Genomic DNA, 55,107 nt, shown 5'->3' on the forward strand with positions numbered 1-55,107 from the left:
GATCGCCGCGACGCGGCGCGCCCTCGACCTTCCGGCCCGCGAATCGGCCGCCGCGCTGCGGGCCCTGTTCCTCGCGGAGCCGCAGCGGATCCTGGCGAGCCGCGACGGGCCGTAGCGGCCCGCCGACCCTCGACACGCCGCGCCGGCGCCTATCTTCGCACCCGCGGCACGCCCCGGACGGGCGCCGGCCGCGGGGAGACGGGGGTTCGACGGATGCCGGATTATCGCCTGCGCGGGGCGGTTCGTGGCGAGGATGGCGAGATCGGCGCGCCGCGCGTCGACGAGGTGCTCACGGCCGCGGACGCGAAGGAGGCGGTGCGCCTCGCCAACAGCCGCTCGCTGACGATCGAGGACGACGCGGTGAACGCCCTGTGGCTGGTCGACGCCCACGGTACCCTGCTCTGGTCCCTGCGCCGGGCCGACCGGGACTCCTGACGCGGGCCGGCACCGTCAGCCCGATGCGCGGCGGCCCGTCTCCGGCAGCGCGGCGGCCCCGGCATCGTCGGCGCCCCCGAGATACAGGGACCGGACGTCGTCCCGCGCCCGCAGGGACGCGGCGGTGCCGGCCAGCGCGCTGCGCCCGTTCTCCAGCACCACGGCGTGGTGGGCGTGGCGCAGGGCGAGGCGGACGTTCTGCTCGGCCACCAGCAGGGTCAGACCCTCGGCGCGGTTAAGGCCGGCGAGCACCCGGTAGATCTCCTCGACCACGCGGGGAGCGAGCCCCATGGACGGCTCGTCGAGGACGAGCAGCCGGGGCCGCCCCATCAGCGCCCGGCCGATCGCCGCCATCTGCTGCTCGCCGCCCGAGAGCAGGCCGGCGGCGACGCCCCGCTTCGCGGCGAGCCGCGGGAACAGGCCGTAGACCCGGTCCAGATCGGCGCGCACGCCGCCGCGGCCCGTACCGCGCCCGAGCCCGCCCGCCACGAGGTTTTCCTGGACGCTCAGGCTCCGGAAGCAGTGGCGCCCCTCCAGCACGCCGACGAGCCCGGCGCGGACGAGGACGTCGGTCCGGGTCCGCGTCACGTCGCGCCCGTCATAGGCGAGGCGCCCGGCCGTGACCCGGCCGCGCAGGGCCGGCAGCAGGTTCGACACCGCCCGCAGCAGGGTCGTCTTGCCGGCGCCGTTGGCGCCGACCAGGGCGACGATCTCCCCCGCCCGGACCGCGAGGTCGACGCCGTGCAGGGCGTGCACCGCCCCGCCGTAGACGACCTCCAGGGCCTCGACCTGCAGGAGGGGCGGCGCGGTGCTCACCGGGCGCTCACCGGGCCGCCGCGGCGGCCTCCTCGGCGGCGCAGTCGCGCGGGGTGATGCCGCGCTCCTTGGCGTAGGCGGTCGCGGACGCCTCGATGATCGGGCGCAGGCTCGCCCAGTCGGGGGCGATCCAGTCGGACACCACGGTCCACTTCGCCCCGTCCCATTGCTGGAAGGTGACGCGGCCCTCGCCCTCGTGGTTGGCGCAGGTGACGTTGATCGAGTGGAACAGGCCCTTGGCGCCGAGCGCCGCCACCCGGGCCTCGTCGAGGCGCAGGTGCTCGAAGCCCCAGCGCACCTCGTCGCCGGAAAGCGTGCGCTGGCCGAACCGCGCTTGCGCGATCCGCAAAGCCTCGACGTTGAGGATGCCGTTCAGCACCCCGAGATTGTGGTAGACGCTGCCGATCCGCTTCCGGTCGGCGAGGTTGCCGTTGCCGGCCGCGTAGACCCTGCCGACGACCTCCTGGATCACCGGGTAGGCGGTGCCCGAGGCCTGGGTCGTGATGGCGACGTAGCCCTTGGCGGCGTCACCGGCCGGGATCACGTCCTCCTCCGAGTTCGACCAGACATTGCCGACGATGCGGTCGGCCGGGAAGCCGGTCTTCTGGGCGGTCTTCAGGGCCACCGGGTTCATCACGCCCCAGCCGCGCAGCACCACGAAGTCGGGCCGCAGGCGCCGGATCGTGAGCCACTGCGACTGCTGCTCGTTGCCGGGATGGGGCACCTCGATCTGCGCGACGGTGAAGCCGTAGCGCTCGGCGAGCCGCGCGTAGATCGGGATCGTCTCCTTACCGTAGGGCGAGCCGTGGTAGAGCACCGCGACGGTCTTGCCCTTCAGCTTGTCGAGGCCGCCCGCGCGGGTGCCGAGATACTGGATGATGCCGCTCGTCTCGCTGTAGGGGTTGAGCAGCAGCGGGAAGACGTAGGGGAAGACGCGCCCGTCGGTGGAATCGGTGCGGCCGTGGTTGATCGTGATCAGCGGCACCTTGTCGGCGGTGACGCGGTCGATCATCGCGTAGGCGATGCCCACCGAGAGCGGGTTCCAGGCGGCGATGCCGGGCCGGGACTTCAGCCGCTCGTAGACCTCGACGCCGCGCTCGACCTCGTACTGGGTCTCGCCCTCGCTCCAGGTGAGCTTGACGCCGTTCACCCCGCCGTCGCGGACGTTGATCAGGTTGAGATAGTCGATGAAGCCGCCGAAGAAGCCGGTCCCGCCGGCCGCGTAGGGGCCGACCCGGTAGCTCTGGAGCGGGAAATACTGCTCGTCGGCCCAAGCGGCCCGGGGGGCCGCGCCGGCGAGCGCGACGGTGCCGGCGAGGAGCGCGGCGCGGAGACGGGTCGTCAGGGGCATGGTCGTCCTGGGGTTGGTCGGGCGGGGAGGGATCAGGCGGCGCGGCGGCCGAGGCGGCGGCCCGCCCGGTCGAGGAGGGCGGCGAGGCCGGCGGGCTCGCGGATCAGCACGGCGACGATCAGGGCGCCGAGCACGACGCGCTGGACCATCTCCAGGGTGCCGGAATCGAACCCGTCGCCGAGCAGCGCCGCGCCGAGGCGCGACAGGAGCAGGGGCAGCACCACGATGAAGCCCGCGCCCAGGAAGGCGCCGCGCAGGGTGCCGAGGCCGCCGATGATGACGATGAACAGGATCTGGAAGGAGCGGTCGAGGTTGAACCCCGCCGGCTCGACGGTGCGCAGATACGCGAAGGCCCAGAGCGCCCCGGCGATCCCGATCACGAAGGACGAGGCCGCGAAGGCCAGGAGCTTGGTCCGGGCGACCCGCACGCCGACGAGGCGGGCGGCGGTCTCATTGTCGCGGATCGCCACGAGGTTCCGGCCCGTGGGCGAGGTCACGAGCCTCCACGCGACGAAGGTCAGCAGCGTGACCACCGTGAGCGTGACCAGGTAGCGGCCGCGCGGGTCGTCGAAGGACAGGCCGGCCACCACCAGGCGGGGGGCGGTGACGACGCCCGAGGGGCTGTCGTTGGAGATCCAGCCGATCCGGTTCAGCGCCCAGGCGACGAAGAACTGCAGGGCGAGCGTCGAGACCGCGAGGTAGAAGCCCCGCAGCCGCAGGGCCGGCAGTCCCGCCACCAGCCCGGCGAGCGCCGCCACGAAGCCGGCGAGCAGGAGCGACACCGGCAGGGTCAGGCCGGGCAGGCGCAGCGACAGGTTGAAGGCCGCGTAGGCTCCGACCGCCATGAAGGCGGCCGAGCCCAGCGAGAGCAGCCCGGCATAGCCGGTGAGCAGGTTGAGCCCGAGGCCGGCCAGCGCCAGGGCCAGGAACGGCGTCAGCAGCGCCTCGAACACGTAGCTCGTGCCGGTGAGCGGCACGATCCCGTAGGCGAGGACCAGCAGGGCGCCGAGGCCGAGGGTGCCGGCGGACGGGCGGCGGCGCGGTGCGGCGCGGGGGAGGGCGTCCACGGCGTCCTCAGACCCGCTCGACGGCGCGCAGGCCGAACAGGCCCGAGGGCCGGACCAGCAGGAACCCGAGAGCCGCCACGTAGGCGATCCAGCCCTCGATACCGCCGCCGATGACCGGCCCGAGATAGACCTCGGACAGCTTCTCCGTCGCGCCGACGATCAGCCCGGCCACGATCGCCCCGGCGACGGAATCGAAGCCGCCGAGCACGAGTACCGGCAGGGCCTTCAGCACCACCAGCGACAGGGAGAACTGCACGCCGAGCCGCGCGCCCCAGAGCAGCCCCGCCACCAGCGCGACGATCCCGGCGGCGATCCAGACCGCCGACCAGATCCGGGGCAGGCGCAGGCCGGTGTTGAGGGCGGCGAGCGGATCGTCCGCCACCGCGCGGAAGGCGAGGCCGGTGCGGGTATAGCGGAAGAAGGCGGAGAGGAGCGCCGCCATCAGGCCCGCGACCGCGGCGGCGAACAGGTCGAACCGGCTGACCAGCACGCCGCCGAGATCGATCGGCGTGTCGTCGATGCCGAGGTCGAGCCCGTGGACCTGGGTGCCCCAGGCGAGCTGGGCCGCGCCCTCGATCACGTAGGCGACGCCCAGCGTCGCCATGAACAGGGTGATCGGCGGCTGGTTGACCAGCGGCCGCAGCACCGCCCGCTCCACCGCGAGGCCGACCACCACCATCGCGGCGAGCGTCGCCGCCAGGGCCGCCGGGACGGGCAGCCCGCGCTCGGTCAGGCTCACGAAGGTGAGGGCGGCGAGCAGCACCATCGCGCCCTGCGCGAAGTTGAGCACGCCCGAGGTCTTGTAGATCAGCACGAAGCCGATCGCCACGAGGGCGTACATGACGCCCGACAGGAGGCCGCCGACCACGACCTCGATCAGCAAGGCGAGGTCCGGGCTCATGCGGCGGCCACGTCCGCGTGGGCATCCGCGTCGATATCCGCGACCGCGTCCGCATCCCCGTCCGCGAGCCCCAGATAGGCCGCGATGACGGCCGGATCCGCCCGCACCTCCGCGGGCGTGCCGGTGGCGATGCGGCGGCCGTGATCGAGCACGGTCACCCGGTCGGAGAGACGCATGACGACGCCGATATCGTGCTCGACCAGCACGATCGCCGCCCCGGACCTCTCCCGCGCCGCCCGGATGAAGGCGGTCATCTCGACCTTCTCGGTCGCCGTCATGCCGGCCATCGGCTCGTCGAGGAGCAGGAGTCGCGGCTCGGCCACCAGGGCCCGGCCGAGTTCGACCCGCTTCTGGAGCCCGTAGGGAAGGCTGCCGGCCGGGCGGTCGGCCACGGCCCCGAGGCCGAGGCGGCCGATCACCGCCTCGGCGGCGGCGCGGTGCGCGCGCGCCTCCCGCCGGGCGGATGCCCGGCGCGCCGCGCGGCGGACAGCCCAGCGAGGACGTTGTCGCGGACGCTCAGGCCCGCGAACACGGCGAGGTTCTGGAAGGTCCGGGCCACGCCCAGCGCGGCGAGCCGTCCGGCCGGCACCCGGGCGAAGGTCTGCGCGCCGAGCCGCACCCGCCCGGCGCGCGGCGCGCAGAGGCCGGTGATCGCGTTGATCAGCGAGGATTTCCCGGCGCCGTTCGGCCCGATCACGGCGTGGATCTCGCCGGCCCCGACCGCGAGGTCGATCTCCGCGAAGGCCACCGCGCCGCCGAAGGCGAGGGACAGCCCCTCGACCGACAGGATCGCGCCCGCCCGGTCCCGGTGCGGGTTGTCACCGCGGGCCGCGCCCGGGCGGGCGGCGGGCCCGGAGATGGGGTGTCGCCCGTCCCGGACCGGTCGAACGAGGCGCGGCGCAGGCTGCATGGGCAGGAATCCGTCCATGATGGGCCGCCCTCTGCGGCGCGAACCGGCGGCATCCGTTGAGAGCAGGCGATATACAGGATGTCAGCCCATCCTGGCCGGACATTCCGATGTTCCCGCTCGTCAAATCCTGCTCCGCGGCGTCCACGGAGTCAAAAGCAAAGTCTTTTAAATTTCGACATGACACGCGAACATTCTCCGGGCGGGATGCCTCGGCACGGGATCACTTCCATCGTCCTGACATCGGGCCGCCCGAACCGCGAAGATCTTGCCGCCTCGGGACCGGGACAGGCCCGGGATCCGGGCGGATCGACCCGGCGAAACTGGCGGAAAGACACCTTACGGTAGCACAAACTAATCTGCGTAAGTATTCATGTCCTAAAACAAAATGTAGGTTCGCGGTCCCACGCCGTCGTGGAGAAGCCGCCATGCCAAACCCGCTCGTGCACAAGCTAAATTGCTATGTCCGGCTCTCCGAAGATGATCGGATGTGCTTGTCCGACGCCATGAGCCCGAGCCGCATGGTCGCCGCGCGCACCGACATCATCCACGAGGGCGAGGATCCGCGCGCGATCAACGTGATCCTCGAGGGCTGGGCCTGCCGGTACCGGCAATTCGCCAACGGGCGCCGCCAGATCGTCTCGCTCCTGCTCCCGGGCGACCCGTGCGACCCGCACGTCTTCCTCCTCGACGAGATGGATCACGCGGTCGGCGCGATCACGCCCGTGCTCCTCGGCCAGATCTCCGGCCCCGCGATGCGGGATCTGACCGCCCGCAGCCCGCGGCTCGACATGGCCTTCCATCGCGAGGCCCTGGCCACCGCGGCGATCCAGCGCGAGTGGACGGTCAGCCTCGGCAGCCGAACCGGGATCGAGCGCCTCGCCCACCTGTTCTGCGAGCTGCAGGCGCGCTTGGCGGCCATCGGCCTGACCGACGGGAACACCTGCGCGATGCCGATGACCCAGAACGACCTCGGCGACGCGATGGGCCAGACCAGCGTGCACATCAACCGCACCCTCCAGGAGTTGCGCGGCATGGGGCTGATCACCCTGCGCAGCCGGCGCCTGACGATCCACGATCCGGGCGCGCTCGCCCGGCTCGCGCATTTCGACAGCGCCTATCTCCATCGCACCGAGATCGACCGCGCCCGCGCGCGCTGAACCCCGCCCGCCCCGCGGCGATTGAGCCAGTCGAACGGACATCCGGAGTGGCCCGGCATGACAGACCCTCGCGATCCGGCGGAGCGACTCGCAGTCCTGGAGGCCGACAACGCGCGCCTGCGCCGGCTGCTCGACACGGCGGGACTTCCGGACAGCCTGCGCCACGGGATGCGCAACACGATGGCGATGATGCGCACCGTCATGCACCGGTCCGCCGAGAGCGCCGTGAATGTCGAGAGCTACGTGGCGCATCTCGACGGCCGGTTCGGCGCGATCACGCGCGTGCAGGCCGCCACGGACGCGTTCGGCGACGCCGACCTGCACACGCTGATCTCGGACGAGCTGATGTTCCATCTCGCGCGCGAGGGCGAGCAGGCCATCCTCGCCGGCCCGCGGGTGCGCCTCCGCCCCAAGGCCGCGCAGGTCGTCGCGCTTGCCCTGCACGAACTGACCAGCAACGCGGTGGAGCACGGGTCCCTGGCGCTCCCGCAGGGCCGGGTCCGCGCCGCGTGGCGGGTGGCGGAGGCGGAGGCCGGACCGCCCGTCCTGAGCCTCGACTGGGCGGAGACCGGCGGCAGCGGCGTCGAGCCCTCCGGCCGACGCGGCTTCGGCACGGACGTGCTGACGGAGATGCTGGCCTACGATCTCGGCGCGGCGGTCGACCTGCGCTATGAGCCGGACGGGCTGCGCTGCACGATCCGCGTGCCGCTCACGGCCCAGATCGGGCGCCTGGTGGCCGAGGATCCCGAGATGGGCTGGGACAGCGACGGCCGGTGAGATTCACGATCCCGACGCCGCCCGCACCTGCCCGGTCATCTGCGGCAGCGCGCCGAGCGCCTCCGTGGCCGGGTTCGGGCCGGGCAGGAGCAGATACTCGGGCGTGAAGTCGGCAAACTCCTGCAGACGCCCGAGATTCGGCACGCGCACGCTCTTGCGCCCGCTCTCGATCAGCCCGGCCCTGCGCAGGTCGGACAGGACGCGCGAGAGATGGACGTTCGAGAGCCCCGCCGTGTCGGCCAGTTCGGACTGCGCCAGCGGAAGGCGGTAGTCGGGCTCGAGGCCGAGGCCGACGGCGTTCAGGCGGGCGAAGAGTTCGCAGATGATGTGGGCGACCTGCTTGTCGGCGGACCGGCGCCCCACCCCGACGAGCCATTCCTGCAGGACGGCCTCGTCGACGAGGACCGACCACCACAGCGCGCGGTAGATGTTGGGACGGAGCGCGGCGAGTTCCTTGATCGTCCGGTAGGGGACGGAGGCGACGGCGCAGGGCGTCAGCGTCGCCACGGAGTGGATCGCCCGGTTGAGCAGGGACGCGTGCAGATCGCAGCCGTCGCCGGGGACGAGATAGGCGAGGATCGAGCGTCCCCCGTCGGGCACCAGCTTGTAGCGGCAGGCGAACCCGTCGAGGATCACGTAGGCGGCGTCGGGCCGCACGCCTTCGGAGACCAGGTCGCGACCTGCCTCGACCTGCGCGACATCGCCGGTTGCAGCTTCCAGAGCGGCCACGTCGCCATCGTCCAAGTTCGCGCGCAGCGCCAGCTTGCGAAGGAAGGGGTTCAAGGGATCTCCCGGACGTCCTGCCCCGCAGGCGGGGCGGCATCTGCGTAAACGCGCGACGGCTTATCCTTACTCCTCAAGGTCATCAAATCGCCGCCACGCCTCGGACCCAGATTCCGACGGCGCCCATCCGCGGAAACCTTCGGCGCTCGGGTGCGCCGGCGCCCGAATGCGGCGCTCAGCGGGACCGGGCCGGGGCCGGGACGCCCCAGACGCGCCGCGCAGGCCCGCCGGACCATGCCGGCCGGATCGGCGCATCAGGAGAGCCGAAGCGTGCGCAGGACGGTGCCGCTCCCGTCATGGATCTCCATCCGCCAGCCCGCCCCGTCCTCCGGCAGCTCGCCGGCCTTCCGGAACTCCTCGATCAGCGCCAGCGCTTCCGCTTCCGCGTGCGCGACCGACGCGGCCAGGACGCCCGTCTCGTCCTCGATCGTCTCGCCGTCGCTGCTCAGGCGGAAATAGTAGCGCTCTGCCATAACATCCTTCAGCACAGGATCCGGACCCGCTCCCGCCCGGACGGCGGGCGCCGCCCGTCGGGTGATGCGCCCGGCGCCGCCGCGGCCCGCGTCGCGGGCTGAGGTAAGTGGCATCGATCCGCGTCCGATCAACGTGCAGGCGAAACTCCGGTCGCAGATGCCTACCGCTTAGCCGACCCGCTCGCCGACGCTGCGGGACGCGGCACGGGGCTGCCGGTCTGGCGGGCGAAACGCCGCCCTTCTGAGCGTCCCCCGGACCACGCAAACGCCGCCCGACGCGGCATGCCTAAATTATTGGCACATGATTTGCCTTGTCCCGATCCGTCGCAAGGAAGACGACGCAGGGGACCGCCATGAAGGCATTTGGAACTTGGGCCTCGGCCGCCGCGCTGGCCGCCGGGCTCGCGATGGGCACGCTGGGGGCGGGGGCCGCGCGGGCGCAGGAGACCATCAAGGTCGGTATCCTGCACTCGCTGTCGGGTACGATGGCGATCTCGGAGACCACCCTCAAGGACGTGATGCTCATGCTCATCGCCGAGCAGAACGCCAAGGGCGGCGTGCTCGGCAAGAAGCTGGAGCCGGTGGTGGTCGACCCGGCCTCGAACTGGCCGCTCTTCGCCGAGAAGGCCCGCGAGCTGATCAGCAAGGACAAGGTCGCGGCCGTGTTCGGCTGCTGGACCAGCGTGTCGCGCAAGTCCGTGCTGCCGGTGTTCAAGGAACTCGACAACATCCTGTTCTACCCCGTGCAGTACGAGGGCGAGGAGAGCGAGCGGAACGTGTTCTACACCGGCGCCGCCCCGAACCAGCAGGCGATCCCGGCGGTCGATTACCTGATGTCCGAGGATGGCGGCGGCGCCAAGCGCTGGGTGCTGGAAGGGACCGACTACGTCTACCCGCGCACCACCAACAAGATCCTCGAAGCCTACCTCAAGTCGAAGGGGGTCAAGGACGAGGACATCATGATCAACTACACGCCGTTCGGCTTCTCGGACTGGCAGACGGAGGTGTCGAAGATCAAGGCGTTCGGCTCGGCCGGCAAGAAGACCGCCGTGGTCTCGACCATCAACGGCGACGCCAACGTGCCGTTCTACAAGGAGCTGGGCAACCAGGGCGTCAAAGCCACCGACATCCCGGTCGTCGCCTTCTCGGTGGGCGAGGAGGAGCTCGCCGGCATCGACGCCAAGCCGCTGGTCGGCCACCTCGCCGCCTGGAACTACTTCGAGTCGATCAAGACGCCGGAGAACGAGGCCTTCATCAAGAAGTGGCAGGCGTTCAAGAAGAACCCCAAGGCCGTCACCAACGACCCCATGGAGGCCAGCTATATCGGCTTCAATATGTGGGTGAAGGCGGTCGAGAAGGCCGGCACCATCGACCCCGACAAGGTGATCGACGCGCTGCCGGGCATCGAGCAGAAGAACCTCACCGGCGGCACCGCCACCATGCTGCCGAACCACCACATCACCAAGCCGGTCTTCATCGGCGAGATCGAGTCGAACGGCCAGTTCGACGTGGTGTGGAAGACGGACAAGCTCATCCCCGGCGAGGCGTGGTCGAAGCAGCTCGAGGGCTCGAAGGACCTCGAGGCCGACTGGGTCAAACTCAAGTGCGGCAACTACAACACCAAAACCAAGAGCTGCGGCGGCGCCTGAGGCGCTCTCCCGCTCCTCCGCAGAACCGAGGTGCCGGACCTGCCGTCAGGTTCTGCACCTTCGGATCGCGGTGAAGCGCGGGTCCCCTCTCCCGGGCGGGAGCGGGGACCCGTCCCGCCCAGCCTTGACCGATCCGTACGGATCACCGCTGCGCGCCTGGGACCCAGGCACTCCGCGCGTCGCCGCCCACCCGCTTCCTGCGCGCCACGAAACATCGCGATGCTCCGCCTTCTCACCCTCCTCTTCCTGCTGCTGGCCGCCCCCGCGCAGGCCCAGGCGCCCGACCCCTACGGCCAGCTGGCCGGCGACGGCTATGCCGAGATCGAGGCCGGCGTCTCCGGCCTCGCCGCCTCGGGCGACCCCCGCGCGGACGCGATCCTGTCGGCCCTGTCGGACGGCCGGCTGCTCGTGCGCCCCGGCGACAAGGCCCTGCTGATCCGACAGGGCGGCACGGTGGCCGAGGCCCGGACCGGTGCGGCCGTGGCCGACGGCCCCGACCTCAGGCCCGTGCGCGCCAACAACCGGGTGCGCCGGGCGATCGAGGCCGCCCGCGGGCAGCTCGACCTCGCGAGCCTCGACCCGGCCAGGCGCCGCGCCGCCGCCGACGCGGTGTTCANGCGCTGCCGGCCCTCGACGCGGCCCTGGCGCGCGAGACGCAGGCCGGCGTCCGGCAGGCGCTGACCGAGGCGCGCGCGGCGGTGCTGCTCGCCAGGCCCGGAACGGTGGAAGCCGACCGGATTGCCGCGATTCCCGCCATCCAGGCCCGGGGCGATGGCGACGCGATGGGCATCCTGCGCGGTCTCGCGGCGGATCCGAGCGAGGCCGTGCGGGCGGCATCCGCCCGCGGCATCGCGGCGATCGAGACGCGGCTCGCCCTCCTCGGGGCGCTGCAGAACGTCTGGTACGGCATCTCGCTCGGCTCGGTCCTGCTGCTCGCCGCCATCGGGCTCGCCATCACCTTCGGGGTGATGGGCGTGATCAACATGGCCCACGGCGAGATGGTGATGCTCGGCGCCTACACGACCTACGGCGTGCAGGAGCTGATCCGCACCCAGGCACCGGCCCTGTTCGGCTGGTCGCTCGCGATCAGCATCCCCTGCGCGTTCCTGGTCGCCGGCCTCGTCGGCGTGCTGATCGAGCGGTTCATCATCCGCTTCCTGTACGGGCGCCCGCTGGAGACGCTGCTCGCCACCTTCGGGGTCAGCCTCGCGCTGCAGCAGGGGGTGCGCTCGATCTTCGGCCCGACCAACCGCGAGGTCGGCGCCCCCGCCTTCATGAGCGGCGCCGTCGATGTCTACGGCCTGTCGATCACCTGGGGCCGGATGTGGATCATCGTGTTCGCGATGGCCGTGTTCCTCGGGCTGCTGTTCGTGTTGCGAAAAACGTCGTTCGGCCTGAAGACCCGGGCGGTCACCCAGAACCGGCGCATGGCCGCCGCGATGGGCATCCGGACCCCCTACGTCGACGCCCTGACCTTCGGGCTCGGCTCCGGCATCGCCGGCATGGCCGGGGTGGCGCTGTCGCAGATCGACAACGTCTCGCCCAATCTCGGCCAGGGCTACATCATCGACTCGTTCCTCGTGGTGGTGTTCGGCGGCGTCGGCAATCTCTGGGGGACGCTGGTGGCGGCGCTGACGCTCGGCGTCGTGAACAAGCTGGCCGAGCCGTATATCGGCGCGGTGCTCGCCAAGATCGGCCTCCTGATCTTCATCATCCTGTTCATCCAGAAGCGCCCGCGCGGCCTATTCGCGCTGAAGGGCCGGGCGGTGGAATCGTGAGCCTCATGCCGCCCCGCACCCGCCTGATCGACCTGAAGGGCTGGATCTTCCTCGCCGTCCTGGCCGCCTTCTGCCTCGCCGTGCCGGTGCTGAACCTCGCGGTGCCGGAGGGCTCCGGCCTGCATGTGCCGACCTACCTCGTCGCGCTGTTCGGCAAGTACCTCGCCTACGCGCTCCTCGCGGTCAGCCTCGACCTCGTCTGGGGCTATTGCGGCATCCTCTCGCTGGGCCACGGGGCGTTCTTCGCGCTCGGCGGCTACGCGATGGGCATGTACCTGATGCGCCAGATCGGCTCCCGGGGCGTCTACGGCAACCCGGTCCTGCCCGACTTCATGGTGTTCCTGAACTACAAGGCGCTGCCCTGGTACTGGTACGGCTTCGACCACTTCGCCTTCGCGGCCCTGATGGTGCTGCTGGTGCCGGGCCTGCTGGCCTTCGTGTTCGGCTGGCTCGCCTTCCGGTCGAGGGTCACGGGCGTCTACCTGTCGATCATCACCCAGGCGCTGACCTACGCGCTGATGCTCGCCTTCTTCCGCAACGACATGGGCCTCGGCGGCAACAACGGCCTGACCGATTTCAAGGATCTCCTGGGCTTCTCCGTTCAGTCCCAGAACTTCCGCGTCGGCATCTTCGTGGCGACCGGCATCGCGCTGGCGCTCGGCTACCTGATCGCCCGGGTCATGACGGTCTCGGCCTACGGAAAGATCCTGATCGCCGTGCGCGACGCCGAGAGCCGCACCCGCTTCCTCGGCTACCGGCCGGAGCACTTCAAGACGCTGGCCTTCACGGTCTCGGCCATGATGGCCGGCGTCGCCGGCGCCCTCTACGTGCCGCAGGTCGGCATCATCAACCCGGGGGAGTTCGCCCCCGGCAACTCCATCGAGACGGTGATCTGGGTGGCGGTGGGCGGCCGCGGCACGCTGGTCGGCGCGGCTCTGGGCGCCGTGCTCGTCAACTACGCCAAGACCGTGCTCACCGGCGCGATGCCCGACGCGTGGCTGTTCGCGCTCGGCGGCCTGTTCGTGGTCGTGACGCTGTTCCTGCCGCGCGGCCTCGTCGGCACCGCGATCGAGCGGTTCGGCAGCCGTCGCGCGGCCGCCACGCTGCCGCCGGAGCCCGAGATCGCCCCGGAACTCGCGGAAGAAGGGCAGGGCGCATGAGCACCGATCTCCTCGACCGTCCGGAGGCCGCCCGCGGCCCCGCCAACCGGAAGCGCGAGACCGACGCGCTCCTCTACCTCGACGACCTGCGGGTGACCTTCGACGGCTACAAGGCCCTGCGCGGGCTGTCACTGACGCTCGGCCGCGGCGAGTTGCGGGCGATCATCGGCCCGAACGGCGCCGGCAAGACCACCATGATGGACTGCATCACCGGCAAGACCCGGCCGGACAGCGGCATCGCGCTGTTCGACGGCACCCACGACCTCCTGAAGAGCGACGAGCCGGCGATCGCCGACCTCGGCATCGGCCGCAAGTTCCAGAAGCCCACGGTGTTCGAGAGCCACACGGTGGCCGACAACATCCTGCTCGCCCTGAAAGGACCGCGCGCGGCCTTCGCCTCGCTGTTCGGCTGGCGCAACCGGGTGGAGGCCGCGCGGATCGACGCCCTGCTGGAGACCGTCGGCCTGCTGACCCACCGGGGCCGGCCGGCGGCGGATCTCAGCCACGGCCAGAAGCAGTGGCTGGAGATCGGCATGCTGCTCGCCCAGGATCCGAAACTCCTGCTCGTCGACGAGCCCGTGGCCGGCATGACCGACGCCGAGACCGCCGAGACCGCCCGGCTGCTGCGGCGGATCGCGGGCGAGCACGCCGTGCTGGTGGTGGAGCACGACATGCACTTCGTCCGGGATCTCGGCTGCCGGGTCACCTGCCTGCACGAGGGCGCGGTGCTGGCCGAAGGCTCGATCGACGCGGTCTCGGCCGACCCGCGGGTGGTCGAAGTCTATCTGGGACGATGACCATGCTCTCCGTCGACGGCATCGACCTCTATTACGGCGCCGCGCAGGCGCTGCGCGGCGTCTCCCTGTCGGCCGAGGCCGGGCAGGTAACGACGGTGCTCGGCCGCAACGGCGTCGGCAAGACCTCTCTGATGCGGGCGATCGTTGGCCAGCAGCCGGTGCGCTCCGGAGCGATCCGCCTCGACGGCCGCCCGATCCAGGATCTCGCCCCCTACGATCGGGCGCGCGCCGGCATCGCCTACGTGCCCCAGGGCCGCGAGATCTTCCCGCTGCTCACCGTCAAGGAGAACCTCGAGACCGGCTTCGCGCCGCTCAGGCGCCGCGACCGCCACGTCCCGGGGGAGATCTACGACCTGTTCCCGGTGCTCAAGGACATGCTGCACCGGCGCGGCGGCGACCTCTCGGGCGGCCAGCAGCAGCAGCTCGCCATCGCCAGGGCGCTGGTGACGCGGCCTAAGCTCCTCGTGCTCGACGAGCCCACCGAGGGCATCCAGCCCTCGATCATCAAGGATATCGGCCGGGCGATCACCTACCTGCGCGGCAAGGGCGAGATGGCGATCGTGCTGGTCGAGCAGTATTTCGAGTGGGCCCGCGACCTCTGCGATTCCTACGCGGTGATGGATCGCGGGCAGGTGGTGCTGGCCGGCCCCCGGGCCGGGATGGTCGAGGCCGACGTGCTGCGGTGGATGTCCGTCTAGGGCGCGTCTGCCGTCCCGGCCCGTCTCGGTCGCCACCGGCGCCGCGTCCGGGAATGGGGCCCTTCGATCCGAATATTGAGACCGCTATTCAGCAATCGCATCGCGGACAGACGCGACGTCGGCCGCCAAACCTGTGCACGCGGCCCCAATTGGCCAATGTTAAAACACAATTCAGGTCCGCCATAGGGCTCAACCACGGAGGCGCCCATGACGATCCTGGATCCGATCACCGGCGAGCTGGTCACCATCTCTGTTCCGCGGCCCCGCCCGCAGGGCGGTCCGCGCTGACGGGCGGACCGGCTTCATGACGAACGCGACCGATCGAAGACCAGGGCGCCGCGGCGCTCGTGGCGGCAGCACCCAGATCCGGACCGTGCCGCCTGGCCTGCTGCTGGCCGGCGGCGCGGGGGCGAACGACGCGCTGACCGCCCGCGACCTGATCGCCCAGGCCCGCGCGGCCCGCCGGGAAGCCGAAGCCCGCGACGGCGCCGAGCGCGCGGAGCTGGGCTGACGCGGCTTCCGGTTCGGTCGCACCGCACTCGCCCAGGGGCCCCGAGGCTGCCGAGCCGGCCAAGCGCGGCTTGAGAGCACCCGCGCAGGATGCCAGAAGACGTGCGGTGTCGCGGCAGCTGGCGGGTGGCTCACGAAGATCGGCATCCTGATCGGCGTCGGGATCGTCGCGGATACGTCGCCGGAACGCGCCTCGGCGAGGACTTCGCGCAGCTGCCGGTGACGGACCACTCGCTCGCCGCGCTGGCGCCCCGGCTCATGGACCGTATTACGACCGAGCACGGCCCCTCACGGGACGTCCTGCTGAAAGCGATGCTCGACAGGTCCCATCCCGGCCATGCCCGCCGCCGATTCGCACCGACGGGGCGACGGGTTCGGATCCGGCGGCGTCAGATCGCGCACGGAGCACGATGCGCCGCCCGGCGGGACGATGCCGCGCTGCCGGGTCGGTCGAGCGTCCGCGCTGCGGCGCGACGGCGGCAACGTCCGGCCTGTCGGGACCGTCGTAGTCCGCGTCCCTGGAAACGCGACGCGGCGGAGGGCAGGCGCCGGGTGTGGGCAACGGCCCGATCGCGTCCAGCGCTGGTCGTCGTCAGGTCCTCACCTGCCTCCCGTTCCGGATGCTCCGGCTCACCCGCTTCGGTCTCGCCTGGTCCGCCCGGACCGACCTGCTGTGCCGGAGCGGTGACGAGGCCTCGGAGCGCGCGGGACCCGGTTGCGCCAAGCCGAAGCCCTGGCAGCTCGGGCGGACCTGCCGCCGTCAGCAGTGATGCGATGACGCGCGGCAGCTCAACCGAGACCGCGTCCGGGCCTCACGGACTCAGCGGTACACGGTGCAGCTGTTGACGTCGCCGGTCGGCAGGAACTCGCAGTTGGTAACCGGCGGGATAAGCCCGTCGTCCGTCAAGGTCGAGACAGCCGCCTCGCTGATCGGCGGCGCGGTCAGCATCACTGTGCCGAACGCCAGGGTGGCTGCGGCGAAGGCAAGAGCGAACAGCACGATGTTGCGCCGGAACGCGGGGAGCAAGGCAGTGGCCATGGATGTCCTCCCATGCGGCGCAGTCGCTGCGCCGGAGGGAAGGCTAGGCCCAGGTGCCGGGAAAGGCGTCACCCGAATGAGGGAGTGGCAGGTGATTTCGATCGCGTACGGCCCGGGGCTCGCCGAGCCAGCGGCGACCAAGCTGAGCCCAGGGGCGCAAGCAAGCTCAAGCCTTCTGGCATCCACGCCCGCCACTACACACCGGGGGGATTAGAGTGGCGCGCATGGAAGATCGCTGCAGTGACGACGTCTCGACGCTACCTGGTCGGATGGGATGGGTTCACTCACCTATGCAAGAAGCCGACGGGAAATTTGGGCCTCCGCGCCAGCCCCGACAGTTGAGGGGCACATCCGCGGGCGAGCGCGGAAGGTCGACGATACGGGCGAGAAATCACCGGCAGGTTGGGCGCCGGAGCGGCCACCTTGCCGATTCGTGCCCGCCGCTCGCGCCCCCGGTTCGGACGGCTGAGGCCATCCCTGTCCGGATGCATGTATGGGAGACGCGTCGGAGATGCCTGCGGCCAACACAAGCTGAATGCTTGAAAGTGCTGGCGCGCCAGACAGAATGAAACTGCGAACACCTATGTGATTGAGGTGGCTAGATAATTTCAGGCGCCAAGCTATCAACCCGGCATCTCATGCTCGTTGTGCCTTCCTGGGTCGCGACTCCTCACTCAAAACCCGACATTCGGCATTGCGCCCATATCGGCCGTCCGGAGAGCTGCGACGCCGTCCCCGAAGCGGACTTCGCGACGCGTAGCGCCGATCCTGAGCCGCTGGCGCCATCCTTGCCTCGGAAACGTGTCCCCGAGCAGGAGCCGGATGCCATGTCTGTCACCGATCATGCCCTCGCCTGGACGCAACTCTTCGGCGAGCTCGACCGGAGTGGCTTGGCGCTACACCTGCAGATCCGTCGGGCGATCGTGACGGCCATCGAACGGGGGCTGTTCACCGCGGAGGCCCGGATGCCTTCGACGCGCCAGCTCGCGGCCCTGCTCGGGGTCGCCCGCAACACCGTGGTGAACGCTTACCAGCAGCTCGTTGACGAGGGCTTTCTGGTCTCCCACGAGCGGAGCGGGATTTTCCTGGCGCCGGATCTGATCGTCTCCGAAGCGCGTGGTCCCTCCCCGGAACGGACCATCGCCTGGTCGCGGCGCTTCGCGGTCCGGCCCGCGCAGCTGCGGCAGATCACGAAGCCCCGGGACTGGCTCGACTACCCGTATCCCTTCCTGTTCGGCCAGTTCGATCCGTCCCTGTTCCCGGCCAACGACTGGCGCGAGAGCGTGCGGGCGGCCTCCGGGGTGTCCGAGATCAACGCCTGGGCGGGCGACCTGATCGACGAGGACGATGCCGATCTGGTTGAGCAGCTCCGCCTGCAGGTGCTGCCGCGGCGGGGCATCTTCGCGAGCGCCGACGAGGTGATGGTCACCATCGGATCGCAGCAGGCGCTCTCGCTGCTGATCCAGCTGCTGGTTGGCCGCCATACGCCGGCGGGCGTCGAGGACCCGAGCTATCCCGATACGCGCAACATGCTGACTCTCGCCACCGACCACCTCGCGACACTCGCCATCGACCGGCACGGGGTCGTGCCCGATGCGGCCTTCGCCAGCCGGCAGGTGGCGTTCGTCACCGTGGGGCATCAGTGCCCGACCACCGCGGTGATGCCGCTGGAGCGCCGCCGCGACCTACTGGAAGCCGCGCGGCGCCACGACGTCGTCTTGGTCGAGGACGATTACGAGGCCGACCTCGCCCTGGCGGACGAGATCCCGTCCCTCAAGAGCCTCGATACGGACGGCCGCGTGATCTATGTCGGCAGCTTCTCGAAGGTGCTCGCCCCGGGCCTGCGGATCGGCTACGTGGTGGCGCCTCGGGCCGTGATCGCGGAGCTGCGCGTGCTGCGGCGGCTGATGCTGCGCCACCCGCCCTCGAACAACCAGCGCGCCACCGCGATGTTCGTAGCGCTCGGTCATTACCGCACGCATCTGCGCCGGACCGCCGGCGTTCTGGAGGAACGCGCCGTCCGGATCGCCGGCCTGCTGCCCCGCCTCCTACCGGCGTTCCGCTGGCGCCGCGACCCGGGGGCCACGAGCTTCTGGGTGGAGGGGCCTGTCGGCCTCGATGCCCGGGATCTCAGCGTGCGCGCCCGCGCCCGCGGCGTCCTGATCGAGCCGGGCGACATCTTCTACGCCGACCCGGAGGCCGGCCAGGCCTGCTTCCGCCTGGGCTTCGCCTCGATCCGCACCGACCGGATCGAGGCGGGTCTCACCCGCCTCGCGGAACTGGTCACTCAGGCCGGAATCCGGGCATCACAGGGGATGCCCGAGCAGGTCTGAAATTGCCTGCACCACGCTCGTGACGGCGACGGTGCAGAGCAGCAGGATCGACAGGGCCCGATGCCCCCGTCCGGCACCGAGCCTGAGAAGCGCCTCGCCGAGCCGGCTGCCGGCGACGATGAGCGGGATGCCGATCATCACCGGGATCGCCAGTGAGGCCCCGAAGAGCCCGGCGGTCGCGAGGCTAACGGCGCTGGCGATCGACGTCGCCAGGAAGAACACCAGCAGCGAGGCGCGTCCCTGCTGCGGCGAAAGAGGTGTCGCGAGATAGTAGGCGACAACGGGCGGACCCGGCATCGCCGCCAGCCCATTGCACAGGCCAGCGGCCAGCCCGACCGCCAGGGTCGCACGGCCGCGCGGAAGCTCAACGAAGCGAAAGCCGCGCAGGAGAGCGACAGTCCCGCAGCCGCAGACCAGCGCGATGCCGAGCCGGGCGACGTCCGGGCTCGCCGCGGCCAGCGCAGCGACGCCCAGCGGCGATCCGACCACCGTGCCGGCGATGAGCCAGCCGAGCGAGGGCCAATGGCAGGTTCGGCGCGCCCGCGGCAGGTCGGACAGGCTCGCGCAGAACTGGAGGACGACGGCGAGCGGGACGCACTGGCTCGGCGGGAGCGAGAAGCCGAGCAGCGGCACGGCCGCCAGGGCGAACCCGAAGCCCGTGAACCCGCGGATGAGCGCCGCGGCGAAGATCGCGGCCGCGATCGCGATCAGGGATGCCGGTTCAGGCATCGGAAGTGCAGGGGCCACCGCCCTAACGCATGTCGACCACGATGGTCTTCTTGCGGGTGAAGTGCTCAAGCATCGACTCCAGGGAAGCCTCCTTGCCGAGGCCGGACTTCTTGAAGCCGCCGTAGCTGAGGTTCGGCTGGATCGTCAGGTTCTGGTTGACCTGGACATAGCCGGCATCCAGCGCATGCGACACCCGCAGCGCCCGGCGCAGGTCCCGGGTCCAGACCGTCGCGGCGAGGCCGAACTCACCCGCATTCGCCGCCTCCAGGACCGCCTCCTCGTCGGAGAACGGCACGATGCAGGCGACCGGACCGAAGATCTCGTCGTGCATGAGCGGGCTGTCCTCGGTCAGACCGGTGAACAGGACCGGCTCGACAAACAGGCCCTCGGCGAGGTCCGGCGCGGCCGGCAGGCGCCCGCACCGCACGGCCCGCGCGCCCGGCGTCGCCTCGCCCTCTGCGATGTAGTCCAAGATCTTGGCGCGCTGCCGGGCATTGATCACGGTGCCGATATCGGTAGCCTCATCCAAGGGATCGCCCATCCGGAGGTTCGCGACGGCGGCGGCGAGCCGCTCCACGAATGCGTCGTGCATCTCGGCATCGACGTAGATCCGGCTCGAGGCGGTGCAGCTCTGGCCCTGGCGGGTGAAGCGCATGCCGGCCACCGCGCCCGCGACGGCCCGGTCGAGGTCCGCGTCCGCGAAGATCAGCATCGGGCTCTTGCCGCCGAGCTCCAGGCTTACCGGGATCAGCTTGTCGGCGGCCTCACGGTAGATCGCTTCGCCCACCGCCTGCGAGCCCGTGAAGGTGACCTTGGCGACGTCCGGGTGCCGGACCAGGGGCGCTCCGCAGGCGGGACCGGTGCCGCAGATCACGTTGAGGACGCCGGGCGGCAGGAGATCGGCCAGGAGGCGCGCCGCCTCGATCGTTGCGAAGGGGGCCTCCTCGGACGCCTTCACCACCACGGTATTCCCGGCGACCAAGGCCGGACCGATCTTGAGCGCCATCAGCACGAGGGGCACGTTCCAGGGCAGGATCGCCGCCACCACGCCCAGGGGCTCGCGGGTGGTCAGCGCGAGCATGTCCGGGCTGAACGGCAGCGTCTCGCCCTTCAATTCGGTGGCGAGGCCGCCGAACATCGCGAGGATGTCGGCCGCGGTGGCAATCTCGGGGCGGCACTCGGTGCGGATCGCCTTGCCGGTTTCGGCGGCCAGCAGCGGAGCGAGGTCCGGGGACGCCGCCGCGATCCGGCGCCCGCCCTCGGCCACCAAGCGGCCGCGCTCCCGGGCCGGCACCCGCGCCCAGGGAGCCCCGCCAGCGCCGCGACCGCGAGGGCGGCCGAGCCCACCGCGGCGAGCAGCAGTGCCAGCGCGAGGCAGCCGGCGACCCGCCGCCGGAGCGCGGTGCCGCGGTTGAGGCCGCGCTCCAGGGCGGCGATCAGCCGGCCGATCCAGGTGACAGGGTGACCGGCCGCCCTGTAGAGCGCGTCGGGATAGCCGGCCGCCGCCTCGACCCCGAGGGCGACGGCGAGGACGGCGAGCGTGTCGGCGAACGTACCGGGCAGATGGACCATTCGGTGTGGAGCGTTCCCGCGCGTGAGGTCGCCCCGATCGCGCATGGCGGCGATCTCGGCGGGCTGAGAATGGCCTATCCCGACGCGCCGGAGCCCTGGCTCGACCTCTCGACGGGGATCAACCCGGTCCCCTATCCCGTGCCCGCCCTGGAGGCCAGCGCCTGGGCGCGGCTGCCCGAGGCCGCGGAGGTTCGGGCGCTCCGGGAGGCCGCCGCCGCGGCCTACGGCGCGCCGGATGCCGACCACGTCGTGTCGGCGCCCGGCACCCAGATCCTGATCGAGACCCTGCCCCGGCTCCTGGCCCCGACCCGGGTCGCGGTGGTCGGGCCGACCTACGCCGAGCACGCCGCCGCCTGGGCGCGGGCCGGGCACGCGGTGGCGGAGGTTCCGAGCGTCGACGCCCTCGGCGAGGCCCGGGTGGCGGTGATCGTCGATCCCAACAACCCGGACGGGCGGACCCATCCCCTGGCCGAGCGCCGGGGGCTGGCCGAGGCCCTGCATGCCCGCGGCGGCCTGCTGGTCGCCGACGAGGCCTTCGCGGACCTGGAGCCGGTGGAGAGCCTGTGCCCGCACGTCACCGCACCGGACTTGGCGCCGGGCCTCGTGGTGCTGCGCTCCTTCGGCAAGACCTACGGGCTCGCCGGCCTGCGCCTCGGCTTCGCGGTCGCCGATCCCGCCACGGCGGTCCGGATCGCCGCGGCGCTGGGCCCCTGGGCGGTGTCGGGCGGCGATCGCGGCGATCCTCGATGCGCCCGGCGCGTCGCACACAGTCGATAGCTTGGCTGCGCTCTGCGGGATGAGCCGCTCCGGCTTCGCCGAGCGCTTCTCCGCCACGTTCGACGAAGGGCCGATCGAATAGCTGCAGCGGGCGCGCCTTCAGCGGGCGGCCAAGCTGCTGACGGCCNCCGGGCCGGCGGCCGGACCGTCGGCGGCACCTGCCTGTTCCGGACCGCCGACTTCCCCGACGGGCCGGACCTCTACCGGCGGCTCGCGGCGGCCGGGATCGCGGTGCGGCGCTTCGCCGACCGGCCGAAGCGCCTGCGCTTCGGCCTGCCGCCCGACAGGGCGGGCTGGTGCCGGCTGTCGCGGGTGCTCAGGTAGGCCGCGCCCCCGGCGGGTGCGGGTCCCGGGCCGCCACGGTCACGGCCAGCGCCGAGAAGGCGAGGCCGACCGCGCAGACGCCCGGCCAGCCCACGAGCAGGAAGGCCTGGGAGCCGGCATAGGCGCCGAGCGCCCCGAACACGAACAGGGTCGTGAACAGCACGGTGTTGATGCGGCCCCGCGCCCCCGGGACCAGCGCGTAGGCCCGCGTCTGGTTGGCGATGAGCGCGCCGTTCATGCCGATGTCGATGAGCAGCACGCCGACGGCCACCGCGATCAGCGACCACGTGCCCCCGCCCCAGAGCACCAGGAAGGAGAGGGCGACCAGCAGGCTGCCGCCGAGCACCACGGGCTTCGCCCCGCGCCGGTCGGTGAAGCGGCCCGAGATCGGCGCCACGAAGGCGCCGCAGACGCCGATCACCCCGAACAGCCCGGCCCCGGCCGCGGTGAGGCCGAAGGGCGGCGCCTCGACCAGCAGGGCCAGGGTCGCCCAGAAGGCGTTGAAGCCCGCGAACAGCAGCGCCTGCGACAGGCTCGCCGTGCGCAGGACCGGCTGCGTGCGCGCGAGATGGAGGATCGACAGCATCAGGGCGCGGTAGCGCAGCGGGTGGGTCTGCACCGTGTGGGGCAGGGTGGCCCGCGCGATGCCCGCCATGGCGAGCGCCAGCACGGACGCGACCAGGAAGACTGGCCGCCAGCCGAGATGCGCCCCCAGGAATCCGCTCGCCGTGCGAGCGAGCAGGATTCCGGTGAGGAGCCCGGTCATGACTTGGCCGACGATCCGCCCGCGGCTCGCGTCCGGGGCGAGCTCGGCCGCGAACGGGACCGCCTGCTGGGCCGCGCAGGACAGCACGCCGACCACCAGATGGGCGAGCGCGAGGCAGGCGAGGTTCGGGGCGAGGCCCACCGCGAGGAGGGCCAGGGCGAGGCCGAGGCACTGCCCCACGATCAGGGCGCGGCGCGGCAGGGCATCGCCGAGCGGCACGAGCCCGATGATGCCGAGCCCGTAGCCGACCAGGGCCGTGGTCGGCACCCACAGGGCGGCGCGGTCGCCGAACTCGGCCACGATCAGGCCGAGCAGCGGCTGGTTGTAGTAGATGTTGGCCACGGCCCCGCCGGCGATCAGCGTCAGGCCGAGCCGGGCCTTCGCGTCGAGGGCTGGGCTCACGGCTGGGTCGGGGGCAGGCAGGCACGCCGCCGCGGGAGGGCCATGGTCGGGTCCGTGTGCGGGAGGAAAGGCGGGAGGACAGGGCGGACGGGAGATTCGGAGCCGCGAGCGATACGAGCGGTGCGCGCCGCCGAGCAAGCTGCGGCGATGCATCCCTGCCGGGACACAGCGGGCCCCTTCACCGGAGCCGACGGCGCACCATATGCATCCGACGCAGCCGGCCCCGTCCGCATGCCAGCGGGCGCCGCGGGCCGATGTGCCGGGCGTCGAGCCTTTCGAGGTTCCGGACCGGACTACGAGTGAGCGGGCGGTTTCGTTCCGTACGAACGGCGCCGGGACTGCCCCAGCAGGGAGTACGGGATGCCGAACTACCGCATCGACTTTGCCAAGGAGATCCTCGGAGTGCCGTTCACGGTCGGCTCCGTCGCGATCGCGCGGGCCCGCGATCCCGAGCGCGCCCGCCGCGCCGCGGAGCTTCGATTCGCCCGCCAGCACGGCGTTGGCGACTGGCGGGAACGGGCCGACCTCGCCACCGTGGCCGAGCGGCTCTGACGCGTCGGGCCCGGATTCGTCGCACGGCCCCGTAAGTCACACGACTTTCGTGCCGCTCCCGCACTCTGGGAGCCCAGTGTCCGCGACCGGTCAAGCTCTGGTCGCGGCGACCGCGGCGCCGTAGAATGGCGGGCGGATCGGGACGCCCGGCGGCGTCCCGATCCGGTTCCGCCCGCGCCCGATCGACGAGCCGGCGTCGCGGGGCCGGACACGTCTCGAATCCGGGTCGACGGGGGTCAGTGCGAAGGTCATGGCGGCGATCTCCTTCTTCGGCGACCTGCTTCAGACCATCAGCGAGCGCGGCCGCGACCTGATCGGGATCGGCCGCGGCGACCTGGGATCCCGCGCGAGCGCCGGCGACCTCGTCAAGCTGTGCGAGGACCTGATCTCCCGGCGCGGCGAGGCCTCCGGGGTGGCGCTGGCCCGCCTGATCCTCGACCGCTACGCGAGCTTCGGCCTGGCGGAGCGCCACGCCTTCCTGCGGGCCATCGCCCTCGACTTCGACGCGGACCACGCCGCTGTCGACGAGGCGATCGCAGCCTACCGCGCCGCGCCCTCCCGCGCCCGACTCGGCAGCCTGCACGAGGCCGCCGAGCCGCGCAGCCAGGAATTGATCCGCCGCCTCAACCTCGCCCGCGGCGGCACGCTCAGCCTCGTGCGGATGCGCGAGGACCTGTTCGACCTGCGCCGGGCGCTGCGCGCCGGCGACGAGGCCGACCCCGCCCTGATGGACGCCGTCGACAGCCTCGACTGCGACTTCGAGCACCTGTTCGCCTCGTGGTTCAACCGCGGCTTCCTGGTGCTGCGCCACATCGACTGGACGACGCCGGCGCATATCCTCGAGAAGATCATCCGCTACGAGGCGGTGCACGCCATCTCCGGCTGGGACGACCTGCGCGCCCGCATCGAGCCGCCGGACCGGCGCTGCTTCGCGTTCTTCCACCCGGCCCTGGCCGACGAGCCGCTGATCTTCGTGGAGGTTGCGCTCACCGGAGAGATCGCCTCGGCGATCGCCCCGATCCTGTCGCAGGAGCGCAAGCCGCTGCAGCCGCACGCCGCCACCACGGCGGTGTTCTACTCGATCTCGAACTGCCAGAAGGGCCTCGCCGGCGTCACCTTCGGCAACTTCCTGATCAAGCAGGTGGTCGAGGACCTCACCCGCGAGGTCCCGACGCTCAAGACCTTCGTGACGCTCTCGCCGGTTCCGGGCTTCGCCGCGTGGCTGGCGCGGGAGCGCCGGGCCGACAGCCCGCAGGGCCTGCTGCCCGAGGATGTCGAGACCCTGCGGGCGCTGGACGATCCGAACTGGCCGGCCGACAAGGCCCGGGCCGAGACGGTGCGCCGCGCGCTGATCCCCGCGGCGGCCGCCTATTTCCTGCGCGCCAAGAACGAGCGCGGCCGCCCCCTCGACCCGGTGGCCCGGTTCCATCTCGGCAACGGCGCGCGCCTCGACCGGATCAACTTCCTGGGCGACACCTCCAAGAAGGGGCTGGCCCAGTCCCACGGCCTGATGGTCAACTACCTCTACGACCTCGCCGCCATCGAGCGGAACCACGAGACCTACGCCAATCTCGGCACCGTGGTGGCGGCTCCGGCGGTGACTCGGGAGCTGCGCGCCAAGCTGCCGCCGCCCCGGGCCGTGGTGCTCGCCGAGGCGTAGGCGTCGCGACTCACCGGACCGCGCGGACGACGCGCCGCCGGAAAGGGCTCGCCGAGGGGGCCTCCGGGCGGCTATGGGTGCGCGCGACCCATAGCCCGTGATAGCCCAGCCTCACGATGACGAACCACCTCTTCTCCCTGGTGCGGGACGGCGCCGCCGATCCCGCCAAGACCGTGATCGAGACGCCGGACGGGCGCCGCTACGCGTACGCGGACCTGATCGCCCGCTCCGGCGCCTACGCGGCGGCCCTGCGGGCGGCGGGCGTCGCGCCCGGCGACCGGGTGGCCGTGCAGGTCGAGAAGAGCCCCGAGGTGATCTTCCTGTATCTCGGCGCGGTCCGAGCCGGCGCCGTGTTCCTGCCGCTCAACACCGCCTACACCCCGGCGGAGATCGGCTACTTCCTCGGCGACGCCGAGCCGACCGTGTTCGTCTGCGACCCGGGCCGGCGCGACGCGCTCGCCGAGGCCGCCGCCGGCGTCCGGCAGGTCTGGACCCTCGACGCGGCGGGCGGCGGCAGCGCCGCGGAGGCCGCTGACCGGGCCGCCGATGCGGGCGCCGCCTTCGCGGACGTGCCCCGGGGCCCGGAAGATCTCGCGGCGATCCTCTACACTTCGGGCACGACCGGGCGCTCCAAGGGCGCCATGCTGACCCACGACAACCTCGCCTCGAACGCCCGGACGCTGGTCGAGTACTGGCGCTTCACCGCCGACGACGTGCTGATCCACGCCCTGCCGGTGTTCCACACCCACGGCCTGTTCGTGGCGACCAACACGGTGCTGGCGAGCGGCGGCTCCCTGCTGTTCCTGCCCCGGCTCGACCCGAAGCTGATCCTGAGCCTGATGCCCCGGGCGACCGCCCTCATGGGCGTGCCGACCTTCTACACCCGCCTCCTCAAGGAGCCGGGCCTGACGCCGGAGGCGGCCCGGGGCATGCGCCTGTTCGTGTCGGGCTCGGCGCCGCTGCTCGCCGAGACGCACCGCGAGTGGCAGGCCCGCACCGGCCACGCCATCCTCGAGCGCTACGGCATGACCGAGACCAACATGAGCACCTCGAACCCCTACGCGGGGGACCGGGTCGCCGGCACGGTGGGCTTCCCCCTGCCGGGCGTGACTCTGCGGGTGGTCGATCCCGAGACCGGCGCGGCCCTGGGACCCGACGCGGTCGGCATGATCGAGGTGAAGGGCCCGAACGTGTTCCAGGGCTACTGGCGCATGCCCGAGAAGACCGCGGCCGAGTTCCGGGCGGACGGGTTCTTCATCACCGGGGACCTCGGCAAGGTCGACGGCCGGGGCTACGTCCACATCGTCGGGCGCGGCAAGGACCTGATCATCTCGGGGGGCTTCAACGTCTACCCGAAGGAGGTCGAGACCGAGATCGACGCCCTGCCGGGCGTGGTCGAATCCGCGGTGATCGGCCTGGCGCACCCGGATTTCGGCGAGGCCGTCACCGCCGTGGTAGTGGGCGGCGCCGGCTGCCCGGACGAGGCCGGCGTGCAGGCCGCCCTGGAGGGCCGGCTCGCCCGGTTCAAATGCCCCAAGCGCGTCCTGTTCGTGGACGAGCTGCCGCGCAACACCATGGGCAAGGTTCAGAAGAACCTGCTGCGCGAGGCGCATGCGGGGCTGTATCGGGACTGACGACGCGTCCGTCGGCGGGAGCACCGACGGACCAAGCATCCGATCGCACCGTCGCCGCGGGCGTAAGGACGCGATCCGGGGGGCGCTACGATTGCCGACGCGGCGCGACCCTGGGTCACTTCGCGCCGCGCGGTGACGGTCCGGGAACGACCCGCCGGGACCTGAACCGGAACCCGGATCAGAGATTGTGCTGTGTCCGCTCGCCCTCGGGCGGCTTGTGGCCCTCCGGATCGGCCACCTTGCGGGCGGCGGCGTTGAGGTTGTCCGGATCGAGGGCGGTCTGGACGAACTCGCGGCCGATATTGGTCACCTCGCGGGCGTAGCGCAGGCCCTGGTCGCGCACCTCGTCGGCCCAGGGACCGATGCTCCGGTCCTCCTGGCGGGTGCGCGGCAGCAGCGCGCCGAGGAGCAGGCCCGCGGCCACGCCGACCACACCGACGAGCAACGGGTTGTCGTCCACGAAGCGCTCGACGGCGGTGCGGCCGCGGTGGAGCCCCTCGATGCCCTGATTGGTCAGGTCGTCCAGCGCCCGCATGTTGCGGCGGTGGAGGGCGCCGGCCCGCTCGCGGGCGTCGTCATAGGCCGCGGAGGCGCGGTCGCGCGCCTGGTCGGCGGCACCGCCGAGGCGGTCGTTGATGTCGTCGGCGAGGTCCGACACGGTGCGGCGCGCCTGTCCGGCGAACTCGGTGGCCCGGTCGCCCGCAGCCCGAAGGCCGTCCTTCGCGGCGGAGGCCGCGTCCGCCGTCGAGGCCGAACCGCCGCCGGGGATGCCGCCCGAGGTGCCGCCGGCCGAGAGCGGCGTGGCGCCCTGCGGGAGCGGGTCGTGCAGGCCGCGCGGGTCGGGGCGGAGGGTGAAGTCGCCCGCCGCGGTGCCGGGCGTGCCGGGCGCGCCCGGGTCGCCGCCGCCGGCCGGATCCGGCCGCAGGCTCTTGTCGCCGCCGCCGTGCGGCATGCCCGCCTCGGCGGCCAGCTGCTCGGGAGTGCTGGAGGGGGTGACGGGGGTGCCCGGCTTGTCGGTCATGGCGCTGTCCTCAGATGTCGGTCTCGCCGGCCCGCCTTCGGTGCCGGTCTGCCCGACCGGACGGCCGGGCGCGTGCGGTGTCTCGTCCCGGGCCGAGCCCGGTCGTCAGATCTCGGTTCTCTCCAGCGGATCGCGGGCCGGGCGAACCGTCGGGAGGTCGGGGTCGTAGCCGCGGGCCGCGCCGGTATTCAGGGTGGGCACGCGCTCGGCCGAGACCTCCGTGCGGCGGCGCTGGGCGTCGCGGGCCATCCGGTTGAACAGCAGGCCGACGCCCGCCGCGATCAGCAGCACCGGCACCGGGTTGCGGCGCACCGCCTCCAGGGCCGAATCGTAGGTGGTGTTCAGGGCCGGCACCCGCCGGGCATTGCCCAGCATCTCGTCCACGAGATTCGGCACCGAGAGCCGGCCCTGGATGCGGTCGATCGTGTCGTCGAGCCGGGCGCGGCTCTCCTCGATCTCCTTCTCGAGGTCGTTCATCGTACTCATCCGGACACGCGCTCCGACAGGGCCTGGGCATCCTGGCGGACCTGACGCGTCGTGCGCTTCGGGGCCAGGGTTGAGAGGGAGAGGACGCTGCGCGCCCACAGGGCCATCCCGAGGGCGAGGAGCAGCAGCACGCCGCCGACGATCAGGGCGGAGAGCCACTCGGAGCCCACGACGGTGGCGAGCCACTTCACGAAGGCGCCGATCAGGACCAGCAGGGCGACCACGGCGAAGACCGCCGAGCCGACCATGCAGGCGAGGCCGACGATGAGCTGGCGGACGTTCCCGGCCATCTCGGCCCGGAACAGCGCGATCTCCTTGCGGGCGAGCTCGTTGGTCTCCCGCAGGGCGTCGCCGATCAGGCTCTGGATGCTGGAGGGGCCGGTGGAAGCGCCTGTCTGGCGCGGGTCGGGGCCGTGGGTCATGGCGTCAGGCCCGGAAGCTGTCGCGGGCGTCGCCGTCCGGCGCCTCCGGCGGCAGGCTCGACGACTTGATGAACCGCGCGGCGATCAGGCCGGCCACGAAGGTCCCCACCGCCACCGCGACCGGGGCGCGCCGGGCGAAGGCCTCGGCCTCGCTGTAGAACTCGCCGAGGCTGCGGCGCTCGATCGAGGACCCGAGCTGCTCCAGCCCGTCGGCGGCGCTGTCGAAGAAGGCGCGGACGTTCGGCTTGTCGCCGAGGTCGCGGCCCGAATTGCGGATCGTCTGGGCCAGGTCGTGGACCGACTGCGCCGCGTCGCTCTTGCGCTGCTCGACGTAGCTCTGCGCCTGCAGGCGGGCCGCGTCGAGCAGTCCGCGGCCGCGCTCGGCCGCCACGTCGGCCAGCCCCTCGACGTCGCCCTGCAGGGCCCGCCACTGGGCGCGCTCCTCCGCGGCGGTGTGCGGCGCCTCGTGCGGGCCCTCGCGGTGCGGATCCGCGATCGGGTCCGCGGGGGTGCCTTGCGGTAACTCGTTGCCGGCCATCTCAAAAACACTCCTCGCGGCGCGGGGACGGGGCCGCTCGCGGCGACCGCGGGCCCCGCGATGGCTGAGTAACCGGTTCGGCTGTCGCGGGTTCCGGTCCCTCTGCGCCCTTCCGGTGCGCGCGCAGGATCCGAGTCGGCGCGCGGGACCGCTCAGTCCACGTTCAGGCAAGGTCTGCCAGAACCGCCACGCTTGCACAACGCGCCCGACCGGGACGGAGCGGCCGCCCTGTCCCGGAACGGCAGGGCCTCGACTTGACCCGCGCCCGGCTTCACGCTTGGGTTGCCCGACGACCAACAAAGGATCGCGCCGGGACTCCGCGCGTTCTGACATAGTAGTGATGTCCCGATGCAGGCGCGGCGAGATCCTCGGCCCGACCCGCGCCCCTGATCCGGAGTCGACCCGCGTGGCACGCCTTGTGATCGTATCGAACCGCGTCGCCGTCCCGGAAGAGGGCGGCAAGGCGGTGGCGGCGGGCGGCCTCGCCGTCGCGGTCAAGGAGGCCTTCACGGCCTACGAGGGTCTGTGGTTCGGCTGGAGCGGCACCATCACGGAGGAGCCCTCCGAGGAGCCGACGCTGATCGACCGGGGCCGGGTCCAGTACGCCGTCGTCGACCTGTCGCCGCAGGATCACCTGGAATATTACGCCGGCTTTGCGAATCGTGCCCTGTGGCCGATCATGCATTACCGGCTCGGGCTCGGCGCCTTCTCGCGCTCGGATTATGCCGGCTACAGCCGCGTGAACCGGACCTTCGCGCGGGCGCTCGCCAAGCTGGTCGAGCCCGACGACATCATCTGGGTCCACGATTACCACCTGCTGCCGCTCGCCGCCGAGCTGCGCGGCCTCGGGCTCGATAACCCGATCGGCTACTTCCACCACATCCCCTGGCCCGCCGCCGACGTGTTCAACTCGCTGCCGGCGAGCGGCGAGCTCCTGCGCGCCATCGTCGATTACGACCTGATCGGACTGCAGACCGAGGCGGACGTCCAGAACCTGCAGCGCAACCTCGTCGACACCCAGCGGGCGATCCCGCTCGGCGGCGGCTCGCTGATGGTCGACGGCCGCCGGACCCGGATCCGCGCCTTCCCGATCGGCATCGACGTCGCCGGGTTCAAGGAGGCCGCCGAGAGGGCCAACGCCAACAAGGTCGTGCGCGAGACCATCGCGGGGCTGCGGACCCGCAAGCTGCTGATCGGCGTCGACCGGCTCGATTACTCGAAGGGCGTGCCCGAGCGGATGGAGGCGGTGGAGAGCTTCTTCGCCTCCAATCCCGACCAGCGCGGCAACGTCACCTACATCCAGATCACGCCGAAATCCCGCAGCGAGGTGCCGGAGTACGAGCAGCTCGCCCGCGACGTGAACGAGAAGGTCGGCGAGATCAACGGCTCGCTCGGCGACCCGGCCTGGACACCGATCCAGTACATCACCAAGGCCTATCCGCGCCCGGTTCTCGCCGGCCTCTACCGGGCGGCCCGGGTCGGCCTCGTCACGCCGATGCGCGACGGCATGAATCTCGTCGCCAAGGAATACGTGGTCGCGCAGAGCGAGGACGATCCGGGCGTGCTGGTCCTGTCGAAATTCGCCGGCGCCGCCCGGCAGCTCCCCGAGGCGCTGCTGATCAACCCCTACGACCGGTTCGAGGTGGCGGAGGCGATCCGGGCGGCGCTCTACATGCCCAAGGCCGAGCGGCTGGCGCGCTGGAAGCCGATGGTCGAGCGCATGACCCGCGAGGACGTCGACTGGTGGGCGCGCAACTTCCTGGCTGAACTCGAGAATTTCCGCACGATCGAGCGCGAGCCGCCCACCGCCGCCGCGGCCGCCGAATAGCCGGCGTCGCCCGCTGCTTCCGCCCGCCGCCATCCGTGTGTCCGGACGCCCCGCATGATCGCCGTCGATGACGGGGTGCCGGCGCCGCTCGGCGCCCATTTCGACGGGCGCGGCGTCAACTTCGCCCTGTTCTCAGAGCACGCCACCGCGGTCGACATCTGCCTGTTCGAGCCGGGGGAGCGGCACGAGACCCGCACGGTGCGGCTGCCCTGCCGGACCGACGACGTCTGGCACGGCTACCTGCGCGGCGTGCTGCCGGGCCAGCTCTACGGGTACCGGGTGCACGGCCCCTGGGATCCGGCCTCCGGCCACCGGTTCAACGCCTCGAAGCTCGTCCTCGACCCCTACGCGCGGGAGATCCGCGGCCGGATCCGCTGGCACGACGCGCTCTACAGCCATCGTCGGGGCGGGCGCGAGGACCGGATCGACCGCCGCGACAGCGCGGTCTACATGCCGAGATGCGTCGTCACCGCCCCGGAGGTGCCCGACCTCGCCCTCAATCCGGTGCGGCGGCCGCTCGCCGAGACGGTGGTGTACGAGGCGCACGTCAAGGCGCTGACCCGCACCCATCCCGACATCCCCGAGGCGGAGCGCGGCACCTACGGGGCGCTCGCCCACCCGGCGATCATCGAGCACCTCGTCAAGCTCGGCGTCACCGCCCTGGAGCTGCTGCCGATCCAGGCCTTCGCGGATGACCGCTTCCTGGCGGAGAAGGGGCTCGTCAATTTCTGGGGGTATCAGCCCCTGGGGTACTTCGCCCCGGAGCCGCGCTATCTGGGGGAGGGCGGTCCCGGCGGCCTGAAAGCGGCGATCCGGGAGCTGAACGCCGCCGGGATCGAGACCTGGCTCGACGTGGTCTACAACCACACCGCCGAGGGCGACCATACCGGCCCGACCCTGTCGTTCCGCGGCATCGACAACGCCAGCTACTACAAGCTCGACCCCGCCGATCCGCGCCGCACCGTCGACTGCACCGGCTGCGGCAACACCTTCGACGCGAGCCACCCGCGGGTGATGCAGCTCGTGCTCGATTCCCTGCGCCACTGGGTCACGGCCTACGGCATCGCGGGCTTCCGCTTCGACCTCGCCTCGAGCCTCGGGCGGGCGCCGCTCGCCTTCACCCCCCAGGCGGCCTTCTTCCAGGCCGTGGCGCAGGACCCGGTGCTGGCGCGGGTCAAGATGGTGGCCGAGCCGTGGGATATCGGGGAGGGCGGCTACCAGCTCGGCGGCTATCCACGCGGCTGGAGCGAGTGGAACGACAAATTCCGCGACGCCGCCCGGGGGTTCTGGAAGGGCGACTCCGCCACGCTCGCCAAGGTCACGCAGGGGCTGACCGGATCGCGCGAGGTGTTCGCCCCATCCCGGCGCTCGCCGCTGGCCAGCGTCAACTTCATCGCCAGCCACGACGGCTACACGCTCGCCGACACGGTGTCGTACGAGGAGAAGCACAACGAGGCCAACGGTGAGGACAACCGCGACGGCCATAACCACAACGTCAGCCGCAACTACGGCGTCGAGGGCGACACCGACGATCCCGCGATCCTGGCCCTGCGCGCCCGCCAGAAGCGCAACATGCTGGCCACCGTGATGCTGGCCCAGGGCGTGCCGATGCTGCTCATGGGCGACGAGCGCTCCCGCAGCCAGGGCGGCAACAACAACGCCTACGCCCAGGACAACCCGACGAGCTGGATGGACTGGAGCGTCGATCCGGATCCCGCCCTCGCGGCATTCGTCGCGAATCTCCTGGCCCTGCGCCGGGCCCAGCCGGCCCTGCGGCGGCGGCGCTTCTTCACGGGCGCGCTGATCGACCCCGACGAGCCCCTGCGGGACGTGCACTGGCTCTCCCCCGAGGGCATCGAGATGGAGGTCCGGCACTGGTCGGACGACGGGCTGCAGGTGTTCGGCATGCAGATCGGCAACGACGGCGATCCGGGCGACCGCTTGCTGATGCTGTTCAATGCCGGGGCGGGGGCCGTCGCCTTCCGCCTCGCCCCCGTGATCGGCGGCCCGTGGACGCCGGTCTTCGACACGGGCGAGCCGGCGGGCGCCCGCGCGCCCGGCACGCCGGCCGTTGCGGCCGGGGGCGATGTGTCGCTGCCGGGCCGCACGGTCCTGGTGCTCACCGCGCCGGGCACAGAGCCCGGCCGGTAGGGGCGGGGTGCCCCCGCCGCGTCAGTCGAACAGGCTGGAGACGCTGGATTCCGTCGCGGTCCGGCCGATCGCCTCGCCGAGCAGCGGCGCGATCGTCGCCACCCGGATGTTGCGGGCGAGCTTGACCGCCTGGGTCGGCTGGATCGAGTCGGTGATCACCAGCTCCTTCATCCGCGAGGCGGCGATGCGCGAGACCGCGCCCCCCGACAGCACGCCGTGCGTGATGTAGGCCGAGACGTCCTTGGCGCCGGCATTGAGCAGCGCCTCGGCGGCGTTGACCAGGGTGCCGCCCGAATCGACGATGTCGTCGACCAGGATGCAGGAGCGGCCCTCGACCTCGCCGATGATGTTCATCACCTCGGACTCGCCCGGGCGCTCGCGGCGCTTGTCGACGATGGCGAGCGGGCAGTCGATCCGCTTGGCGATGGCCCGGGCCCGGACCACGCCGCCGACGTCGGGGGAGACCACCATCCGGTCGGCGCTCGGCAACCGCTCCTTGATGTCGCGCACCATCACGGGGGCGGCGAACAGGTTGTCGGTGGGGATGTCGAAGAAGCCCTGGATCTGGCCGGCATGGAGATCGAGGGTCAGGACGCGGTCGGCGCCCGCCTCGGTGATCAGGTTCGCCACCAGCTTGGCCGAGATCGGGGTGCGGCCGGAGGTGCGCCGGTCCTGCCTTGCGTAGCCGAAATACGGGATCACCGCCGTGATGCGCCGGGCCGAGGACCGGCGCGCGGCGTCGATCATGATCAGCAGCTCCATCAGGTGGTCGTTGGCCGGGAACGAGGTCGACTGGACGATGAACACGTCCTCGCCGCGGACGTTCTCCTGGAGCTCGACGAAGATCTCCATGTCGGCGAAGCGCCGGACCATGCACTTGGCGAGCGGCAATTCGAGATAGGCCGCGATCGCCTCGGCCAGGGGCCGGCTGGCATTCCCGGCGATGATCTTGATCGAGGATTTCATGGGCGGCCGCTCGCTCGCGGCCGGACCTCCCGCCGCACTTGTTCAGACCGGTCTCCCGGGGAGCCGGAACGATCCGATGACGGGCGAGGCTCTTAGCAGCGGGCAGGAAGTGTCACAATGCCTTCACGGCCGCCCCGCGATCACCGCGAACGCGCGCGGCGGGCCCGCACCGCGGATGCCGCCGCGGGATCGGCCCCTCAGGGGGCCGGCGGCTCCAGCAGCCGGTGCAAGTGCACCACGAAGTAGCGCGTCTGCGCGCTGTCGACGGTGGCCTGGGCCTTGGCCCGCCACGCGGCCTGGGCGGAGGCGTAGTCCGGGAAGATGCCGACGATGTCGAGATTCTTGATGTCCCGGAACCGGACCCCGTCGAGATCCCGCAATTCGCCGCCGAAGACCAAGTGCAGCTTCTGGTCGCTGTCGATTGCCGTCGTCATGGCCCGTCCTCCGTTCCTTCGCGGCGCTCGCAAATGGCGGGCCTGCGGTCAAGCCTGAACATCAGCAGGAAAGCCCTGAGCTCCCCGCAGGTCTCCCCGCAGGTCTGCGCGGCGGCCGGGCGCGGCGCCGCGGCGGACGCGCAACCCCGGATGTGTCATGCTACGAGCGGCCCATGACACGCCGACTTCTCTCCGACGCCGTCCTCGTCGCGCTGGCCCTAGGCCTCGGCGCCGCGCAGGCTCTGGCGCAGCAGGCGCCCCGCGCCCCCCGCGCGGCCGGCCCCGACAGGAGCGCCCCGGACCGGCGGGGCGGGCCGCCGGTGATCGGCTGCCCGTCGCTGGCCAATTACCGCATGCTGATGCGCGACGGCGCGGCGGCCGCCGCGGCGCATCTGGCCGATCCCAAGACCGACCATCTCGGCTGCGCGGCGATGGCGCGCACGGAGTTCACCGGCATCGTCGACAAGGTGACGCTGGGCGGACAGAGCTACGATTGTGCCGGCGTGCGCGGCACCACGGCCTGCCACTGGGTCGCGCCCGGGACGCTTCCCGAGACCCCTGCCCCGGCCAAGCGCTGACGGGCGGCTCCTCGGCCCGGGATCAGCGCAGGTGGCCGCTGGCGCGCAGATCCCGCTCGACGGCCTCGTGAAGGGCCTGGAGGGGATTGTCGTTGATGGCGGCGGGCGGGTGCAGCGGCGCCATCGGGGCGGGCCGCGTGTCGAGGCCCGGCAGGATCGTGGCTTCGCCCCCCGGCTGACGCGCGGGCCGGCGCGCCGCGAGGGTCCGCAGCGCCTCGCGTGCGCCGGGCGGGAGGAGCGTGACGAGTCTGTCCAGCATGGCCGGCCTCAGCGCGCACGGCCGGCCGGGGCCGGCGGGAACGGGACGGTGGCGGCGGAACGGTTCTTCACGGGAGCACCAGCGCGGGATCGATTGCGGGAAACGAACCGGCACCCTCACGGTTCCGACAAATCACTATTGCGAATTTTACCGCACATGTCGCCTGGATAGCGGCGAACACTGATTTGTCGGTTGCGACTTTCTGAAGAGTGGCGGAAGCGGATGGGAATCGAACCCACCGTACGCTGTTGGCGTACCACTGGTTTTGAAGACCAGGAGGGCCACCAGACCCCGTTCGCCTCCGCGGCCGGAGGTACGGGCGGGGAGGGGTCGGGTCAAGGCCGGCCGGCCGCGGCGGATCGCGCCGCCGGTCCACCGCCCGGACGCCCGGATTCGTATTAATTCCGCCACACTGTTGTGGCCCTGCACCAGTCATGCCGTTCCTGAGACGCTCACGGACAGAGGAAGGCCCCGCGCCGGTTCCCGAGAGGGGTACCGACGGGACGGGCCAGGACGCCGGCCAGCGGGCCGCGGATCAGCAGGACGCGGGCACGCCCGCGGGCCCAGAGGCGGCCCAGCCGGCCGGCACGCCGCTGGCGGAATCCCTGCGGCCGGGCCCGCGCGGTCCCGGCTGGATCGGCGCCGCCATGGTGATCACCGCCCTGGTCTCGGCGCTCGCGACCTTCCTGATCCTGGCGGGGGTGATCCGGGTGACGCCGACGCCGGCCTACGGCGTGACGCTGCTCGCCATCAACGCGGCCCTGGTGCTCGGCCTCGCGGTCATCATCGCCTGGGAGGCGCGGGTCTTCCTGCACGCCCGCAAGGCCAACGCCGCTGTGGCGCGCCTGCACACCCGCATCGTCGGCCTGTTCTCGCTGATCGCGATCCTGCCGACGATCCTGCTCGCCGTAGTGGCGTCCGTGACCATCGACCGGGGCCTGTCGCTCGGCTTCACCGACCGGGTCCGCGACGTGGTGCTGAAATCCGTGGAGGTGGCCGACGCCTACCAGGAGAACCAGTGCCAGAGCCTCGCTCGCGAGATCCGCATCCTCGCCGACGACCTCACCCGGGCCCGACCGAATTTCGACGTGAACCGGGACTGGTTCCAGACCTTCCTGACCACCCGGGCGACCAATCTCGGCCTGCCGGTGGCGCAGATCATGCGCGGCCCCACCGAGGTGGTGGCCCGGGCCAAGATCGACGTCCTGAAGACGAACCGCCTGCCCTCGGCGGCGGCCTTCGAGGACGCGGCCAATTCCGCCGACCCGATCTGCCTCCTGCCCACCGAGGGCCGGGTCTTCGCCGCGCTGCTGCGCATGCCGGCCTACGACGACGCCGTGCTGATGGTGCAGCGGGAGGTCAGCCAGCTCGCCATCGAGTTCCCGGGCGTGTCCCGGGCGGCGGCGGCCGAGTACCTCACCTACGACTCGCTGCGCCGCTCGATCCAGATCACCTTCGCGTCGGTGTTCCTGCTGATCGCGCTGATCGCGCTGCTCTCGGCCGTGTGGTTCGGGATGAACTTCGCCAACCGGTTCGTGGCGCCGATCCGGCGGCTGATCAACGCCGCCGACCAAGTGGCGTCGGGCAACTTCTACGCCCAGGTGCCGACCAAGAAGACCAGCGGCGACCTCGCCCATCTCGGCGAGAGCTTCAACAAGATGACCCAGGAGTTGCGCCGCCAGCACGCGGGCCTGATCGCCGCGAGCGACCTGATCGACACCCGCCGCCGCTTCACGGAAGCCGTGCTGTCGGGGGTCTCGCCCGGGGTGATCGGCCTCGACGCGGCGGGCTTCGTCACCATCGCCAACCCGGCCGCGGAGCGGATGCTCGACCTGGAGAGCGACGCCCTGGTCGGCCAGCCGCTCGGCCGCGCGGTACCGGAGCTCGCGCCGGTGCTCGCCGAGAGCGAGGCGCGCCCGCGCAGCCTGCAGCAGCAGCAGGTCCAGCTCACCCGGTCCCGGGGCGAGCGCACCATCACGGTGCGGGTCACGAGCGAGCAGGCGCAGGGGGCCTCCCGCGGCTCGGTCGTCACGCTCGACGACATCACCGACCTCGTCCAGGCCCAGCGCAGCTCCGCCTGGGGCGACGTGGCGCGCCGCATCGCCCACGAGATCAAGAATCCGCTGACGCCGATCCAGCTCTCCGCCGAGCGGATCCGGCGCAAGTACGGGAAGGTCATCACCGCCGACAAGGAGGTGTTCGACCAGTGCACCGCCACGATCGTGCGCCAGGTGGACGAGATCAAGCGCATGGTCGACGAGTTCTCGGCCTTCGCGCGGATGCCGAAGCCCGCCATCGCGCCGAACGACCTCACCGAGATCGCCAAGCAGAACCTGTTCATGATGCGGGTCGCGCACCCGGACATCGACTTCGCGTTCTCGGCTCAAGGCGGCGCGTCGAACTCGGAAAAGATCGTGGCGGCCTTCGACATCAGGCTCCTCAGCCAGGTGATCACCAACATCCTCAAGAACGCCGTCGAGGCGGTGGCCGAGGTGCCGGAGGCCGAGCTCGGTAAGGGCAAGATCTCGCTCAGCCTCGCCGTCGAGGACGGGTTCGCGGTGATCGCCGTCACCGACAACGGCAAGGGATTTCCGGCCGAGGGGCGCCAGCGCCTGCTCGAGCCCTACATGACCACCCGCGAGGGTGGGACCGGACTGGGGCTTGCTATCGTCAGCAAGGTGCTTGAGGAGCACGGCGGCGGGATCGAGCTGAACGACAATCCCGCCGGCCGCGGCGGCCAGGTCCGGATGCGGGTCCCGCGCGAGCACGGGCCCGAGCCGGCGGTGGCGGCCCCAGAGACCAGTCCCGTCACGACAGAGGAGAAGGGCGCCGCGCCGACGGCCCCCCGGATCGCGGAGATGCACGCATGAGCGCCGATATCCTGATCGTCGACGACGAGGCCGACATCCGCGACCTCGTCGCCGGGATCCTGGACGACGAGGGCCACCGCTGCCGCACGGCCGGCGGCTCGGACGAGGCGCTCGCCGCCATCGAGGCGCGCCGGCCGCACCTCGTCTTCCTCGACATCTGGCTGCAGGGCTCCCGGCTCGACGGCCTGCAGGTGCTCGACCTGATCAAGGCCGCCAACCCCGACCTGCCGGTGGTGATGATCTCGGGCCACGGCAACATCGAGACCGCGGTCTCGGCCATCAAGGCGGGCGCCTACGACTTCATCGAGAAGCCGTTCAAGGCCGACCGGCTGATCCTGGTGGCCGAGCGGGCGCTGGAGGCCTCCCGGCTCCGGCGCGAGGTCCGCGACCTGACGGCGCGCTCCGGCGCCACCAACCGCATCGTCGGCACGTCGCTCGCCATCAACCAGCTGCGCCAGACCCTCGACCGGGTGGCGCCGACCAACGCCCGGGTGATGATCACCGGGGCGCTCGGCTCCGGCAAGGAGCTCGCGGCGCGCAGCCTGCACAAGGCCTCGGCCCGCGCGAACGGCCCGTTCGTGCTCTTGAACGCCGCCGCGATCCTGCCCGAGACCATGGAGGCGGAGCTGTTCGGGGTCGAGGGCGAGAGCGGCCGGCGGGTCGGCGCCCTGGAGGAGGCCCATGGCGGCACCCTCTACCTCGACGAGGTCGCCGATATGCCGCGCGAGACCCAGAACCGGATCCTGCGCGTCCTCGTCGACCAGAACTTCCAGCGGGTCGGGGGCACGACGCGGGTCCACGTGGACGTGCGGATCATCTCCTCGTCCTCCCGGGACCTTCAGGAGGAGATCGCCGCCGGCCGCTTCCGCGAGGACCTGTTCCACCGCCTCTCGGTGGTGCCGATCCGGGTGCCGGCCCTGTCGGAGCGCCGGGAGGACGTGCCGGAGCTGATCCAGTTCTTCATGGACAACATCTCGTCCCAGACCGGCCTGCCCAAGCGCCGGATCGCCGAGGACGCGATGGCGGTGCTGCAGTCGCACAACTGGCCGGGGAACGTCCGCCAGCTCAAGAACAACGTCGAGCGGCTGATGATCCTGACCCAGGCCGACCCGGAGCAGGAGGTCACCTCGGAGATGCTGCCCTCCGAGATCGGCGCCCTGGTGCCGACGACGCCGGGCGGCGCGGGCGGCGAGAAGCTGATGAGCCTCGCGCTCCGCGAGGCCCGCGAGATCTTCGAGCGCGAGTACCTCGTGGCGCAGATCGCGCGGTTCTCGGGCAACATCTCCCGCACCGCCGAGTTCATCGGCATGGAGCGCTCGGCCTTGCACCGCAAGTTGAAGTCCCTGGGCATCGGCCCGTGAGGCCGCGGCGCCGGGGCGCGCGTTGAGGGCGGGGCCGATCCGTCACGGATCGGCTGGAACGGGGGTTGCTTGCGCCCACGCTTTCACGTCGTCATGGTGTTTGTATACACGGCCCTGGACCGGATGATCGGACGATCCGGACCGCGGCATACCCATCCCGGGCCGAGCGAGCCGGGACAACAAGAAGGCCAAGAAGATGGCGGGCGAACGCGCACAGAACCTTCAGGACACCTTTCTCAACCATGTCCGCAAGAACAAGATTCCGCTGACCATCTTCCTCGTCAACGGCGTCAAGCTCCAGGGCGTGGTGACCTGGTTCGACAATTTCTGCGTGCTGCTGCGCCGGGACGGGCACTCGCAGCTGGTCTACAAGCACGCGATCTCCACGATCATGCCGGGCCATCCCGTGCAGCTGTTCGAGCCGGACGAGACCGCCGAGAAGGCGTGAGGGCCCGCGGCAGGACGCGGGCGGGGCCGCTGCGTCGGAGATGAGTGTCTCCCGGGGGTAGGATCACCCGTCCTGCTCCGGCTTCGCGCGCCGTGATTCCGGGTCGCCGCAGGCGAGTCCGGACCCCATAGACGCGACGGGTGCGGGGATCCGGCACGGCGGCGGGTCTGGATCCCGGGCGCCGCTGCGCGGCCCCGAGACGGCGCGGCGGCAGCGGATATCCGCTGCGTTTCCGGCCCGGCATCTTGGCCCGGCCCGCCCGCATCCCCATTCTGACGAATCCGACCTCTCGAACGAAGCCGCCGGCGTCCCGGCGGCGGTGTCAAAGGCTGCATGAGCGAGACGCTGACGTCCGGCGAAGCCCGCCTCCAGGCGCAGGCCGCCCCCGAGGGCGAGATCGCCGCGGCGACCCACACCCTGGTGATCGGCCCCTACCTCGCGCGCGGCGCGTCGGGGGCCGGGCCTGGACCGGCCGCGCCGTCGCGCTCCGTGGAGGCCCGCCTCGACGAGGCGACCGGGCTTGCCGCCGCGATCGAGCTCGACGTGGTCGAGAGCCTCGCCGTCAGCCTGCCGCGGATCCGGCCCTCGACCTATCTCGGCAAGGGCCGGGTCGAGGAGATCGCCGGCCTGATCCGCGCCCGCGAGATCGGCCTCGTGGTGATGGACTGCGCCCTCTCGCCCGTGCAGCAGCGCAACCTGGAGAAGGCCTGGGGCGCCAAGGTCATCGACCGCACCGGCCTGATCCTGGAGATCTTCGGGCGCCGCGCCTCGACCCGCGAGGGCACGCTCCAGGTCGAGCACGCCCACCTCGCCTACCAGAAGTCCCGGCTCGTCCGCTCCTGGACCCACCTGGAGCGCCAGCGCGGCGGCTTCGGCTTCCTGGGCGGCCCGGGCGAGACCCAGATCGAGGCCGACCGGCGCATGATCCAGGAGCGCATGACCCGGATTGAGCGCGATCTCGACGCGGTGGTGCGCACGCGCGGCCTGCACCGGCAGAGCCGGGCGCGGGTCCCGTACCCGATCGTGGCGCTGGTCGGCTACACCAATGCCGGCAAGTCGAGCCTGTTCAACACGCTGACCCGTGCCGAGGTCACCGCGAAGGACATGCTGTTCGCGACCCTCGACCCCACCGCCCGGGCGACCAAGCTGCCCCACGGCGAGACCGTGATCCTGTCCGACACCGTGGGCTTCATCTCCGACCTGCCGACCCCGCTGATCGCGGCCTTCCGGGCGACGCTCGAGGACGCCATCGAGGCCGACGTGCTGCTCCACGTGCGCGACGTCTCCCACGTCGATTCCGAGGCCCAGGCCGAGGATGTCGGCGAGGTCCTGCGCGAGCTCGGCATCGAGACCAGCGCCGACCGGATCATCGAGGTCTGGAACAAGGCCGACCTGCTGGACGAGGACGAGCGCACCCGCCTCCTGAACCTCAGCGGCCAGACCAAGGCCCGCAACGACCGCGACAGCGCCGCGCCGGTTCTGGTCTCGGCGCTGACCGGGGAGGGGCTGTCCGCCCTCACCAGCCGGATCGAGGCGCGGATCGGGCGCAACCGCGCGAGCTTCGCGGTGGCGCTGCCGCCGGAGGACGGCGCGGCGCTGAACTGGCTCTACGAGAACGCCGAGATCCTCGACCGCCGGTCGGAGGCCGACGGCACCCTGCACCTCGCGGTCCGGATCGCCCCCGAGAAGGAGCCGCGCTTCCTCAACCGGTTCGCGGCGGCCCGGCGCCTCGGCCGGGGCGGTTGATGGCCTCGGGCAGCGCCGGCACCTCGATGCTCTCCGCGCTGCAGCCCGCGCGGGCTCCGGCCGAGAGCCGGGCCGATTCCGGATCGGACGACGAGGCGGTGCTGCGGGCGATGCAGGCCGGCGGCGGCCTGCGCCTGCTCGGCCTGCGGGTGGTGATCGTGCTGGTGCTGCTGATGGCGGCCCAGGCCTATGACGGCTCGCTGCACGCCCTGAGCCACTGGTTCATCCTCGGCCTCTACGGCCTCGGCACGGTCTGGTTCGGCCTGCGGGAGCGGGGCGGCGGCCCCGCGGCCAACGCCTACAGCTGGGCCGGCACCGGGCTCAATGCCGGGCTCGCCATCTACGTGATCATCGAGCACATGCTGGCCGGCGGCGGGGCGGGACTCGGTGCAGACGCGGTGAGCCGCCTGCCCGCCTTCCTGCTCCTGCTCCAGACCGGCCTGAGCATGCGGGTGGCGCAGACCCTGCTGTTCTGCGGGCTGGTCACCGCCTGCTGGAGCGCGGCCTTCCTGGTCGGGCTGGTGCATCCGGACCTGTTCCCGAACGCCGACACCTTCCCGACCGCGCAGGTCACCGGGCTCGCCACCTTCATGGCGGCGGGCCTCCTGGTGGTCGACGGCATGATCCGCCTGCGCGCCGCGGTGGCGCGGGCCCTGCGCATGGAGCACGAGCGGTCCCAGCTTGCCCGCTTCGTGCCCGACACGGTCGCTCTCGACCTCGCCGCCGAGGACGGCGATTCCGGCCTCGGCATCCACCGGCGCCACGCCTGCCTGATGATGCTCGACATCCGCGGCTTCTCGCGACTCTCCCGCGAGCATCCTCCCGAGGCCATGGTGACGGCGCTGCTGGCCGTTCGGGCGGCCGCCCAGGCGGCGGTGACGGAGCAGGGCGGCCTCGTCGACAAGTATATCGGCGACGCGGTGCTGGTGCAGTTCGTCGTCGGCCCTCCCGACGCCCAGGCGCGCGCGGCGCTCGCCTGCGCCCTGTCGATCCGCGACCGGATCGCCGCGCTCAACGCGGCCCGCGCCCGGGAGGGGCTGTTCGCCCTGCGGGTGGTCGTCGCCCTGCACGCGGGCGACCTCCTGGTCGGGGTCTTCGACGACGGGGTGCGGGCCGAGTACACGGTGCTGGGCCCGGCGATGAACGCCCTGGCGCGGATCGAGACCCGGGCCAAGGCGGCCGAGATCGAGCTCGCCGCCTCGGGGGATTTCCTGGATCTGCTCGGCGGCGTCCTCCCGGCCGGGATCCGGGCCGTACCGGTTCCGGACGCCGCCCTGCCGGAGCACCTCACACTGTCGGCGATCGCGGTGGCGCCGGGGGCGTGAGGCGGACCGGGCCGGCCTGGGCGCGCGGAGCGCCGACCGGCTTGCGGTGTCCGGTACCGCGGGCGGGATCCCAGCGCCGCGCGGGTGGCGGCCGCGGCAACTTCTGCTACGCCCGCCGGGATGTGAGGCCACCGTGCGTGGGCGCGGTGTAACGAGGACGCGAGGCTGGGTTCGAGGCTGGGTTCGAGGCTCGGAACGGGACGGTTGGGGCGGCTCGCCCTGGGGGCATTCGCGGTCCTGGCCGCCGCCGCGCCGGCGCGGGCGCAGGAGAAGGTGGCCCAGAAGGCGCTCCCGCCCCTCGTATTCACCGGCATCCCCGACCAGGACGAGAGCCGCCTGACCGAGCGGTTCGGCAAGGTCGCCGCCTCCCTCGAGGCCAAGCTCGGCGTGCCGGTCCGCTACATCCCGGTGAAGAGCTACCCGGCGGCGGTCACCGCCTTCACCAACGGGCAGGTGCAGCTCGCGTGGTTCGGCGGCTTCACCGGCGTCCAGGCTCGGAAGGCGGTGCCGGGCGCGCAGGCGATCGCGCAGGGTGCCGAGGAAGCGGCGTTCAAGACCTATCTCGTCGCCAACGCCGCCACCGGGCTGAAGCCGGAGACGCATTTCCCGAAGGACGTCGCGGGCCAGACCTTCACGTTCGGCGCCCGGGCCTCGACCTCCGGGCGGCTGATGCCCGAGTACTTCATCCGGCAGGCCTTCCCGGCGAAGGCCCCCGAGCAGGTCTTCGCCCGGGTCGGCTTCTCGGGCGACCACAGCCGCACGATCCAGCTGGTCCAGTCCGGCGCCTTCGCGGTCGGCGCCGTCGACTACTTGGTCTGGGACCTCGACACGAAGGCCGGCAAGCTCGACCGACACGCGGTCTCGGTGATCTGGGAGAGCCCGGCCTTCCCGGACTACCAGTGGACCGTGCGGGGCGACGTGGAGCAGACCTACGGCGCCGGATTCACCGACAGGCTGCGGGCCGCGGTGACCGGCATCACCGATCCGGCGATCCTGGAGCCGTTCGGGCGCTCGACATTCATCCCCGTGACCAACGCGGCCTACGAGCCCCTCGTCGAGGTCGGACGCTCCACCGGCTTCCTGGACTGACGCGCGTGTCGGGCGGCGCGGCGGCCGGCACGGATTCCGACGCGGCCATCGTTCTGGCGAACGCCTCCGCGGCCTATGACGGGCGCCCGGTGCTCTCGGGCCTCGACCTGATCGTGCGGGCGAGCGGGCGGGCGGGTCGCGCTCATGGGGCGCTCGGGCGCCGGCAAGTCGACCCTGCACAACCTGCGCACGCTGGTCCGGCCGGCGCGGGCCGACGTCGCCGCCGTGGAGGCGATCCTCGACCGGGTCGGGCTCGCGGACCGGCTCTGGGCCGGGGCCGGGGAGCTCTCCGGTGGCCAGCAGCGGCGCGTCTCGGTGGCCCACGCCCTCTACAACGGCCGGCCGATCCTGGTGGGGACGAGCCGGTCTCGGCTCTGGACCGCCAGCAGGGCGCGCGGATCCTCGCCGAGCTGGCCCGGAGCCACGAGACCCTGATCCTGGCGCTCCACGACATGGCCCTGGCCCTCGCCCATACCGACCGAATCGTGGTGCTGGAGGCCGGCCGGATCGTCCTCGACGCGCCCTCGGCCGGCCTCGATCCGGCGCGGCTCAGCCGGTTCTACGGGGCCGCCTGAGGCGCGCCGTCGCGCGCAAGGCCGCGTTCCTGCCGCGGCCCGCCTACGCGGCGGTGACCCGCTGATTCGCGGCCGCGGCGCTCGCCGGCCTGCTGGTGGCGAACCTTCAGGTCACGACGCTCCACCCCTTCGCCGACCTCGCCCGGCTCCTCGGCGGCCTGATCCGGCCCGACTGCCCCGCCGTGGAGGGCTGGAGCGTCGTCACCACGGTGGCCTTCGCGATGCTGGGCGTCGGGCTCGGCGCCGGGACGGGGCTGCTGCTCGCCATCCCGTTCGCCCGCTCGCGCGCCGTCCGGCTCCGCCTCGACGTGGCCGTGGTGCTGATCGCCGCCACCGCCCTGATGACGGTGGCAGTCGACGCCTTCTCGCGAGCCCTGCGCCGGTCCCTGCGGATCGACGCCCTGCTGACCCGGCTGTCGGGTCCGCAGCCGATCACCGGGGCGGAGGCCGCGGACGGCTGATCCGGGCGCCGCCGTCCTCGCGCGCGCAGCGAAGCGATTCGGGGTCACGCAGCCCTCGGTCGCTTCGCTGCGCGCGCGATGACGGAGTGGATTACGACGACCGGGCGGTCACAACAGGGGACCGTCCGAGCCGCTTCACCACTTGTAGCTGACTTTCGCCAGCACCCGCCGGGCGTCGCCGTAGAAGCACGACACGTTCGACTGGCAGGAGGCGACGAAGCGCCGGTCGGCGAGGTTGGTGGCGTTCACCTGGAAGCGCCAGTTCTCGTAATCGTAGTGCACCTGCGCGTCGAACAGCACGTAGTCGGGCACCCGCAGGGTGTTGCCGACGTCCGCGAACGAGCTGCCGACGTAGCGCACGCCGCCGCCGAAGCCGAAGCCGCGCCACGGCCCGAGCGGGATGGTGTAGTCGGCGAACAGCGAGGCCAGGGTCTGCGGGATGTTGACCGGCGTCTTGCCGACCCGCACCGGGTCGGGATCCCGCACGGTGGTGAAGTCGAACTTGGTGAACGAGGCGACGAGGTTGAGGCCGTCGGCGACGTTGGCCACGAGCTGCGCCTCGAAGCCGGTGGAGCGCACCGCGCCGAGCTGCGTGTTGAACAGCGTGTTCACCGGGTTCGGGGTGAGCACGTTGTTGCGGTGGATGTCGAAGCCGGCCAGCGTCAGGAAGTAGCCCTGGCCGGGCGGCTCGAACTTGACGCCGCCCTCGACCTGATCGCCCGTATCGGGCCTGAAGGCCCGGTTGTTGATGTCCGAGCCGATCTCGGGCTGGAACGAGGTCGCGTACATGATGTACGGCGCGAGGCCGAAGTCGAAATTATAGATCGCCGCCGCCCGGTAGGTGAAGGCGCTGTCGTTGCGGCCGTTGGTGTTGGCGGGCGTCAGGCGGTCGTAGACGGTGTTCTGGACGAAATCCTGGCGGCCGCCGAGGATCAGGGTCAGCTCCGGCGTGAGCTTGATCTGGTCCTGGAAGTAGAGGCCGACCTGCTGGAACGAGTCGGCGTTGACCAGGTAGGGCGAGGCCGACACCGTTTGCGGGCCGTAGATCGGCGCGAAGATGCTGAGGTTCGGGCCTGGGAAGCCCGAGGCCTGATTGTCGTGGATCTGGAAGTTCCGGTACTCGATGCCCATCAGGAAGTCGTGGCGGAAGAAGCCGTCGGAGAACTTGGCCTCGGCCTGCGTGTCGACGTCGAGCTGCGCGATCTTGGCGGAATCCCGGAACAGGTAGCGGCCGAGCTGCGTCTGCAGCGGGTCAGCGTAGCCGAGCTGGCCGATATACGAGTTCTGGTAGCTCTGCGTGTAGGCGTAGCGGGCGTTCTGGCGCACCGCCCAGGTGTCGTCGAAGACGTGCTCGAACTCGTAGCCGATGAAGGCCTGGTCGCGCTGGTAGGTGTTGAAGCCGGCATCCCCAACGTTGAGCGAGCGCGGGATGCGCAGGCCGAGCACGGTCGGCCGGGCCGTGCCGTAGTAGGGCAGGAAGTTCGCCGTCACCGCCGTGTTGTCGTGCTGGAAGCTCGACAGCACCGTGAACTTGGTCGACCCGTCCGGCTTATAGGTGAAGGCCGGGGCAATGTAGTAGCTGTCGTCCGGGGCGCCCTGGACCTGCGTGCCGCCGTTGCGGGCGTAGCCGGTGAGCCGGGTGAACCAGTGGCCCTCCCGGTCGGCCGGCCCGCCGACGTCGAAGGCGGCGTAGCGCTGGTCGAACGAGCCGCCGCCGACCTCGATGTAGCCGAACGGGTTCTCGGTCGGGCGCTTGCTGATCTGGTTGATCAGGCCGCCCGGATTGCCGGCGCCGAACAGCACCGCGGAGGGGCCGCGCAGCACCTCGACGCGCTCCAGCCCGAACGTGTTCACCCGGCTGTAGGCGAAGCCGTAGTTCAGGAGCTGCAGGCCGTTGAGGTAGAGGCCGTAATCGCTGACCACGAAGCCGCGCAGCTGGAAGAAGTCGAGCCGCGTGTCGGCGCCGAAGGTGCCGGCGTAGGTGCCGGCGACGTACTGGGTCGCCTGGGTGAGGGTCTGGGCGTTCTGGGTGTCGAGCTGCTGCCGGCCCACGACGGTAATCGATTGCGGGGTCTCGATCAGCGGGGTGTTGGTCTTGGTCGCGGTCGCCGAGCGCTTCGCCACGAAGCCGTCGATCGGGCCGGTCGGGCTCTCCACGGCGGGCGCGCCTGCGCGGACCGCGGAGGTCGGCCCGCCGCCCTGGCCGGTGACGCTGAGCTCCTCGAGCTGCACGCTGCCGCCGGCCGGCGGGTTGGCGGCGCCGCGCCGCGGCGGCGTCGCGTCCTGGGCCAGGGCCAGGCCCGACAGGAACGGCGCGGCCTGGGTCAGCACGGCGAGCGAGGCGCCGGCGAGCAGGGCACGCAGGGTCAGGTGCCCGGCGGCGCGCCGGATCACGTTGGGGGCGCCGGGGAGGGGTTGGGCGGCTCTCATGGTCTCTTGCCGGATGCGACGCTGCGGGCAGCCGGCCGCGCGCGCCGGATTCGCTCCGACGTCTCAGCCGCGCTGTTTAGAATTGTGATAAACTACTGTAATACTTGATCTTTCTATACACGGACTACGGACAGCCGGGCGCGGCCGCAAGCGGCCCTCGCGCGGAAGGCGACGGCTGTTGCCGTAGTGACACGTATCGGTGGCGCAGGGGTCGCGGCGCGACGGAAGCCGCCCAGGGCTGTCGATGGGGCTACTTCACGCGGCCCGCGAGCCAGCCCGCCAGGACGTCCGCGACAGCGTCGCTGTTCGTCTCCAGCATCATCATGTGGCCGTTGCCGTGGAGGCCCTGGTCGGCCAGCCGGACCACGTCCGGCCTGGCGCCGGCCTGGGTCAGGAACGCGATCGTGCAGTCGTCGTAGGTGGCGTGGAAGGAGGCCTCCGCGGTCACCACCACGGCCGGCACCTTGGCGAGGTTCGGCAGGGTTCGGACGGGCTCGCCCTGCAGCCAGCAGCGGATCCGCCCGTCCGCCGCCTTGTCGGGCTTGGACTCGGATCCTTTCGCCTGCTGCGCCACGGTCAGGTCCTCGGGCGCCTTGACCGGCGGGTCGAAGGTCAGCGGCATGCGGGTCAGCCCGTAGGCGCGGGCGCGCCCGTCGCCGGTCTTCTCCCAGAACTCCTTGCCGCCGCGAAACTGCACGTCGAAGAAGGGCGGGCCGTTCGGCTCGACGGCGACATGCGCCTTCACGAGGTCCGGCCGCGCGTCCGAGGCCGCCCAGCCGAACAGGGCCCCCTGGCCGTGGGTGACCAGGATCGCCGGCCCGATCCTGTCCAGCAGCGCCACGAGGGCCGGGTCGACCAGCTCCTCGGTCTGCTGGCTGTTGGCCAGGAATGGGACCTGGCTGGCGAAGAACTGGTCGAAGGCGGCGTTGCCCTGCACGCCGGCCCCGCCCGGCCAGCGGGTGTGGAGCTTGGCCTGGGGGTAGAGGTCGTAGACCTCCGGGGCCGTGTGGGTGCGCTCCAGGCTGCGGGTGCCGAGCCGGTCGTAGGGACCGTAGACTTCCGGGTTGGTGCCCGAGCGCCCGCGCCCGACCTGATCGACCACGTAGACTTGGTAGCCCTTCTCGACGAAGCGCTGCACCCAGCCCGGGCGGCCGTCCGCGGTGGCAAGGTAGTTCACGCCGGTCTGGGCGAGGCCGTGCACCATCACCACCGGGTAGGGCTGCGTGATCCGGGCCGGGGTGCGCGACTGCACGAACATCTGGCCGATCATCACGGTCTTGTCGCCGAGCTTCTGGTAGCGGCCACCGATGTAGAAATAGCCGGCGCGGGTCACCGGCTCGGCCGAGCCCGGCTCCGCCGCCTGCGGCCGGGGCGAGCTCGGCGAGGCGGGGGTCGCGCTCCGCGGCGCCGCGTCGGCGGGATNGCCCGGCCGCCAGCCCAGCGGCCAGGATCAGCCCCGAAACGGCGAGCAGCGCCGCGCGGGCGCCGTTCGCGATGCCGCTGCCGGCCATGCCGTCTCTCCCGGATGCGCGCCGCTCCGCGCCGGCGCTTATTGCGGGAAACGCAACGTTCGGCCAGCCAGGAAAGCTGCGCTGTCCCGCGCGATTCGCCTTCGGTCGGACGAAGCGTCGCGGTAACTAGGATCGCGGCCGAGCCCGGCCCCCCGCGCATGCCAGGCGCGACCGCGGCGGTGCTGGCGCTGGGCGGGCGGCGCGCCCACCTTGTGGAGGCACCGGCGCCACCAGCGGCGCCCCTCGCCCGGATCGCCCGCGGCGGGGCGAAGCCTAAGGACTCCCGCCGTGGATCCCGAAACCGCCAAGACCGTGGTCTCCGCCGCCCTGGTCGCGTCCATCACCCTGTTCAGCCTGGTATCGCTCCAGGCCTTCGTCGCCCAGATCCTGGCCGACCTCCGCGACGCCGGATCCGCCCCGAAAGCCGTGCCGGTCCCGGTCCGCGCCGACCGGCGGGATCCGCCGCAGGCCTGACCGGCCCGCGCCGCGGCGGCCGAATGTCACCGACCCGGGCGCCGATCAGGCCCCGTCCTGCCGGGCCCGCTCCCGCAGGATGAACTTCTGCACCTTGCCGGTGGACGTCTTGGGCAACTCGCCGAAGACCACGTGGCGGGGGAGCTTGTAGGAGGCCAAACGCCCTCGGCACCACTGGATCAGCTCGTCGGCCGTGGGGGTCGCGCCGGGCTTCAGCTCGACGAAGGCGCAAGGGGTCTCGCCCCATTTCGCGTCAGGCTTGGCCACCACCGCGGCCGCGGCCACCGCCGGGTGCTTGAACAGGGCGTCCTCGACCTCGATCGACGAGATGTTCTCGCCTCCTGAGATGATGATGTCCTTCGAGCGGTCCTTGAGCTGCACGTAGCCGTCCGGGTGCTTCACCCCGAGATCGCCGGTGCGGAACCAGCCGCCCTTGAAGGCAGCCTGCGTGGCGGCGGGATTCTTCAGGTAGCCGCGCATCACCACGTTGCCGCGCATCATCACCTCGCCGATCGTCGCCCCGTCGGCGGGCACCGGCTCCAGCGTCTCCGGGTCGCGGACGTCGAGGGCCTCAAGCACCGGGTAGCGCACGCCCTGGCGGGCCTTCCGGGCCGCCCGCTGGTCAGCGGCGAGCGCGTCCCAGTCGGCGTGCCAGGCGTTGACCACGGCCGGGCCGTAGCTCTCGGTCAGGCCGTAGAGGTGCGTGACGTCGAACCCCGCCTCCGACATGCCGGCCAGCACCGCCTCCGGCGGCGGTGCGGCGGCGGTGAAGAAGGCCACGCGCCGGGGCAGGTCGCAGCGCTCGGCATCGGAGGCGTTGATCAGCATCTGCATCACGATCGGCGCGCCGCAGAGATGCGTGACCCCGTGCTCGGCCATCAGCCGGTACATGGCCTCCGCCCGGACTTGGCGCAGACAGACATGGGTCCCGGCCACGATCGACAGGGTCCAGGGGAAGCACCAGCCGTTGCAGTGGAACATCGGCAGGGTCCAGAGATAGACCGGGTGCTGGCCGAGCCCGCCCGTGATGACGTTGCCGAGCGCCAGCAGCGCCGCCCCGCGATGGTGGTAGACCACGCCCTTCGGGTCGCCGGTGGTGCCCGACGTGTAGTTCAGGGTGATCGCGTCCCACTCGTCGTCCGGCAGACGCCACGCGTGCTCCGGGTCGCCCTCGGCCAGGAAGGCCTCGTAGTCGGTCGCGCCGAGGCGGGCACCCGGGCCGTCATATTCGGGATCGTCGACGTCGATCACGAAGGGCTTGGGCTCGAGCCCCTCCAGGGCCGCGGCGGCCGTCCGGGAGAACTCGCGGTCGGTGATCAGCACCTTGGCCTCCCCGTGCTGGAGGCAGAACCGGATCGCGCCGGCGTCGAGACGGGTGTTGAGGGTGTTGAGCACCGCCCCGGCCATCGGCACGCCGTAATGGCACTCGATCATCTCGGGGGTGTTGGCGAGCAGGGCCGCCACGGTGTCGCCGCGGCCGATCCCGCGCGCCGCCAGCGCCGAGGCGAGGCGGCGGGCGCGGGCATAGAGCTCCCGGTAGGGCCGCCGCAGGCCGCCGTGGACCACCGCGACGTGGTCGGGAAACACCCGCGCGGCCCGGTCCAAGTAGAGCAGGGGCGTCAGCGGCTGGTGGTTGGCCGGGACGCGGTCGAGGTCGCGGTCGTAGATCGTGTCGCGGGCCATGCCCGTCCTCCCGGCAAAGTGTTGCCGGGACAGTAGCTTGCCGGGACGTTCGCGATCAATCGTGAGGCGCAGGCTTCCTCGGTGACGCGCCCCGTGCTGGGCTCAGACGCGCTCAGTGGCGCTGCTCGTCCTCGGGCTCCGGCAGGAAGCGGGCGAGCTCGAAGCCGATCTCGATCATCAGGTGCTCGATCCGGTCGGTGAGCGTCGGCCGGTGCAGGGCGCGGGCGAGGTCGCGCAGGGCGATGATGTGCTCGGCCATCCGGTTCACCACCCGCTCGCTCTGCACGAGGTTGGCGGCCTGCTCCTCGGTGCGGTCGATGGCGATGCCGCGCCCCCGGGTCGCCCCGCCGGCGGGGTCCCGCTCGATCCGGCCGCGCATCAGCAGCGTGCGGATCCCGGTGCGCGTGTCCGTCGTGCGGAACTCTGCCTCGACGGGACCGCCGGTCTCGGCCACCGCGTGGAGATAGCTCTCGATCCGGACGCGGTCCTCGGGATGGGTGCGATCGAGGAAGGCCTCCAGGGACACGCCGGCGGCGGCCGCCTCAGGGTCCAGCCCGAGCAGATCCGCGAGCGAGGCCGAGAGCGCCAGCTGCCCCGCCCAGTAATCGTGGGCCCAGGTGCCCACGACGCCGGAGGCCTCCAGAATGGATTGCGGGATCGGGGCTTCGGACATGCCATTCCTCGATGGGGCGATCCTTGTCTTTAAACTTGAGGTTTTCACCCCCACCAAGCTCCTCGTCTCACCCGCGCTCACGCTACGGTATCCGGGCGTCGCTGGAAAGGCTGTTAACCCTCTATATGCCAAGAATCTTAACTTGAAGTTTAGACTGCTGTCCTGCCGCCGCACTGGGCCGGGATATCCGGACGGACCACGGTCTTAACGGCTCGTTAACCATGTCGGCCCCAACCTGTGCCCGGACATCCTTGGGTCACAGGATCGCGGCACGCCGCAAATCCCATACCTGAGGTTGGCACAGACGGCGCGGCGACCGGCGGTTGCGGGCGCCCGGACGGATGCATGGGGCCTTCTGGAGGACGCCCGGGATGAAAGCGATCACCTTCGTCACGCAGAAGGGCGGCAGCGGCAAGAGCACGCTGTGCATCTCCCTGGCGGTGGCCGCCCGGGAGGCGGGCCACACGGTCTGCATCCTGGAGATGGACCGGCAGGCCACGATCTCCGACTGGCTGGACCACCGCACGGCCGACGGTCCCGAGGTGGCGCAGATCGACGCCACCCAGATCGACGCCGTGATGGAGCGCCTGCGCGACTCTGCCTACGACTACGTGTTCATCGACACGCCCGGCGTCGACTCCACCGGCACTCTCTCGGCGATCCGCGCCGCGGATCTGTGCATCATCCCGTGCCGGCCGACGCCCGCGGACCTGCGGGCGTTCAAGCCGACACTGGCCGCCGTCTACCGGCTGGAGAAGAAGTTCGCCTTCGTGCTGAACCAGACCCCGCCGCGCTCCTACCGGGTCCGCGACGCCGCGGACGGGCTCGCGGTGCTCGGCATCCTGCCCGACGTGAACATCGTCGCCCGCACCGACCATCAGGACGCGATCGGCCTCGGCCAGGGCGTCACCGAATTCAACCCCAAGGGCCAGGCCGCCGGGGAGGTCCGCCGCCTCTGGTCCTGGATCGAGCGCCGCACGCAGTCCCTGAGGACGGGCCAGCATGTCCAAGCCGCCTAAGCTCAGCCTCGCGGCGATCGTGGCCTCGGCGAGCCCGCCGGCCCGGTCCGCGCCGGCGGTCCGGCCGCAGGGCGCCGAGATCGTGTCGCTCTCCCTCGCGCCCCCGGCGCCGAAACCCGCGGCCACGCTCAAGCAGCGCGCCCGCCAGATGTCGGTCTACCTGGAGCCACCGGTCTACGACCAGCTGCGCGACCTCGCCTACGCCGAGCGGACCAAGATGCACGCGCTGATGCTGGAAGGTCTCGACCTGCTGTTCAAGCAGCGCGGCGCCCAGTCAATCGCGCAGCTCACCGACACGCAGTCCCGCTGAGGGCAGGTCGGCTCGCACCCGCAGCGGCGCGGCCACTCTGGGTGCGAGCCGCTGTTCCGCAGGCAGCGGCCGCCCCGTCGGGCCATCCCAGGACCGCGCCGCGGCGCCGGAGCGGGGCACCGACCACGGCTCCGGATCCCGGGCGCGCCCGCGGCGCCCCGAAAGGAGGGCGCGGATCGACCGGCGCGCGGCCTCCGCGCCTGCCCCGTTCCGGGCCGCCGCGGCCCTGACCCTGCCCCGCGCCCACACGGAAAAGACGGGTGCCGCGCTCCGGGACGGCCCGATGCGCGCGACGGTGCGATGGCGACAAACCCGTTCCGAGACAGAGGCTTGCCTCCTGCTCCTCGCGCATCGCTCGAGATCCGGGCAGGCGCACGGCCCGCTTCCTGAGCCCGGTCGCGCCCCATCGTTCAGGCTTCCTTTACGCGACCGCTACAAATCTGGGTGGACTGGTCGCGGCCCTGTGCACGCGGCCGGCTCCGGTCCGGTCGGGCCCCGGTCACGCGTAGAGTTTGGTGAACCCCACGATGGTGCGCACGACGCTTCCCCGGCCTGCGCGCCTCGCCCTACGGCTCATGGCCGTCTCGGGCGTGGCCCTGGCCACGGCCAACTGCGCGACCTCGCCCCAGCAGAAGCTCGCCGCCGGGAACGGGATCGACCCGAAATACGGGGTCAAGGCGAGCCCGCGCCTCTACAACGAGGGCGACGTGATCCCGAAGGGCGGCGGGCGCCGCTACACCGGCAAGCCCTACGTGGTGGCCGGCCAGACCTACGTGCCGAAGGAGAATCCGAACGGCTACGTGCGCGAGGGGCTGGCCTCCTGGTACGGCGCGGCCTTCCACGGCCGCATGACAGCCAACGGCGAGGTCTTCGACCGCCACTCGATCGCCGCCGCCCACCCGACCCTGCCGCTGCCGAGCTACGCCCGGGTGACGAACCTCGACAACGGCTACTCGATGCTGGTGCGCGTCAACGACCGCGGCCCCTACCATGCCGGCCGGGTCATGGACGTGTCGGAGGAGGCGGCCGACGCGCTGGGCTTCCACCGGAAGGGCACCGCGCGGGTGCGCGTCGAGTATGTCGGCAAGGCCTCGGTGGCCGGCAGCGACGACCGCAAGCTCCTCGCCAGCCTGCGCACCGACGGGCGGCCGGCCGGCCGCTCGACCGTGATGGTGGCCGATCTCGGCCCGACGGAGGACACGGAGCGCTACACGCGCTCCGCCCCGGCGCTGGCCTTCAAACCCGCCGAGGCGGAGGAGGCCGAGAAGGCGCCCGCCGAGGCCCCGGCCACGCGGCCCGAGCGGACAGCGCCGGTGCGCGCGCCGATCGTGCTGGCCTCGGCCGCCGTGACGGTCCCGGCGGCCGTGCAGCCCACCGCCCCGAGGCCGTAGGCGAGCGC

Annotated in this window: 50 protein-coding genes, 1 tRNA gene and 6 pseudogenes (1 of these 57 only partly in view); 31 read left to right on the forward strand and 26 right to left on the reverse strand. The window is 71.8% G+C overall.

Annotation, left to right across the window (positions count from 1 at the left end):
- Positions 1-213 precede the first annotated feature (213 nt).
- Positions 214-435 carry a hypothetical protein gene (locus tag MOTC310_RS00005; protein WP_091681463.1) on the forward strand — a complete coding sequence of 74 codons (222 nt, stop codon included), beginning with the start codon at positions 214-216 and terminating at the stop codon, positions 433-435.
- 15 nt (positions 436-450) lie between these two features.
- Here the strand turns inward: MOTC310_RS00005 and MOTC310_RS00010 are convergent, their stop codons facing one another.
- The 5 genes and pseudogenes from MOTC310_RS00010 to MOTC310_RS00030 all read right to left on the reverse strand — a co-directional run bounded on the left by MOTC310_RS00010 (position 451) and on the right by MOTC310_RS00030 (position 5,480).
- A complete protein-coding gene (locus tag MOTC310_RS00010) occupies positions 451-1,251 on the reverse strand; it encodes an ABC transporter ATP-binding protein (protein ID WP_091681464.1) in 801 nt (266 codons plus the stop codon).
- Between the two features lie 7 nt (positions 1,252-1,258).
- Positions 1,259-2,602, reverse strand: coding sequence for an ABC transporter substrate-binding protein (locus MOTC310_RS00015; RefSeq protein WP_331300380.1), 1,344 nt, complete (start codon positions 2,600-2,602; stop codon positions 1,259-1,261).
- A 32-nt stretch (positions 2,603-2,634) separates the two neighbouring features.
- Complete coding sequence (locus MOTC310_RS00020) at positions 2,635-3,669, reverse strand: branched-chain amino acid ABC transporter permease (RefSeq protein WP_331300381.1); 1,035 nt, start codon at positions 3,667-3,669, stop codon at positions 2,635-2,637.
- 7 nt (positions 3,670-3,676) lie between these two features.
- Positions 3,677-4,570, reverse strand: a complete 894-nt coding sequence (locus tag MOTC310_RS00025; protein ID WP_331300382.1) for a branched-chain amino acid ABC transporter permease — start codon at positions 4,568-4,570, stop codon at positions 3,677-3,679.
- A pseudogene (locus MOTC310_RS00030) lies at positions 4,567-5,480 on the reverse strand (ABC transporter ATP-binding protein). The gene MOTC310_RS00025 and the pseudogene MOTC310_RS00030 overlap by 4 nt, the downstream one beginning before the upstream one ends.
- A gap of 425 nt (positions 5,481-5,905) precedes the next feature.
- On the opposite strand from MOTC310_RS00030, the gene MOTC310_RS00035 reads away from it, so the two are divergent.
- Both MOTC310_RS00035 and MOTC310_RS00040 read left to right on the forward strand, forming a co-directional pair.
- Entirely contained in the window at positions 5,906-6,637 is a 732-nt protein-coding gene (locus MOTC310_RS00035; protein ID WP_331300383.1) for a Crp/Fnr family transcriptional regulator, read from the forward strand.
- Between the two features lie 57 nt (positions 6,638-6,694).
- Positions 6,695-7,414, forward strand: a complete 720-nt coding sequence (locus MOTC310_RS00040) for an HWE histidine kinase domain-containing protein (protein WP_331300384.1) — start codon at positions 6,695-6,697, stop codon at positions 7,412-7,414.
- Between the two features lie 3 nt (positions 7,415-7,417).
- Here MOTC310_RS00040 and MOTC310_RS00045 read toward each other — a convergent pair whose 3' ends face one another.
- Both MOTC310_RS00045 and MOTC310_RS00050 read right to left on the reverse strand, forming a co-directional pair.
- The gene (locus tag MOTC310_RS00045) at positions 7,418-8,197 is read right to left on the reverse strand and encodes a Crp/Fnr family transcriptional regulator (protein WP_331291622.1); all 780 of its coding nucleotides are present in this window, start codon (positions 8,195-8,197) and stop codon (positions 7,418-7,420) included.
- A 254-nt stretch (positions 8,198-8,451) separates the two neighbouring features.
- Positions 8,452-8,670, reverse strand: a complete 219-nt coding sequence (locus MOTC310_RS00050) for a DUF6894 family protein (protein ID WP_331300385.1) — start codon at positions 8,668-8,670, stop codon at positions 8,452-8,454.
- 353 nt (positions 8,671-9,023) lie between these two features.
- Here MOTC310_RS00050 and urtA point away from each other — a divergent pair, with 353 nt between their 5' ends.
- The 7 genes and pseudogenes from urtA to MOTC310_RS00085 all read left to right on the forward strand — a co-directional run bounded on the left by urtA (position 9,024) and on the right by MOTC310_RS00085 (position 16,032).
- Positions 9,024-10,319, forward strand: coding sequence for an urea ABC transporter substrate-binding protein (gene urtA / locus MOTC310_RS00055; protein WP_331291624.1), 1,296 nt, complete (start codon positions 9,024-9,026; stop codon positions 10,317-10,319).
- Positions 10,320-10,538: 219 nt separating this feature from the next.
- Positions 10,539-12,097: pseudogene (gene urtB / locus MOTC310_RS00060) on the forward strand (urea ABC transporter permease subunit UrtB).
- A 5-nt stretch (positions 12,098-12,102) separates the two neighbouring features.
- The gene (gene urtC, locus MOTC310_RS00065; RefSeq protein WP_331300386.1) at positions 12,103-13,257 is read left to right on the forward strand and encodes an urea ABC transporter permease subunit UrtC; all 1,155 of its coding nucleotides are present in this window, start codon (positions 12,103-12,105) and stop codon (positions 13,255-13,257) included.
- Entirely contained in the window at positions 13,254-14,054 is an 801-nt protein-coding gene (gene urtD / locus MOTC310_RS00070) for an urea ABC transporter ATP-binding protein UrtD (RefSeq protein ID WP_331291626.1), read from the forward strand. The genes urtC and urtD overlap by 4 nt, the downstream gene beginning before the upstream one ends.
- Before the next feature lie 2 nt (positions 14,055-14,056).
- A complete protein-coding gene (gene urtE, locus MOTC310_RS00075) occupies positions 14,057-14,752 on the forward strand; it encodes an urea ABC transporter ATP-binding subunit UrtE (RefSeq protein ID WP_331291735.1) in 696 nt (231 codons plus the stop codon).
- Positions 14,753-15,056: 304 nt separating this feature from the next.
- Complete coding sequence (locus tag MOTC310_RS00080; protein WP_331300387.1) at positions 15,057-15,263, forward strand: hypothetical protein; 207 nt, start codon at positions 15,057-15,059, stop codon at positions 15,261-15,263.
- Positions 15,264-15,816: 553 nt separating this feature from the next.
- Entirely contained in the window at positions 15,817-16,032 is a 216-nt protein-coding gene (locus MOTC310_RS00085; RefSeq protein WP_331300388.1) for a hypothetical protein, read from the forward strand.
- A 50-nt stretch (positions 16,033-16,082) separates the two neighbouring features.
- On the opposite strand, the gene MOTC310_RS00090 is transcribed toward MOTC310_RS00085, so the two are convergent.
- On the reverse strand, positions 16,083-16,301 hold the full coding sequence (locus MOTC310_RS00090; RefSeq protein ID WP_331300389.1) for a hypothetical protein: 219 nt from the start codon (positions 16,299-16,301) through the stop codon (positions 16,083-16,085).
- A gap of 827 nt (positions 16,302-17,128) precedes the next feature.
- On the opposite strand from MOTC310_RS00090, the gene MOTC310_RS00095 reads away from it, so the two are divergent.
- On the forward strand, positions 17,129-18,634 hold the full coding sequence (locus tag MOTC310_RS00095; RefSeq protein ID WP_331300390.1) for an aminotransferase-like domain-containing protein: 1,506 nt from the start codon (positions 17,129-17,131) through the stop codon (positions 18,632-18,634).
- Here MOTC310_RS00095 and MOTC310_RS00100 read toward each other — a convergent pair.
- From MOTC310_RS00100 to MOTC310_RS00110, 3 genes and pseudogenes are all read right to left on the reverse strand, one after another.
- Entirely contained in the window at positions 18,608-19,363 is a 756-nt protein-coding gene (locus MOTC310_RS00100) for a sulfite exporter TauE/SafE family protein (protein ID WP_331300391.1), read from the reverse strand. The genes MOTC310_RS00095 and MOTC310_RS00100 overlap by 27 nt on opposite strands.
- Positions 19,364-19,385: 22 nt before the next feature.
- Positions 19,386-20,630 (reverse strand): aldehyde dehydrogenase family protein, encoded by a 1,245-nt coding sequence (locus tag MOTC310_RS00105; RefSeq protein WP_331301437.1) that lies wholly within the window; start codon positions 20,628-20,630, stop codon positions 19,386-19,388.
- Between the two features lie 29 nt (positions 20,631-20,659).
- Positions 20,660-20,935, reverse strand: a pseudogene (locus MOTC310_RS00110) (cobalamin biosynthesis protein); the annotation flags it as partial.
- Here MOTC310_RS00110 and MOTC310_RS00115 point away from each other — a divergent pair.
- Positions 20,927-22,036: pseudogene (locus tag MOTC310_RS00115) on the forward strand (aminotransferase class I/II-fold pyridoxal phosphate-dependent enzyme). The pseudogenes MOTC310_RS00110 and MOTC310_RS00115 sit on opposite strands and share 9 nt — an antisense overlap.
- On the opposite strand, the gene MOTC310_RS00120 reads toward MOTC310_RS00115, so the two are convergent.
- A complete protein-coding gene (locus MOTC310_RS00120; RefSeq protein WP_331291698.1) occupies positions 22,029-23,204 on the reverse strand; it encodes an MFS transporter in 1,176 nt (391 codons plus the stop codon). The pseudogene MOTC310_RS00115 and the gene MOTC310_RS00120 overlap by 8 nt on opposite strands.
- Before the next feature lie 360 nt (positions 23,205-23,564).
- Here MOTC310_RS00120 and MOTC310_RS00125 point away from each other — a divergent pair, with 360 nt between their 5' ends.
- Entirely contained in the window at positions 23,565-23,756 is a 192-nt protein-coding gene (locus MOTC310_RS00125; protein WP_331291699.1) for a hypothetical protein, read from the forward strand.
- Between the two features lie 90 nt (positions 23,757-23,846).
- Here MOTC310_RS00125 and MOTC310_RS00130 read toward each other — a convergent pair whose 3' ends face one another.
- Positions 23,847-24,008 (reverse strand): hypothetical protein, encoded by a 162-nt coding sequence (locus tag MOTC310_RS00130; RefSeq protein WP_331300392.1) that lies wholly within the window; start codon positions 24,006-24,008, stop codon positions 23,847-23,849.
- Here MOTC310_RS00130 and MOTC310_RS00135 point away from each other — a divergent pair.
- Both MOTC310_RS00135 and MOTC310_RS00140 read left to right on the forward strand, forming a co-directional pair.
- Entirely contained in the window at positions 24,007-25,416 is a 1,410-nt protein-coding gene (locus tag MOTC310_RS00135) for a malonyl-CoA decarboxylase (protein WP_331300393.1), read from the forward strand. The two genes, MOTC310_RS00130 and MOTC310_RS00135, sit on opposite strands and share 2 nt — an antisense overlap.
- A 116-nt stretch (positions 25,417-25,532) precedes the next feature.
- Complete coding sequence (locus MOTC310_RS00140; protein WP_331300394.1) at positions 25,533-27,050, forward strand: malonate--CoA ligase; 1,518 nt, start codon at positions 25,533-25,535, stop codon at positions 27,048-27,050.
- Between the two features lie 178 nt (positions 27,051-27,228).
- On the opposite strand, the gene MOTC310_RS00145 is transcribed toward MOTC310_RS00140, so the two are convergent.
- From MOTC310_RS00145 to MOTC310_RS00160, 4 genes are all read right to left on the reverse strand, one after another.
- Positions 27,229-28,071: a hypothetical protein gene (locus MOTC310_RS00145; RefSeq protein WP_331300395.1), complete on the reverse strand. Its 843-nt coding sequence runs from the start codon at positions 28,069-28,071 to the stop codon at positions 27,229-27,231.
- Between the two features lie 105 nt (positions 28,072-28,176).
- Positions 28,177-28,548, reverse strand: a complete 372-nt coding sequence (locus MOTC310_RS00150) for a DUF3618 domain-containing protein (protein WP_331291703.1) — start codon at positions 28,546-28,548, stop codon at positions 28,177-28,179.
- A 5-nt stretch (positions 28,549-28,553) separates the two neighbouring features.
- On the reverse strand, positions 28,554-28,979 hold the full coding sequence (locus tag MOTC310_RS00155; protein WP_331291704.1) for a phage holin family protein: 426 nt from the start codon (positions 28,977-28,979) through the stop codon (positions 28,554-28,556).
- 4 nt (positions 28,980-28,983) lie between these two features.
- Positions 28,984-29,517, reverse strand: a complete 534-nt coding sequence (locus MOTC310_RS00160; RefSeq protein WP_331291705.1) for a hypothetical protein — start codon at positions 29,515-29,517, stop codon at positions 28,984-28,986.
- A gap of 406 nt (positions 29,518-29,923) precedes the next feature.
- Between MOTC310_RS00160 and MOTC310_RS00165 the strand changes: the two genes are divergently transcribed.
- Complete coding sequence (locus tag MOTC310_RS00165) at positions 29,924-31,345, forward strand: alpha,alpha-trehalose-phosphate synthase (UDP-forming) (protein ID WP_331291706.1); 1,422 nt, start codon at positions 29,924-29,926, stop codon at positions 31,343-31,345.
- A 54-nt stretch (positions 31,346-31,399) separates the two neighbouring features.
- Positions 31,400-33,496: a glycogen debranching protein GlgX gene (gene glgX / locus MOTC310_RS00170; RefSeq protein WP_331300396.1), complete on the forward strand. Its 2,097-nt coding sequence runs from the start codon at positions 31,400-31,402 to the stop codon at positions 33,494-33,496.
- 21 nt (positions 33,497-33,517) lie between these two features.
- Here the strand turns inward: glgX and MOTC310_RS00175 are convergent, their stop codons facing one another.
- Positions 33,518-34,462 carry a ribose-phosphate pyrophosphokinase gene (locus tag MOTC310_RS00175; RefSeq protein WP_012318471.1) on the reverse strand — a complete coding sequence of 315 codons (945 nt, stop codon included), beginning with the start codon at positions 34,460-34,462 and terminating at the stop codon, positions 33,518-33,520.
- A gap of 197 nt (positions 34,463-34,659) precedes the next feature.
- Positions 34,660-34,896, reverse strand: coding sequence for a DUF4170 domain-containing protein (locus tag MOTC310_RS00180; RefSeq protein ID WP_331291709.1), 237 nt, complete (start codon positions 34,894-34,896; stop codon positions 34,660-34,662).
- Positions 34,897-35,069: 173 nt separating this feature from the next.
- On the opposite strand from MOTC310_RS00180, the gene MOTC310_RS00185 reads away from it, so the two are divergent.
- A complete protein-coding gene (locus MOTC310_RS00185; protein WP_331300397.1) occupies positions 35,070-35,474 on the forward strand; it encodes a hypothetical protein in 405 nt (134 codons plus the stop codon).
- A 22-nt stretch (positions 35,475-35,496) separates the two neighbouring features.
- Here the strand turns inward: MOTC310_RS00185 and MOTC310_RS00190 are convergent, their stop codons facing one another.
- Positions 35,497-35,733, reverse strand: a complete 237-nt coding sequence (locus MOTC310_RS00190) for a hypothetical protein (RefSeq protein WP_331291712.1) — start codon at positions 35,731-35,733, stop codon at positions 35,497-35,499.
- A gap of 210 nt (positions 35,734-35,943) precedes the next feature.
- Positions 35,944-36,036 (reverse strand) — tRNA-Sec (locus MOTC310_RS00195).
- A gap of 131 nt (positions 36,037-36,167) precedes the next feature.
- On the opposite strand from MOTC310_RS00195, the gene MOTC310_RS00200 reads away from it, so the two are divergent.
- From MOTC310_RS00200 to MOTC310_RS00240, 9 genes are all read left to right on the forward strand, one after another.
- Positions 36,168-38,603 (forward strand): sensor histidine kinase NtrY-like, encoded by a 2,436-nt coding sequence (locus MOTC310_RS00200; protein WP_331300398.1) that lies wholly within the window; start codon positions 36,168-36,170, stop codon positions 38,601-38,603.
- Entirely contained in the window at positions 38,600-39,964 is a 1,365-nt protein-coding gene (gene ntrX / locus MOTC310_RS00205) for a nitrogen assimilation response regulator NtrX (RefSeq protein ID WP_012318476.1), read from the forward strand. Before MOTC310_RS00200 ends, ntrX begins: the two co-directional genes overlap by 4 nt.
- Positions 39,965-40,160: 196 nt before the next feature.
- Positions 40,161-40,412 carry an RNA chaperone Hfq gene (gene hfq / locus MOTC310_RS00210; RefSeq protein ID WP_007563033.1) on the forward strand — a complete coding sequence of 84 codons (252 nt, stop codon included), beginning with the start codon at positions 40,161-40,163 and terminating at the stop codon, positions 40,410-40,412.
- 333 nt (positions 40,413-40,745) lie between these two features.
- A complete protein-coding gene (gene hflX / locus MOTC310_RS00215; protein ID WP_331300399.1) occupies positions 40,746-42,158 on the forward strand; it encodes a GTPase HflX in 1,413 nt (470 codons plus the stop codon).
- A complete protein-coding gene (locus MOTC310_RS00220; protein ID WP_331300400.1) occupies positions 42,158-43,483 on the forward strand; it encodes an adenylate/guanylate cyclase domain-containing protein in 1,326 nt (441 codons plus the stop codon). The genes hflX and MOTC310_RS00220 overlap by 1 nt, the downstream gene beginning before the upstream one ends.
- 204 nt (positions 43,484-43,687) lie before the next feature.
- Positions 43,688-44,572, forward strand: coding sequence for a putative selenate ABC transporter substrate-binding protein (locus MOTC310_RS00225; RefSeq protein WP_331300401.1), 885 nt, complete (start codon positions 43,688-43,690; stop codon positions 44,570-44,572).
- A 144-nt stretch (positions 44,573-44,716) separates the two neighbouring features.
- Positions 44,717-45,007, forward strand: a complete 291-nt coding sequence (locus tag MOTC310_RS00230) for a hypothetical protein (RefSeq protein WP_331300402.1) — start codon at positions 44,717-44,719, stop codon at positions 45,005-45,007.
- Between the two features lie 17 nt (positions 45,008-45,024).
- Positions 45,025-45,147, forward strand: coding sequence for a hypothetical protein (locus MOTC310_RS00235; RefSeq protein ID WP_331300403.1), 123 nt, complete (start codon positions 45,025-45,027; stop codon positions 45,145-45,147).
- A gap of 95 nt (positions 45,148-45,242) precedes the next feature.
- Positions 45,243-45,608: a hypothetical protein gene (locus tag MOTC310_RS00240; RefSeq protein WP_331300404.1), complete on the forward strand. Its 366-nt coding sequence runs from the start codon at positions 45,243-45,245 to the stop codon at positions 45,606-45,608.
- A gap of 135 nt (positions 45,609-45,743) precedes the next feature.
- Here the strand turns inward: MOTC310_RS00240 and MOTC310_RS00245 are convergent, their stop codons facing one another.
- Entirely contained in the window at positions 45,744-48,038 is a 2,295-nt protein-coding gene (locus MOTC310_RS00245; protein ID WP_331300405.1) for a TonB-dependent siderophore receptor, read from the reverse strand.
- Positions 48,039-48,288: 250 nt separating this feature from the next.
- A pseudogene (locus tag MOTC310_RS00250) lies at positions 48,289-49,549 on the reverse strand (alpha/beta hydrolase).
- A 288-nt stretch (positions 49,550-49,837) separates the two neighbouring features.
- On the opposite strand from MOTC310_RS00250, the gene MOTC310_RS00255 reads away from it, so the two are divergent.
- On the forward strand, positions 49,838-50,023 hold the full coding sequence (locus MOTC310_RS00255) for a hypothetical protein (RefSeq protein WP_331291723.1): 186 nt from the start codon (positions 49,838-49,840) through the stop codon (positions 50,021-50,023).
- Between the two features lie 45 nt (positions 50,024-50,068).
- Here MOTC310_RS00255 and MOTC310_RS00260 read toward each other — a convergent pair whose 3' ends face one another.
- Together MOTC310_RS00260 and MOTC310_RS00265 are read right to left on the reverse strand one after the other, a co-directional pair.
- On the reverse strand, positions 50,069-51,706 hold the full coding sequence (locus tag MOTC310_RS00260) for an acyl-CoA synthetase (RefSeq protein WP_331300406.1): 1,638 nt from the start codon (positions 51,704-51,706) through the stop codon (positions 50,069-50,071).
- A gap of 112 nt (positions 51,707-51,818) precedes the next feature.
- On the reverse strand, positions 51,819-52,379 hold the full coding sequence (locus MOTC310_RS00265; protein WP_331291725.1) for a PAS domain-containing protein: 561 nt from the start codon (positions 52,377-52,379) through the stop codon (positions 51,819-51,821).
- A gap of 371 nt (positions 52,380-52,750) precedes the next feature.
- Between MOTC310_RS00265 and MOTC310_RS00270 the strand changes: the two genes are divergently transcribed.
- The 3 genes from MOTC310_RS00270 (at position 52,751) to MOTC310_RS00280 (ending at position 55,099) form a co-directional block, all read left to right on the forward strand.
- Positions 52,751-53,398 (forward strand): ParA family protein, encoded by a 648-nt coding sequence (locus tag MOTC310_RS00270; protein ID WP_012318487.1) that lies wholly within the window; start codon positions 52,751-52,753, stop codon positions 53,396-53,398.
- The gene (locus MOTC310_RS00275) at positions 53,382-53,708 is read left to right on the forward strand and encodes a ribbon-helix-helix domain-containing protein (RefSeq protein ID WP_331291726.1); all 327 of its coding nucleotides are present in this window, start codon (positions 53,382-53,384) and stop codon (positions 53,706-53,708) included. Before MOTC310_RS00270 ends, MOTC310_RS00275 begins: the two co-directional genes overlap by 17 nt.
- Before the next feature lie 848 nt (positions 53,709-54,556).
- Entirely contained in the window at positions 54,557-55,099 is a 543-nt protein-coding gene (locus MOTC310_RS00280; protein ID WP_331301438.1) for a septal ring lytic transglycosylase RlpA family protein, read from the forward strand.
- Here MOTC310_RS00280 and MOTC310_RS00285 read toward each other — a convergent pair.
- Positions 55,090-55,107: pseudogene (locus MOTC310_RS00285) on the reverse strand (Hsp70 family protein) (its annotated part continues 198 nt past the right edge of the window); the annotation flags it as partial. The gene MOTC310_RS00280 and the pseudogene MOTC310_RS00285 sit on opposite strands and share 10 nt — an antisense overlap.

This window comes from Methylobacterium oryzae (assembly GCF_036441375.1).
Taxonomy (GTDB): domain Bacteria; phylum Pseudomonadota; class Alphaproteobacteria; order Rhizobiales; family Beijerinckiaceae; genus Methylobacterium; species Methylobacterium oryzae_A.

What these genes read in the sequence shown, in the direction of transcription:
- MOTC310_RS00005 (WP_091681463.1), top strand. Translation starts at nt 214, where the DNA reads ATGCCGGATTATCGCCTGCGCGGGGCGGTTCGTGGCGAGGATGGCGAG.
- MOTC310_RS00015 (WP_331300380.1), bottom strand. Translation starts at nt 2,602, where the DNA reads ATGCCCCTGACGACCCGTCTCCGCGCCGCGCTCCTCGCCGGCACCGTC.
- MOTC310_RS00025 (WP_331300382.1), bottom strand. Translation starts at nt 4,570, where the DNA reads ATGAGCCCGGACCTCGCCTTGCTGATCGAGGTCGTGGTCGGCGGCCTC.
- MOTC310_RS00035 (WP_331300383.1), top strand. Translation starts at nt 5,906, where the DNA reads ATGCCAAACCCGCTCGTGCACAAGCTAAATTGCTATGTCCGGCTCTCC.
- MOTC310_RS00040 (WP_331300384.1), top strand. Translation starts at nt 6,695, where the DNA reads ATGACAGACCCTCGCGATCCGGCGGAGCGACTCGCAGTCCTGGAGGCC.
- MOTC310_RS00050 (WP_331300385.1), bottom strand. Translation starts at nt 8,670, where the DNA reads ATGGCAGAGCGCTACTATTTCCGCCTGAGCAGCGACGGCGAGACGATC.
- urtA (WP_331291624.1), top strand. Translation starts at nt 9,024, where the DNA reads ATGAAGGCATTTGGAACTTGGGCCTCGGCCGCCGCGCTGGCCGCCGGG.
- urtC (WP_331300386.1), top strand. Translation starts at nt 12,103, where the DNA reads ATGCCGCCCCGCACCCGCCTGATCGACCTGAAGGGCTGGATCTTCCTC.
- urtD (WP_331291626.1), top strand. Translation starts at nt 13,254, where the DNA reads ATGAGCACCGATCTCCTCGACCGTCCGGAGGCCGCCCGCGGCCCCGCC.
- urtE (WP_331291735.1), top strand. Translation starts at nt 14,057, where the DNA reads ATGCTCTCCGTCGACGGCATCGACCTCTATTACGGCGCCGCGCAGGCG.
- MOTC310_RS00080 (WP_331300387.1), top strand. Translation starts at nt 15,057, where the DNA reads ATGACGAACGCGACCGATCGAAGACCAGGGCGCCGCGGCGCTCGTGGC.
- MOTC310_RS00090 (WP_331300389.1), bottom strand. Translation starts at nt 16,301, where the DNA reads ATGGCCACTGCCTTGCTCCCCGCGTTCCGGCGCAACATCGTGCTGTTC.
- MOTC310_RS00095 (WP_331300390.1), top strand. Translation starts at nt 17,129, where the DNA reads ATGTCTGTCACCGATCATGCCCTCGCCTGGACGCAACTCTTCGGCGAG.
- MOTC310_RS00100 (WP_331300391.1), bottom strand. Translation starts at nt 19,363, where the DNA reads ATGCCTGAACCGGCATCCCTGATCGCGATCGCGGCCGCGATCTTCGCC.
- MOTC310_RS00125 (WP_331291699.1), top strand. Translation starts at nt 23,565, where the DNA reads ATGCCGAACTACCGCATCGACTTTGCCAAGGAGATCCTCGGAGTGCCG.
- MOTC310_RS00135 (WP_331300393.1), top strand. Translation starts at nt 24,007, where the DNA reads ATGGCGGCGATCTCCTTCTTCGGCGACCTGCTTCAGACCATCAGCGAG.
- MOTC310_RS00130 (WP_331300392.1), bottom strand. Translation starts at nt 24,008, where the DNA reads ATGACCTTCGCACTGACCCCCGTCGACCCGGATTCGAGACGTGTCCGG.
- MOTC310_RS00140 (WP_331300394.1), top strand. Translation starts at nt 25,533, where the DNA reads ATGACGAACCACCTCTTCTCCCTGGTGCGGGACGGCGCCGCCGATCCC.
- MOTC310_RS00145 (WP_331300395.1), bottom strand. Translation starts at nt 28,071, where the DNA reads ATGACCGACAAGCCGGGCACCCCCGTCACCCCCTCCAGCACTCCCGAG.
- MOTC310_RS00150 (WP_331291703.1), bottom strand. Translation starts at nt 28,548, where the DNA reads ATGAACGACCTCGAGAAGGAGATCGAGGAGAGCCGCGCCCGGCTCGAC.
- MOTC310_RS00155 (WP_331291704.1), bottom strand. Translation starts at nt 28,979, where the DNA reads ATGACCCACGGCCCCGACCCGCGCCAGACAGGCGCTTCCACCGGCCCC.
- MOTC310_RS00160 (WP_331291705.1), bottom strand. Translation starts at nt 29,517, where the DNA reads ATGGCCGGCAACGAGTTACCGCAAGGCACCCCCGCGGACCCGATCGCG.
- glgX (WP_331300396.1), top strand. Translation starts at nt 31,400, where the DNA reads ATGATCGCCGTCGATGACGGGGTGCCGGCGCCGCTCGGCGCCCATTTC.
- MOTC310_RS00175 (WP_012318471.1), bottom strand. Translation starts at nt 34,462, where the DNA reads ATGAAATCCTCGATCAAGATCATCGCCGGGAATGCCAGCCGGCCCCTG.
- MOTC310_RS00180 (WP_331291709.1), bottom strand. Translation starts at nt 34,896, where the DNA reads ATGACGACGGCAATCGACAGCGACCAGAAGCTGCACTTGGTCTTCGGC.
- MOTC310_RS00185 (WP_331300397.1), top strand. Translation starts at nt 35,070, where the DNA reads ATGACACGCCGACTTCTCTCCGACGCCGTCCTCGTCGCGCTGGCCCTA.
- MOTC310_RS00190 (WP_331291712.1), bottom strand. Translation starts at nt 35,733, where the DNA reads ATGCTGGACAGACTCGTCACGCTCCTCCCGCCCGGCGCACGCGAGGCG.
- MOTC310_RS00200 (WP_331300398.1), top strand. Translation starts at nt 36,168, where the DNA reads ATGCCGTTCCTGAGACGCTCACGGACAGAGGAAGGCCCCGCGCCGGTT.
- ntrX (WP_012318476.1), top strand. Translation starts at nt 38,600, where the DNA reads ATGAGCGCCGATATCCTGATCGTCGACGACGAGGCCGACATCCGCGAC.
- hfq (WP_007563033.1), top strand. Translation starts at nt 40,161, where the DNA reads ATGGCGGGCGAACGCGCACAGAACCTTCAGGACACCTTTCTCAACCAT.
- hflX (WP_331300399.1), top strand. Translation starts at nt 40,746, where the DNA reads ATGAGCGAGACGCTGACGTCCGGCGAAGCCCGCCTCCAGGCGCAGGCC.
- MOTC310_RS00220 (WP_331300400.1), top strand. Translation starts at nt 42,158, where the DNA reads ATGGCCTCGGGCAGCGCCGGCACCTCGATGCTCTCCGCGCTGCAGCCC.
- MOTC310_RS00230 (WP_331300402.1), top strand. Translation starts at nt 44,717, where the DNA reads ATGGGGCGCTCGGGCGCCGGCAAGTCGACCCTGCACAACCTGCGCACG.
- MOTC310_RS00235 (WP_331300403.1), top strand. Translation starts at nt 45,025, where the DNA reads ATGGCCCTGGCCCTCGCCCATACCGACCGAATCGTGGTGCTGGAGGCC.
- MOTC310_RS00245 (WP_331300405.1), bottom strand. Translation starts at nt 48,038, where the DNA reads ATGAGAGCCGCCCAACCCCTCCCCGGCGCCCCCAACGTGATCCGGCGC.
- MOTC310_RS00260 (WP_331300406.1), bottom strand. Translation starts at nt 51,706, where the DNA reads ATGGCCCGCGACACGATCTACGACCGCGACCTCGACCGCGTCCCGGCC.
- MOTC310_RS00265 (WP_331291725.1), bottom strand. Translation starts at nt 52,379, where the DNA reads ATGTCCGAAGCCCCGATCCCGCAATCCATTCTGGAGGCCTCCGGCGTC.
- MOTC310_RS00270 (WP_012318487.1), top strand. Translation starts at nt 52,751, where the DNA reads ATGAAAGCGATCACCTTCGTCACGCAGAAGGGCGGCAGCGGCAAGAGC.
- MOTC310_RS00275 (WP_331291726.1), top strand. Translation starts at nt 53,382, where the DNA reads ATGTCCAAGCCGCCTAAGCTCAGCCTCGCGGCGATCGTGGCCTCGGCG.
- MOTC310_RS00280 (WP_331301438.1), top strand. Translation starts at nt 54,557, where the DNA reads ATGACAGCCAACGGCGAGGTCTTCGACCGCCACTCGATCGCCGCCGCC.